Origin of the sequence: Psychrobacter sp. Ps3, assembly GCF_022129275.1 — a bacterium.
GTDB classification, from domain to species: Bacteria; Pseudomonadota; Gammaproteobacteria; order Pseudomonadales; family Moraxellaceae; genus Psychrobacter; species Psychrobacter submarinus.
Genome location: NZ_JADQAL010000002.1, coordinates 115343 through 156822 on the forward strand (window position 1 = coordinate 115343; position 41480 = coordinate 156822).

General features: G+C 45.2%; 35 protein-coding genes. 18 read left to right on the plus strand and 17 right to left on the minus strand.

The window, feature by feature from the left end; genetic code table 11:
• Positions 1-237 precede the first annotated feature (237 nt).
• The 3 genes from rpoH to thiS all read left to right on the plus strand — a co-directional run bounded on the left by rpoH (position 238) and on the right by thiS (position 1972).
• The gene (gene rpoH, locus I3248_RS01175) at positions 238-1101 is read left to right on the plus strand and encodes an RNA polymerase sigma factor RpoH (RefSeq protein ID WP_037058941.1); all 864 of its coding nucleotides are present in this window, start codon (positions 238-240) and stop codon (positions 1099-1101) included.
• 231 nt (positions 1102-1332) lie between these two features.
• Positions 1333-1704, plus strand: a complete 372-nt coding sequence (locus tag I3248_RS01180; protein ID WP_025645013.1) for a DUF423 domain-containing protein — start codon at positions 1333-1335, stop codon at positions 1702-1704.
• A gap of 67 nt (positions 1705-1771) precedes the next feature.
• On the plus strand, positions 1772-1972 hold the full coding sequence (gene thiS / locus I3248_RS01185; protein WP_025645011.1) for a sulfur carrier protein ThiS: 201 nt from the start codon (positions 1772-1774) through the stop codon (positions 1970-1972).
• A gap of 376 nt (positions 1973-2348) precedes the next feature.
• On the opposite strand, the gene raiA is transcribed toward thiS, so the two are convergent.
• Positions 2349-2729 carry a ribosome-associated translation inhibitor RaiA gene (raiA, locus tag I3248_RS01190; RefSeq protein WP_025645009.1) on the minus strand — a complete coding sequence of 127 codons (381 nt, stop codon included), beginning with the start codon at positions 2727-2729 and terminating at the stop codon, positions 2349-2351.
• Between the two features lie 471 nt (positions 2730-3200).
• On the minus strand, positions 3201-4880 hold the full coding sequence (rpoN, locus tag I3248_RS01195) for an RNA polymerase factor sigma-54 (RefSeq protein ID WP_238062262.1): 1680 nt from the start codon (positions 4878-4880) through the stop codon (positions 3201-3203).
• A 199-nt stretch (positions 4881-5079) separates the two neighbouring features.
• On the opposite strand from rpoN, the gene I3248_RS01200 reads away from it, so the two are divergent.
• On the plus strand, positions 5080-5955 hold the full coding sequence (locus tag I3248_RS01200) for a carbon-nitrogen hydrolase family protein (protein WP_238062241.1): 876 nt from the start codon (positions 5080-5082) through the stop codon (positions 5953-5955).
• Positions 5956-6128: 173 nt separating this feature from the next.
• Here I3248_RS01200 and I3248_RS01205 read toward each other — a convergent pair whose 3' ends face one another.
• From I3248_RS01205 to I3248_RS01220, 4 genes are all read right to left on the minus strand, one after another.
• Positions 6129-7109, minus strand: a complete 981-nt coding sequence (locus tag I3248_RS01205) for a tyrosine recombinase XerC (RefSeq protein ID WP_025645003.1) — start codon at positions 7107-7109, stop codon at positions 6129-6131.
• 60 nt (positions 7110-7169) lie between these two features.
• On the minus strand, positions 7170-8057 hold the full coding sequence (dapF, locus tag I3248_RS01210) for a diaminopimelate epimerase (protein ID WP_025645001.1): 888 nt from the start codon (positions 8055-8057) through the stop codon (positions 7170-7172).
• Positions 8058-8296: 239 nt separating this feature from the next.
• Complete coding sequence (gene lysA, locus I3248_RS01215; RefSeq protein ID WP_238062242.1) at positions 8297-9670, minus strand: diaminopimelate decarboxylase; 1374 nt, start codon at positions 9668-9670, stop codon at positions 8297-8299.
• Positions 9671-9758: 88 nt separating this feature from the next.
• Complete coding sequence (locus I3248_RS01220) at positions 9759-10034, minus strand: lipoprotein (RefSeq protein ID WP_025644997.1); 276 nt, start codon at positions 10032-10034, stop codon at positions 9759-9761.
• Positions 10035-10577: 543 nt separating this feature from the next.
• On the opposite strand from I3248_RS01220, the gene I3248_RS01225 reads away from it, so the two are divergent.
• The 9 genes from I3248_RS01225 (at position 10578) to I3248_RS01265 (ending at position 20567) form a co-directional block, all read left to right on the plus strand.
• Complete coding sequence (locus tag I3248_RS01225) at positions 10578-11813, plus strand: acetate kinase (protein ID WP_025644995.1); 1236 nt, start codon at positions 10578-10580, stop codon at positions 11811-11813.
• A gap of 189 nt (positions 11814-12002) precedes the next feature.
• Entirely contained in the window at positions 12003-14150 is a 2148-nt protein-coding gene (gene pta, locus I3248_RS01230) for a phosphate acetyltransferase (RefSeq protein ID WP_238062243.1), read from the plus strand.
• A 124-nt stretch (positions 14151-14274) separates the two neighbouring features.
• A complete protein-coding gene (locus I3248_RS01235) occupies positions 14275-15129 on the plus strand; it encodes a nicotinate-nicotinamide nucleotide adenylyltransferase (RefSeq protein WP_238062244.1) in 855 nt (284 codons plus the stop codon).
• 97 nt (positions 15130-15226) lie between these two features.
• Positions 15227-15628: a ribosome silencing factor gene (rsfS, locus tag I3248_RS01240; RefSeq protein WP_037058907.1), complete on the plus strand. Its 402-nt coding sequence runs from the start codon at positions 15227-15229 to the stop codon at positions 15626-15628.
• Positions 15629-15917: 289 nt separating this feature from the next.
• Complete coding sequence (locus tag I3248_RS01245; RefSeq protein WP_238062263.1) at positions 15918-16571, plus strand: MOSC domain-containing protein; 654 nt, start codon at positions 15918-15920, stop codon at positions 16569-16571.
• 102 nt (positions 16572-16673) lie between these two features.
• Positions 16674-18044 carry an APC family permease gene (locus I3248_RS01250; protein WP_238062245.1) on the plus strand — a complete coding sequence of 457 codons (1371 nt, stop codon included), beginning with the start codon at positions 16674-16676 and terminating at the stop codon, positions 18042-18044.
• 26 nt (positions 18045-18070) lie between these two features.
• Positions 18071-18970, plus strand: coding sequence for an N-acetylmuramoyl-L-alanine amidase (locus I3248_RS01255; RefSeq protein WP_238062246.1), 900 nt, complete (start codon positions 18071-18073; stop codon positions 18968-18970).
• Between the two features lie 63 nt (positions 18971-19033).
• A complete protein-coding gene (locus I3248_RS01260) occupies positions 19034-19792 on the plus strand; it encodes a pyridoxine 5'-phosphate synthase (RefSeq protein WP_238062247.1) in 759 nt (252 codons plus the stop codon).
• Positions 19793-19817: 25 nt separating this feature from the next.
• Positions 19818-20567 carry a type 1 glutamine amidotransferase gene (locus I3248_RS01265; RefSeq protein WP_238062248.1) on the plus strand — a complete coding sequence of 250 codons (750 nt, stop codon included), beginning with the start codon at positions 19818-19820 and terminating at the stop codon, positions 20565-20567.
• A gap of 166 nt (positions 20568-20733) precedes the next feature.
• Here I3248_RS01265 and I3248_RS01270 read toward each other — a convergent pair whose 3' ends face one another.
• From I3248_RS01270 to purL, 6 genes are all read right to left on the minus strand, one after another.
• Positions 20734-21888, minus strand: coding sequence for a hypothetical protein (locus I3248_RS01270; RefSeq protein ID WP_238062249.1), 1155 nt, complete (start codon positions 21886-21888; stop codon positions 20734-20736).
• 204 nt (positions 21889-22092) lie between these two features.
• A complete protein-coding gene (locus tag I3248_RS01275; RefSeq protein WP_238062250.1) occupies positions 22093-24024 on the minus strand; it encodes a hypothetical protein in 1932 nt (643 codons plus the stop codon).
• A gap of 398 nt (positions 24025-24422) precedes the next feature.
• Complete coding sequence (gene nadS / locus I3248_RS01280) at positions 24423-24704, minus strand: NadS family protein (RefSeq protein WP_238062251.1); 282 nt, start codon at positions 24702-24704, stop codon at positions 24423-24425.
• Positions 24694-24849, minus strand: a complete 156-nt coding sequence (locus tag I3248_RS01285; protein ID WP_346268414.1) for a hypothetical protein — start codon at positions 24847-24849, stop codon at positions 24694-24696. Before I3248_RS01285 ends, nadS begins: the two co-directional genes overlap by 11 nt.
• On the minus strand, positions 24825-25028 hold the full coding sequence (locus tag I3248_RS01290) for a hypothetical protein (RefSeq protein WP_238062252.1): 204 nt from the start codon (positions 25026-25028) through the stop codon (positions 24825-24827). Before I3248_RS01290 ends, I3248_RS01285 begins: the two co-directional genes overlap by 25 nt.
• 167 nt (positions 25029-25195) lie before the next feature.
• Positions 25196-29212 carry a phosphoribosylformylglycinamidine synthase gene (gene purL, locus I3248_RS01295; RefSeq protein WP_238062253.1) on the minus strand — a complete coding sequence of 1339 codons (4017 nt, stop codon included), beginning with the start codon at positions 29210-29212 and terminating at the stop codon, positions 25196-25198.
• 384 nt (positions 29213-29596) lie between these two features.
• Here purL and I3248_RS01300 point away from each other — a divergent pair, with 384 nt between their 5' ends.
• Positions 29597-30091: a pyridoxamine 5'-phosphate oxidase family protein gene (locus I3248_RS01300; RefSeq protein WP_201559249.1), complete on the plus strand. Its 495-nt coding sequence runs from the start codon at positions 29597-29599 to the stop codon at positions 30089-30091.
• 106 nt (positions 30092-30197) lie between these two features.
• Here I3248_RS01300 and pgsA read toward each other — a convergent pair whose 3' ends face one another.
• The 3 genes from pgsA to acs all read right to left on the minus strand — a co-directional run bounded on the left by pgsA (position 30198) and on the right by acs (position 34708).
• Positions 30198-30836, minus strand: coding sequence for a CDP-diacylglycerol--glycerol-3-phosphate 3-phosphatidyltransferase (pgsA, locus tag I3248_RS01305; RefSeq protein ID WP_198013348.1), 639 nt, complete (start codon positions 30834-30836; stop codon positions 30198-30200).
• A 542-nt stretch (positions 30837-31378) separates the two neighbouring features.
• The gene (locus I3248_RS01310) at positions 31379-32590 is read right to left on the minus strand and encodes an NAD(P)-binding protein (protein WP_238062254.1); all 1212 of its coding nucleotides are present in this window, start codon (positions 32588-32590) and stop codon (positions 31379-31381) included.
• 153 nt (positions 32591-32743) lie between these two features.
• On the minus strand, positions 32744-34708 hold the full coding sequence (acs, locus tag I3248_RS01315; RefSeq protein WP_238062255.1) for an acetate--CoA ligase: 1965 nt from the start codon (positions 34706-34708) through the stop codon (positions 32744-32746).
• A gap of 565 nt (positions 34709-35273) precedes the next feature.
• Here acs and I3248_RS01320 point away from each other — a divergent pair.
• Complete coding sequence (locus I3248_RS01320) at positions 35274-36584, plus strand: NAD(P)/FAD-dependent oxidoreductase (RefSeq protein ID WP_238062256.1); 1311 nt, start codon at positions 35274-35276, stop codon at positions 36582-36584.
• Positions 36585-36736: 152 nt separating this feature from the next.
• On the opposite strand, the gene I3248_RS01325 is transcribed toward I3248_RS01320, so the two are convergent.
• Positions 36737-37846, minus strand: a complete 1110-nt coding sequence (locus I3248_RS01325; RefSeq protein ID WP_238062257.1) for an alkene reductase — start codon at positions 37844-37846, stop codon at positions 36737-36739.
• A 230-nt stretch (positions 37847-38076) separates the two neighbouring features.
• Here I3248_RS01325 and I3248_RS01330 point away from each other — a divergent pair, with 230 nt between their 5' ends.
• Both I3248_RS01330 and I3248_RS01335 read left to right on the plus strand, forming a co-directional pair.
• Positions 38077-39216, plus strand: coding sequence for a hypothetical protein (locus I3248_RS01330; protein WP_238062258.1), 1140 nt, complete (start codon positions 38077-38079; stop codon positions 39214-39216).
• Positions 39217-39236: 20 nt separating this feature from the next.
• Entirely contained in the window at positions 39237-39488 is a 252-nt protein-coding gene (locus I3248_RS01335) for a hypothetical protein (RefSeq protein WP_238062259.1), read from the plus strand.
• Positions 39489-39521: 33 nt separating this feature from the next.
• Here I3248_RS01335 and trpB read toward each other — a convergent pair whose 3' ends face one another.
• The gene (trpB, locus tag I3248_RS01340; RefSeq protein WP_238062260.1) at positions 39522-40754 is read right to left on the minus strand and encodes a tryptophan synthase subunit beta; all 1233 of its coding nucleotides are present in this window, start codon (positions 40752-40754) and stop codon (positions 39522-39524) included.
• A gap of 229 nt (positions 40755-40983) precedes the next feature.
• On the opposite strand from trpB, the gene I3248_RS01345 reads away from it, so the two are divergent.
• Positions 40984-41295 (plus strand): Trp family transcriptional regulator, encoded by a 312-nt coding sequence (locus tag I3248_RS01345; protein ID WP_192993607.1) that lies wholly within the window; start codon positions 40984-40986, stop codon positions 41293-41295.
• The last annotated feature ends 185 nt before the right edge of the window (positions 41296-41480 follow it).

A 41480-nucleotide genomic window follows, 5' to 3' on the forward strand; every position in this document is an offset into this window, starting at 1 on the left:
TTTGCATACTTGTTTATTTATTTGCCTATTTACTTGATTAAGGTCAAAGATATGACTACTTCTTCCACTGATTCTGCGACAAAAAAATCGTCACCACCAAAAAAACCTCGCAGTAATGATAAAGTGACTACTGAGCAAAATGCTGCTCGCACAGCAGCGTTAGAAGCGGCAGCAAAACGACCGCCGTACGACGCTAGTGCCTTAGAAAAAACCAGCACTCGCGATTTAGTACCGGCCATGCCGACTCACTTGACGGCTCCTGGGGTAAACCTAGGCGCTTATATTAATACTGTGCACCAAATCCCTATTTTGACCCCAACGCAAGAACAAGAGCTTGCACACCGCTACTATGATGAAGGTGATGTCGAAGCCGCGCGGTTACTCGTGATGTCGCATCTGCGCTTTGTGATACATATCGCGCGTAGCTACTCAGGCTATGGTTTGCCGCAAGCGGATTTGATTCAAGAAGGCAATCTGGGCTTGATGAAAGCGGTCAAGCGCTTCGATCCGAATAAGGGCGTGCGCTTGGTGTCTTTTGCCGTGCATTGGATCAAAGCTGAGATTCACGAGTTTGTGATTCGTAACTGGCGCATTGTCAAAGTGGCGACCACCAAAGCGCATCGTAAGTTATTTTTTAACCTACGTAGCCTAAAAAAGACCAACAATCAGCTGACTTTAGAAGAGGCAGATGCGATTGCGAACGATCTCAACGTCACTCGCAAGCAAGTGCTAGAGATGGAGTCGCGCCTGACCTCTTATGACGCCTCTTTTGAGACCCAATCGAGCGATGATGACGACGGACGTTACGCGCCGCAGCTGTTCTTAGAGGACGGTATAGATCCAGCTGAGATGGTAGAAGAGTCTGATTGGGAAGCCAATAATTCATCCGCGTTGATTGAAGCAATGGGGACGCTAGATGATCGCTCTCGTGATATCGTTGAGCAGCGCTGGCTTACTGAGCAAAAATCCACCTTGCACGAATTGGCGGCGGTCTACTCTATATCGGCTGAGCGTGTGCGTCAGATCGAAAAGAACGCGATGGACAAAATCCGTGAGGCCATGACTATTGAGAGTGTGATTTTGCCTGACGATATTCAATAATGATTGTGTTTATACAGTGATGATTGTACGAGTGGCTTGATTATTTATTATATAGTTAATCCACGTTAAAAACGATACAGTGCGGTTGGGATGAATTTTTCGCAGCCTCTGTCCGCAACGACACAGCACGTCAGGAAAATTTATATCAACTGCACGAATATATTAGCGTATCGGTTTTATTTAGAACTGACTATAGGTACAGCTATTTTTATAAAAATTAAGAGTTTATAAATGATCAATTGGATAGGTATTGCTGCCGTTAATATGGCTATCGCGGTTGCTCTAGGCGCGTTTGGCGCTCATGGACTCAAAAACTTGGTTGATGAGCAGCAGCTTGCTTGGTGGCATACCGCGACACTTTATTTGTTTATTCATGCGCTCGGACTGCTATTAGTTGGCATATTACTGCGCCTTAATTATGCCACTCAAGCGACGGCGTGGTTGTTACAGCTCGGAGTAATAGTATTTGCCGGTAGTCTCTACGCTATGACCTTAGGCGCACCGCGTTGGTTTGGCGCTATTACCCCGATCGGCGGAGTGCTGATGATAGCAGGTTGGTTATGGCTTGCCATAACAGCTTTTCGTCTCGGCAAACCACTTTAATCATAGATTCGATATTAAATAAAATGGATACGTTAGATAACTGTTAGATAACTAGGGAGCCCACTTTATGAGTACCATCACTGTCAACGGTAAGACCTTACAGACTACGCATCAAACCGTGCAGTTAGTAGTGAATGAGCTTGGCTTAAGTCAAGGGCGCTATGCGGTAGAAGTCGATGGAGACCTAGTGCCTAAAAGCGAGTTGGCACAAATGCGCGTGGTGGAAGGAATGACTATCGAAGTGGTACAAGCGGTCGGTGGTGGCTAAAATTCTTTATGTTCATAGACAGAGCTAAATGCCTATAAATCAAACTGGTAATTTTTAAACCCAAAAAAGACCTCAATCGTTTCATCGGTTGAGGTCTTTTTTGGGTTTTACGTTGATTAGCGCTACTGATTTTGCGCTACAAATTTAGTGAAATTTAGTGAATTATCATCTTCTCTCTATTCTTCTTATTGGCTTTCCTTATTGTCAATATTGTTAACATTGTGAATGTTGTCACGCTAAATACAGCTGATTGACTGGCTCGGTATAGGCATAGCTAAGTTTTGGTATTATATTTATTATCAGCTATGCGTACCACCAAACCAGTCAAAGCGTTTATGCTTGTACTATAAACCTATCTCAATAGGTAAGCTCATGGCTACATCGCTGAGGCAGCATCAGCAGCTTCGCTATTGTTATAGCTGTTGTCACGTCCAGTCGCGCGAGTCTTTTTATCTTGTTGGCGGGTCTTATATTTACGTACTTGCCGCTCAAGCTTATCTGACATCTCGTTGATGGCTTTATACATGTCGTCATCTTGCGCCTGTACGAACATCTCTTGACCTGAGACTCGCATGATAGCTTCGGCTTTGTGGCTCTTTTTGCCGCCATCACTAGCACCACTATTGTCTAAAGACAAAATCACCTGAATGCTCTGAATCTGATCGAAATGACGCTCAATTTTTTCTAATTTTTCGCGGACTGCGGTATTCATGGCATCGGTAACACTGATATGGTGACCACTAATAGATACGTTCATATACTTGTCCTTATATTTATTACCACTTATAGTGAACTGATAGTACGGTAAACTAACCGGTATCAGCTGGAGCCATCGAACTGTCAAAAACTGATGTTAAAAGCTAATCTTAAAGAGCAATGACGATATAACCAATAGTGCATTCTATATAAAGTGTCGCTTCTTCAAATCTCCTTTTGTCAAAACTCATTATCGGTATCTACTGACACCTTAGAATGCCTTTGAATTCGTCTTTTAAACAGCTCCAAATCTTCGATCTTTAAAAGCTAAATGTCCTTCAGTTTTTGCTGTTGATGCCCTTCTAATTTGTCACGAATACCTAAGAGTAGCAAGAGGCTATACTGTAATAAAATGTAAAGTTAACTGCTATATATTGCTAAAATCTATATAATCAAAAAATTTTATTTTTATTCCCAGCAACTATCATACCTTTTAAGCGACTATTCATTGACGCTCCTAGCACCACTGAAATCAGTATTTTTGTTTGCGCTGAGTGGAAGAGCCGATCCCCATAGCTTCGCGATACTTAGCTACCGTACGTCTAGCGATGTCGATACCTTCTGCATGCAAGTGCTGCTGCAGGCGACTATCGGAGAGCGGTTTTTTTGGTGCTTCATTGGCGATGAGCTGTTTGATCATAGCGCTAATAGCGGTCGATGAGATATCGCCTTCACGGCTACTCACATGCGATGAAAAAAAGTACTTGAGTGAAAATAGACCTTGCGGGGTCAAAATGGATTTACTGGTGGTTAAACGGGAGACTGTAGACTCATGTAGTTCTACCTCTTCAGCGATATCCTTTAAGATCAAAGGCTGCATAGCAGAAGCGCCATGACGTAAAAACTCTTGCTGACGTCTGACAATACTCGTCGCCACCTTTAACAGGTTTTGGTTACGCTCCTCAATACTGCGAATAAACAGCTTGGCATCGCTGAGGTTTTCACGTAGATATTGATTGTCTGAGCTATCATCACCGCGTTTGACTAGATTGGCGTAGTCTTCATTTATACGCAGTTTCGGTAGTGTCTCTGGATTAAGACTGACCTGCCAGCGCTCATCGCTGACTGCTCTATCTGCTTCGAGCGCCGCTGAACGATGACGACGAATGGGATTAACTAAGACATCTGGAATATCATAACTCTCAGGAGCCTGCTCATAACTGGACTGGCTACTTTGAAAGGCCAGACCCGGCGCAGGATTGAGCTGACGCAGTAAACTTAGCGCTGGGGTGATCTGTGCGGCTTTTAGGCCAGTCGCCTGAGTTAGCGCTTTAATATTGTTGCTCACTAAATGCTCGCTGGCAGATAGCAGAGCTTGCGCTTCGGCCAAATGCTCTGTATTGCGATCAAGTTTGCTAAGCTGAATGGCCAAGCATTCACTCAGATTACGCGCCCCTACCCCTAAGGGGTCACACGACTGAATGACTCTAAGCATGACGGTTATTTCATCGTACTCTATTGGCTCTGGCCACTGATAAAAGCTTGCCATAGTGGCAAAACTCTGCAGCAAGTCATCGATATCTAAGCGGATAAAGCCCATCTCATCCATCGCATCGATGAGATAATCGGCGATCATAGTGTCGGTGTCTGATAAGTGTTTAAAATTGAGCTGCCAACGTATATAGTCTTGAATACTGGCGTTGGTTGTGCCTTGATAGCGCTCTAAATCATCAAAATCGATAGGGCTAGAGGCAGCTTGATCTGAGGGCGCTGCCGTAAAACTCGTCGTCTCAACAGTATGCTGGTCAGCGTAGGCGCTATCATAAGTAGGGTCAGCCATCGTCTCATTATCGATATCCATCGCGCTACCGTCGATATGGGCTTGCTGTAATTTATCGAAGCTGTCTACACTGTCTTGACTATCGTAACCGTCATAGCTGTCATAACCGTCATAGCTATCATCATTATCGTTAGTGCCACTGTTCCACATCTCAAGCGTTAACGGATCTTCAGCCGTTTCTAGATCGCTGCTATCTTCGTCATAGCGCTCTTCTTCGTCCTCAATACGCTCAAGTAGTGGGTTACTCTCAAGCTTGGCTTGCACCTCTTGTGCTAACTCAAGGCTTGAGAGCTGCAAGAGCTTGATAGCTTGCTGCATCTGCGGGGTAAGCTTTTGTGAGGTATTTAGCGTAGCGCCCAAGACAAATGACATACTCATGAGCAGTTTATTGCACTCCAGTACTGATGTGGTTTTGATTCATAATCACGGTTGATAGCGACTTATCACTCTAATGGGTCATGACGATAGCATTTTTCATAGTCCTATTGCTATGATAATTTATAACATATATAGCGTTATAGTCCTTTTTATCGCTAAAAATAATATCTATTACTATTAAACGAGAAGCTCTATGAATAAAGTATTAAACGTCGCGGCGCTACAAATGAACAGTCAGCAAGATATCGAAGCCAATCTTAGCACTATTAAGGCTGGTATTGAGGAAGCGAGCACTCAAGGCGCGCAGCTGATCGTTTTGCCTGAGAACTGTTGTAGCATGGGTCGTCAGTTTGCCACTGCCGAGCGTTTCGAGTCGCTATCAGCGACGCTTGCTAGCTACGCGCGCGAGCACAACGTGCACCTGTTAGCCGGCTCGCTACCTTGCCCGTTTCGTCCGGATGGCGCGCTAGTTCCTGATGGTCGTCTACGTCAAGTCAGTCAACTGTTTGCGCCCGATGGTAGCCGGCTTGCTCGCTATGACAAAATTCATCTATTCACCGCCACAGTCGCCGATAAGCAAGGCAGCTATAACGAAGCGGCAACGTTTGAGCCGGGCACGCAAACTGTCGTCACCCCTATCGAAGTCGCAGGTGAGAGCTATCAGCTAGGAATGATGGTGTGCTTTGATTTGCGCTTCCCCGCGCTTGCTCAACGTTTGCGTCAAGCCGGTGCTGAGCTGCTAAGCGCGCCGTCTGCCTTTACTTATCTGACCGGACAAGCGCATTGGGAGCTACTGCTACGCGCGCGAGCGCTAGATAGTCAGTGCTTAGTCATAGGCGCGGCACAAGGCGGCGAGCATCATTATAAGGACGGGCAGGCGCGCCAGACTTGGGGACATAGTGCCATTACCGCCTTTGATGGCACGATAGTCGACAGCTACGAGAGCAGCGAGATGAAAACTGAGGATAAGCACAAGGATTACGCTTTAGTTTTCGCTAGTTTGGATAAGTCAGCGCAGCAGCAAGGCCGTAAGAAGATGCCTATTTTTCAATGTCATCGCTTGGCTTAATAGTATTTATAAGAATTGGGTGTAAATTTAATTGAAATAAAAACGTCATATTATCACGTGGAACTGGGATGAATTTTAAGCAGCATCGAAAGATAACAGCACGCCAGTAAAATTTATACTAGTCCCACGATCATAACTTATATATTAAACGCAGTTCATTTTTAATCTGACTATCACTCACTATCGTTTTGAGTAAGAGAGGCGCGCGGATGGGCGCGATCATAGACTTGGGTAAGCTTAGCAAAGTCTACATGGGTATAGATCTGAGTGGTGCTAATATCGCTATGACCGAGCATCTCTTGTACCGCGCGCAAATCACCACTGCCGGAGAGCATATGCGAGGCAAAGCAGTGACGCAGCAGGTGCGGGTAGAGGTTTTGTGCGATACCAGCGCGTTTGGCTGCTACTTTTAGACGCTGCTGTACGGCGCGAGTAGAGAGCCGCGTACCGAGCTTTTCACTGATAAATAAAGCGCTGTCTTGCCCCTCTACCCAAAGGTTACGATGCGGTAAGTAGCGCTTAATCGCTTCAGCTGCCTTATTACCAATTGGGACTAAACGCGTTTTGTTGCCTTTACCGGTCACTCGAACGCGCAAATCAGATAAATCGATATCTATCATATCGAGCGCCACCAGCTCGCCTACCCGTAAGCCACTGCTGTAGAGCAGCTCAAACATTGCTTTATCTCGCAGCCACAATCGCGCCTGCTCTGGCGTATCAGGCAGTTCTTGCTCTAAAAGCTGAGTGAGCAGATCAACATCAGCAATCGAAGGCAACGGCCGCGGACTGCGCTTGAGCTGATAGCCAGTCGTCGGGTTGATACGCGCTATGTCCTCTTCGATAAGCCAACTATAAAAATGACGGATCGCCGAGAGCTCTTGCTGCACGCTGGCTAGCGCAAGCTTATCTTCATCAAGACGCTGAGAGATATGCTGAGCTAATTGGCGCTTATCACAGCGCGTCCAACTCAGACGCTTACCGCGCAGATACAACGCTAACTGCTGAACGCCGGCGAGATAAGCTGTCAAAGTATGCTCAGAGTGATTGCGTACTGACAAGGTATTTAGCCAACGATGCACTGGCGTCAATAGCTCACGTAATACCGCATCGGTCTCTATATCCGTTGCCGGATTGACATAATCTTTGACGCTCATAGCTTTTCTCTTAATTGCTCTCTTAGTTGGTATCTTAAATACTCTCTTAGCTAGCCGTATTTAGCTTGGCGAATTAGGCTTGAGACCCGCTTGCGCCATAATACCATCTGGACTGAACACCCCTTCATATACAAAGGCAGTAGGACCGGTCATCATTACCGAATAGCCTGGCTGCCATTTGACAATCATACTACCGCCGTAGAGCTGCGCGCGGATATCCTCGCCTTCATCGAGCCAGCCTTCACGGATACCGATAGCGACTGCTGCACAAGCGCCAGTGCCGCAAGCTTGCGTCTCGCCCACTCCGCGCTCATACACCCGCAGACGGATATGACGCTGATTCATCACTTGCATAAAGCCGACATTGACCCGATCCGGAAACGCTCGGTGCGACTCAATGGCTTTGCCTAAAGTGGCCACTTCCGCATCTAGCACATCGTCGACCTTGATAACCGCATGCGGATTGCCCATATTAGCAACATAAAGCTGTACTGGTGTACCAGCGACATCGAGATGATAGGCGTTTTGGATTTTGGTGGTGGCTTTTGGGGTAAACGGAATCTCATCCGGCTCAAATTTAGGCTTACCCATATCGACCTCGACCCAACCATAACGATCAGTGGTCAAAGAGATGACGCCGCTCGCCGTCTCAACCCGCAAGCGCTGCTTAAATGACAGCTTACGTGCTTGCACAAAACGCGCGAAACAGCGCGCGCCATTGCCGCATTGCTCAACTTCAGTGCCATCGGTATTGAAGATGCGATAGCTAAAATCAACATCCGGGCGCATTGGCGGCTCAACGACTAGCAGCTGATCAAAGCCTATACCTAAGTGCCGATCGCCCAATAACTCTACCAACTCTTTGGTCAAATCTAAGCGCTGAGTCACCAAATCGATAACCATAAAATCGTTACCTAGCCCATGCATCTTTGTAAACTCTATCAACATATCCTTGTGTCCTATTCTGTTTTTATATGTCGGTTATATTAGCACGCTACCCTGTACAATGATAACTATCAGCGTGTGATGAATGGTAGAGACCGTCATGAAATACTCGTCATAAAATAGTCAGCATAAAAAACCCACTGTCATCATGACAATGGGCTTTTAAAATAAACTTACTAAATCACTAGGAGCTTTTTAGCTCAGACTTTTACCATGGACATAGGGGCCGGCTAGTCATTTCGCTATTGATCTTGCCAACGCATCTCATCGCGGTATAAGTCTTCGATCGTCTCACGCTTACGAATCAACTGCTGCTGACTCTGTGCCACCATAACCTCGCTAGCACGCGGACGCGAATTGTAATTACTACTCATAGTAAAGCCGTAAGCGCCAGCACCAGTGATAGCCAAGATATCGCCTTCGGCAAGCGCCAATACACGATCCTTAGCCAAAAAATCACCTGTCTCACAAATAGCGCCAACAATATCCCAGGCCTTTGTATCGTCAGCTTGCATACCACCGTTAGGTAACTGCTGAGGAATCACTGCCATTTCGGCTTGATACAGCGCTGGGCGGATCAAATCATTCATTGCCGCGTCAACGATAGCAAAGTTTTTGTGCTCGGTCGGTTTGAGCACATCAACGCGAGTGAGTAGCACGCCAGCATTAGCAACCATACTGCGCCCCGGCTCAAAGAATACTTTGAGACCCAGCTCAGTGAGTTTCGGCAATAGCGCGTCGGCAAAATCAGCGATGGACACTGGCGACTCATCAATGTAGCGCACGCCTAGTCCACCGCCCAAGTCCACATGCTTGAGCGTAATACCTTGATCCGCTAAAGCCTGCACCAGCTCAATCACTTTGTCCAGTGCGGCTACAAAGGGCGCAACTTCGGTGAGCTGCGAGCCGATATGACAATCAATACCAACGATCTCGATATGTGACATCGCCGCGGCCTGCGCATAAACGTCAAGCGCCTGTTCATGAGCGATGCCAAACTTATTATCTTTTAGCCCCGTTGAGATATAAGGATGAGTCTTAGCATCGACGTCAGGATTGACCCGTAGGGATATCGGCGCTGGTGTATCTAGCTGGTCGGCTACTTCATTAATTAACGACAGCTCGCTGATGGACTCGACATTAAAGCAGCCAATACCTTGCTGCAGAGCAAATTCGATATCGCTGTATGTCTTGCCTACGCCTGAATAGACGACGCGACCCGCTTGGCCGCCTGCTGCTAACACGCGCATCAGCTCACCACGTGAGACGATATCGAAGCCAGCTCCAGCCTGCGCCAAGATGCCTAATACGGCCAAATTAGAATTGGCTTTTACCGCGTAGCATATTTGGTGCTCAAGACTGGCGAAGCTGTCGCTATAGGCTTGATAAACATCCAAGATCGCCTGCTTAGAGTAGACATAACAAGGCGTATCGTACTGCTTAGCCAAACCGCTCACGCTAACGTCCTCAATATACAGCTCGTTATCGCGGTAGCTCAGCGCTGGCAGATGGGCGCTTAAAGCTTGAGGATCGATATACAACCCGTGCTCAGTTTGTACGGTAATCGCTTGGCTATCTGCCACAGTTGCCTGTCTTTGCGGCTCAGAGTTACTCATAGTCCTCTCTTTCATTCATTCAGGTTTTCAAAGGAAATTATCACATTATTAAACTTGCAGCATCGCTTAGTAATCGCTTAGCAATCAATCAATAATCATTTGCATCATCGCTTGGCTCAGGCAGCACTTGCTGCTCCTCAAGATAGCGTGTACGCTTATACTCGTCATCATCTACCCCAGCAAATGCAGCATCTTGCGGCTGACTGGTACTGTCTAATACCTCAGCGCTGGTGATGAGCCCTTGCTCAGTATCTGCCAAGTATAGCGGGCCTTTTTGTCCGCAGCCGCTCAAACTCAGAGCCACTAGAGTAACCGCCATAGCAGTAAGTTTTGAAAATATAAAATTCGGTTTTAGAGTTTTCATAAGTGGTAAGCCATTAACCATGCATCACTGATTGCGCTAAAACTGCTTGCGCAAAATTCACAATCAGCTATTGATATTTTAACGCTAAATAATCCTGCTCGCTAACCGTACCATACCAGCCAGTATCGAGCATCAAATAGGCTGTAATCATAGCATTAATTGGCAGCGATTGACTGTGTTTAGCGATAATTTTAGTTGCAATATTGACCTATCATTATTCTTTATAAATGCTACATTTAATGGGGCGTGTTGTACGTTCGGTTGTGGCACGCGCGGAGACTATTTTTTAGACACTCAGTGTACAGCTGTAACTAATACTTGACGGATGCTTGTCTTAAACCTTATAGTTATTGTGGTATAACGCTTAACCGCAAGTGTGGTAATTGTTCTAAAATATGCTACCTTGTCTTTAGCTTTAGCATTTTATTTTGCTTTAATCATTCAAATGGTTTAAATGATTGAACCCCTACTTATTATATGATTTATTATTCCTACCCATAATCCAACACCCACAACCCAACAGCCATAATCTAAGGATAGAGCATGAATGACAGCGTCAACCCCTCCGCTTCTAGCGATGAGAACTCGGACAACTCAGTATTAACCAATCCCACTTTAGTCCTCAACTGTGGCTCCTCTTCTATTAAGTACGCTTTGATCAGCGAGGATGAATCGACTCGTATCACGGGACTGGCCGAAAATTTAGGTCTCGATACCGCTCGTATCAAACATACCGCGTTAAATGGTGAAAAGCTTGAAATTGCTATTCCAGGTGGCCGTCATAAACTTGCCTTACAAAAAGTGCTTGAGCTCCTCGAGCAGTATCACTTTATCGCTGTCGGTCATCGCGGCGTCCATGGCGGGCGTGAATACTCAGAAGCGGTCAAAGTGAACGATCATGTGTTATCGGAAGTGAAACGTCTCAAGTCGTTAGCACCTTTGCATAACCCAGCTAATGCTCTAGGCATCGAAGCGGTACAAGCGATCTATCCTGATATTCCGCAAGTCGTGGTCTTTGATACTGCCTTTCACCAGACTATGCCGCCTGTGGCTTATCGTTATCCGATTCCAAAAGCGCTATATGAAGAAGAAAAAATCCGCCGTTACGGCTTTCATGGTACCTCGCACGCTTACGTTTCAGAACGTGCCAGCCAGCTCACCGAAGCTAATGGCCCGCAAGGCTGGTTGACTGCGCATCTAGGAAATGGCTGCTCAGCGACTGCCGTTTATGATGGCAAAAGTCTAGATACCAGTATGGGACTGACGCCGCTTGAGGGGCTGATGATGGGCACGCGTAGTGGTGATGTCGATCCAAGCCTACATATCCACCTAAAGCGTCAACTTGGTATGAGCTTGGAAGATGTAGATAAAATGCTCAATAGCGAAAGTGGCCTATTAGGTATCTCGGGTCTGTCTAACGACCTACGCACCGTCGAGCAAGCAGCTAACGAAGGTCATAAAGATGCCGAGCTGGCAATCGAGATGTTCGCTTATCGCGTCGGTAAGTATTTGGCGAGCCTCAGCTGCGCGCTACCTGAGTTTACCGGTATTGTCTTTACCGGCGGGATCGGCGAGAACTCAGCGACCACGCGCGCGCGTATCCTAAACGTGATGCGTCACTTCGGTATCGCGTTCGATGCAGACAAAAACAAATCGCTCGTTGGCGGCGCAGAAGGGCGCTTTGAGAGTGACGATAGCAGTATTGAGCTGTGGGTCATCCCAACTGACGAAGAGTGTCAAATCGCTAAAGAAACCCGTCAAACCTTGGGTCTAGACTAAAGGGTTAATAAAAAAGCGCTGTCGCTGTATAAGCATGGCGCTTTTTTTTGACTGCGCAAACGGGTCTATTATTAGCTCAGTCTTTTATTAACCCAGTTACTTGCTAGACTAGTCGCTTATTAGCAACAATAATAGCCGCCTATCATACATTCTCAGTCTTTAAAAATATAACAAACCGTAGGATACACTATGCAAACTATTTTATTGGTTCCTATCAGTCGCGGTATCGGCGTGACTTCAGCCGCTCTTGGCCTCATTCGCGCGCTTGATTATAACGGTATCAAAGCCGGCTTTATGAAGCCGTTTTTGCAAGACGATACGCTCGATAAACAAAACAGCTTGGACAGCTCAAGCGCCCTTATCATGCATGCGTTTGGCCTAACGCCGCCCAAATCTATCAACCGTCAGCGCGTTGAGCGCATGATCGGCGATGGTAATCTTGACGAGCTAATGGAAGAGGTTATTGGCAATTATCACAGTATTGATGGCGAGCCTGATGTGGTTATCTGTGAAGGCTTAGTGCCAACCACCGAAGCCTCTTACGCTTCTCAAATTAACCAAGCCATCGCCCATGCTTTAGACGCGAAGATTATCTTTGTCAGCACTGTCGACATCAGCAATCCTGCTTATCTAGCAGACAAGCTTGACGTGCACGCGCGCGAGTTTGGCGGTATCGCTCATGAACGTACGCTTGGCACTATCTTAATGCGCGTGCATGACGTGCCTAATACCTTTGAGACTCAGCCTGTCGCTCCTGGTGAGGCGGTAGTGAGCTTAGATGAAAACTTCATCCAAGAGGTGCAGCGCCTATCACCGCATTTTCATAGCGAGCGCTTCCGTCTCATCGGTGTCGTGCCATTTAGTGACTCGCTCTCCGTGCCGCGTACTTGGGATATCGCCGCTGAGCTTGATGCCACTTGGCTCAACGTCGGCGACGCCAAATCGCGCCGTATCAATGATATTAGCCTGACTGCACGCTCCGTTTCGCGCGTTGATGAGGTCTTTAAGCGCGGTACGCTCATTGTGGTGCCAGGCGACCGTGATGATCTACTGCTAGCAGCAGGCCTAGCTTGTATCAACGGCGTACCATTAGCAGGTCTAGTACTGACAGGCGGTGTAGTCCCTAACGAGACCGTAGCTGAGCTTTGGCAGTCAGCGCTGAAGACTGGCATTCCTGTCATGAGCGTCGAGACCGATAGCTTTGAGACGGTACAAAACCTACTACACATGAGTTCTGAGATACCAAGCGATGATACCGAGCGCGCAACCGATGTCGCTCGTTATGTTGCAGCACACTTAGATCTCAGCTGGATAAAAGAATACTTTAGCGGTGATTATGTCGCCCGTCTCTCGCCTGCTGCGTTTCGCCATCAAGTGGTCAAAAAAGCACAAAACGCCAAAAAGCGCATCGTACTGCCAGAAGGCGCTGAGCCGCGTACCGTCGAAGCCGCCTGTATCTGTCAAAGCCGCGGTATCGCCGATTGCGTGCTGTTAGCGCAGCGTAGCGAAGTCGAACAAGTCGCCAAAAACCGTGATTTAGTATTGCCTGAGGGGCTTGAAATCATCGACCCTGCTAGTCTTGATATGAGCAAGTATATTGATGCAGTAGTTGAGCGCCGTAAAGGTAAAACGACCAGCGAGGTCGCTGCTGAATATCTACAAGATACGGTCTATCTAGGCACGACCATGCTACAACTAGACGAAGTCGACGGCCTAGTGTCTGGCGCGATTCATACCACTGCCAACACCGTACGTCCCGCGTTTCAGCTAATCAAAACCGCGCCGCAATATTCCTTAGTATCGTCAGTATTCTTTATGCTGCTGCCTGAGCAAGTCGTCGTCTACGGTGATTGTGCTATTAACCCTGATCCAACTGCTGAGGAGCTGGCTGAGATTGCTATTCAATCGGCGCAGTCTGCCGCCGCCTTCGGTATCGACCCAAAAGTGGCGATGATCAGCTACTCGACCGGCTCGTCTGGTACTGGCGCTGATGTCGAAAAAGTCATTACAGCGACGAAAATCGTCCGCGAGCGTGCCCCAGATCTAGCCGTTGATGGCCCATTACAATATGACGCCGCCTCTGTGATGAGCGTCGGTAAACAAAAAGCGCCAGACTCCAAGGTCGCAGGTCAAGCCAACGTCTTTATCTTTCCTGATCTTAACACCGGTAATACCACCTATAAAGCGGTGCAGCGTAGCGCCAACGTCATCAGTGTCGGTCCTATGCTCCAAGGCCTTAATAAGCCGGTCAATGACTTATCGCGCGGCGCTCTAGTCGATGATATTGTCTACACTATTGCTCTCACGGCTATTCAGGCTTATAGTGATTTAATTTAACATCACTTATATTAACTCTATCAAAAAAGCGCTTAGCATCATTATGTTGAGCGCTTTTTTGATAGAGCTGATGATACCTGCTGATTAAGCAGAAATATCTATCGACAAACGTTATAATGACGCTATGACTAAACCTTTCCCTACTGCCATTCGCGCCTACTTGGGCGGCTCGTTCAATCCAGTACATAGCGCTCATATTGAAATGGCGATGTTAGTGTATAACTCGCTTGCGCCGCTTACGGCCGAGCGAAACTGTGAGCTACAAGTGTCGTTATTACCCAACGCGCGTTCGCCTTTTAAATCACAAAGCCTAGCACCCAAGCATCGATTGGCTATGCTAAAACTCGCGGTGCAAGATACGCCCATACGCGTCGATGAGCTTGAGATTTGGCAACCCCCGCCTGTCTATACTATCGATAGTGTGCGGACTTTACGTCAGCGCTATCCGCAAGATGTCTTGATATTTATTATGGGTATGGATAGTGCTCGTAGTTTAGATAAATGGAAACAGGGCTTACAGTTGACGGACTACGTTCATCTTTGGGTGTTTGATCGTAGTGCCGACAACGCCAGCTCCAATGCTAACCTTACAGACCCTAACTTACCGCATAAACCTTTTGATAATAATAAAACCTTAAGTGATAAGCAGCGAGCTTTGCTCATCAATGAGCTACCTAATTCGCTACCGGCGCAAGTGGTTGACTCTATCAGCGAGCTGGTTGCAACTCCTATTGACAGCTTAGCAGCCCAAAACTTAGCAGATAAAGGCTTGAAAACCTTACGCAAAGGACGCATTTATATAGACTCACGACCCGTACAGAAAGTATCTAGTACAAAGATTCGTAACCAACTCCTGACTTATTATACCGCCCCTATTATAAAAGATGGCTTGCTTAATCACTGCGAGTATCTATCCAAACACTTACATCCTGCAGTTTATGACTATATTGTGCAGCATAAGCTATATTCCGCAGACTAATTCCGTTAAAATCACCTTATTATAGTCGTCACCACTTATTTATGGCCGATGACGATTCACTTTTTATAGCGAATGACGATTAAAGAGATACAAATTTATGAGCAACACTATGACTAACGAACGTTTAGAAGAATGCTTAACGCTAGTAACCTCCGCTTTGGATGGTATGAAAGCCAAAAACATCACCGTACTTGATGTCGAGGACTTAACAGACGTCATGGAGCATATGGTTATCGCTGAGGGCACCTCCAAGCGCCATGTTCGCGCGTTGGCTGACAGCTTAGGCGCTGATGCTAAGCAAGCAGGCTTTATGCCATTAGGCCGCGAAGGTGGCACTGATTCTGACTGGACGCTGATCGACTTGGGCGCTGTCGTTGTGCACATGATGACGCCAGCTGCGCGCGAGTTCTATGACTTAGAAGGCCTGTGGTCATCGCCTGAGAGCTTAGCAGAATTAGTTGCCACGCCGCGTGAAAAAAAAGCCGGTCGTCGTAACTAAACGCAAAAAACTGACTAGCGCACTTAATAAACAGACTGGATAAAATATCTGGTCTTTTTTTATGTCGTTGATAACTGGCGCTTTATATAAGCGACAAAGTTAATCAAACACAAAACCATTACACTTTGCGATACTATAGCCTTATTCACGTGACGATCTGCTAGGACATTCAATGAACGCCGCCAATACAGACTCTACTTCTCAAAATTCTCAAAGCGCAGCACATGACTTTAATCAACCGCTACCCCTACATATCGCCACTTTAATCGATGTGCGCGCAGGCAAAGCCATGCCCTTCGCCCGTGAGCAAATGAGCGCTATCGATAAAGCACCGATCAAAGCACCCGTTGCGGTCAATTTTATGGGCCTTGCGACTGATGAACAAGCCGACCGTAAGCATCATGGCGGCCCACTAAAAGCGGTGCATCAACTGCCGCCTGCGACTTACGAGCAGATCAATGCTGAGTTCGATCTAAACGTGCGCGTGGGTACACTGGGCGAAAACCTTATTACTCAAGCGGTCAATGACTTACCAGAGATGACGGAAGCTACGGTTTGTATCGGCGATGTCTATCAATATGGTGAAATCGAGGACACTGAAAGCGTGCAATTACGTATCGTACAACCGCGCCGTCCTTGCTATAAAATCAACGACCAAATTGGGCAGTTTAAAACCAAGCAACTCCCAAATATCGCGTCTTGGGTCAGTAAACAAGGTATCGCAGGTTGGTACTTTCAGGTCGTACGCGATGGCACAATTGACGCGGATTTACCGGTCTATTTGGTAGAGCGTCCCTATCCGTTTGCCACGCTAGAGGCGCTATGGCAACTGGCTAATTCAAAAGAAAAACATGATGCTGAAGTGATTGAGCCTTGGTTGGCTATTGAGTGTTTGGAGGAGAGTTGGAAAACAGTGCTGCAAAAAAAGATTAAAAAGAGCTGAGAGATCGCTTAACCTATTAAACTAAAAGGCTTTTATGATCCACGCTAAGTTTAAAATAATTGTGCTTATTCTTAATACTTTTATGTGTCTAAGGGGCAACTCATGAGCCCAACAAAGACAACAAAGACAGAAAATATCAGCTATCTACAAGCCATAGCCATCAGCGTCGGCGCGATTATCGGCTGGGGCGCTTATGTGATGCCGGGCGATTTATTCTTACCCGAGTCGCAGCTACTGGGCTCATCCGTCGCCATTCTTGTCGGTACTCTAGCGATCTATATGGTCGCGCGCGCTTATATTAATCTGCTGACCCAAACCCCAGAGCATGAGTCCGGCGGTATCTATTGGATTGAAAAACATATCAATCGCAAACATGCCTACGTCTATGGCTGGGGTGTGGCAATAGGCTATATCTCCATCGTCGCGCTCAATATCTCTGCCGTGGCGCTCTTATTGAGATATCTGTTGCCTAGTAGCTTACAGATCGGCTATTTGTATAGCATTGCTGGCTGGGAGGTCTACGCCAGCGAGGTATTTGTGTGTAGCGCGGCGATTATTTTATTTAGCTATATTAACCTCAGGGGCGTACAAGTCGGTGCCAAGATTCAATTATATATCGCCCTGTTTATGATTGTCTCGGTCACCGCGCTGTTCTTTGGCTCACTGTGGGCTGTGCCGATGACGCAGACCTTTTTGCCAACGGACATGCCCAGCAGCTCTATTACCAGCCTCGTTTGGCTACCGATTCTCGCCGTGATGCCATGGGCGTACGTGGGCTTTGAGACCACGCCGCAGATCTCCAAAGCCATTAGCGACTCTAAGACTAAAACCAAAAGTATTATTCTCATCTCCCTTATCGCGGGCGTATTGTTCTACTTTTTGATCAACTACTTCACGGCGCTAAATATGAGCTTTGATTACCAAGCGATTCAGAATAGTGGCTGGGCGACAGGCGAAGGGATAGAGAACCGTATTGGCAGCATTGGCATTGGGCTACTATCGATCGCCATGATCGGCTCGATACTTAGCGGTATTAATGGCTTTATCTTATCTTCCGTCAAGCTTTTAGAATCCATGGGTGAGTCGTCCTTATTACCAAGCGTGTTCACGGATAAGCGCCAGCGTTTTAGTAAGACCAAAGCGGTGACCATCATCGCCATCGTTTGCTTATTTTCGCCGTGGCTCGGTCGCAACTACTTGCTCGATATCGTCAGTATGGCATCATTAGGCATTACCGTTGGCTTCGCTTATGTCACCATGGCTGATCTACTCAACGAGCGCCGAAAGAACCAAGCAGGTATTCTAAATTATTTATCAGTGCTGATTAGTATGGTCTTTATATCCTTGCTACTGCTGCCCTTCTCGCCTGCGGCACTGTCGTTAAACGCTTATATCTTATTAGCGGTATTTATCGTTTTGGGGGCGATTGGTTATAGAAAAATTGTTTATGCGGGTAGTGATAGTAGTAATTAAATATCCCCTTTTATACAGAGCAATTCATGGTTAATAATATCTCCTTTTCAAAATTAGTATCAGCATCAACCTTAGGATTAGCCCTATCCTTAGTCAGCTGCGTAACGACGAACAATGTCCAACCTGTTATCACTGAACCTTTTATTATTGATAGCGAGACGTATCAGTCGACAGGTAAAAGCGAGCGCATTAAAACGATTGTGCTGCACTATACCGTCAGCGACAACGCGCGCTCCATCAAGCTATTAACTCGCGGCAAAGTCAGCGCGCATTACCTCGTTATGGATAAGAATGACAATAAGATATATAGTCTGGTACCAGAGAGCGAGCGCGCTTGGCACGCAGGCGACGGCGGTTTTGCTGGTCGAACGATCCTGAATGACACGTCTATCGGTATTGAGATCGTCAATAAAGGTATCAAACCTCAATATCGAAACGCCCTCAAAAATAGCGAGCTTGACTATCATCCCTACTCGCATTTCGTCGAATTTGATGAGCTACAAATCAAAAAAGTCGCGCAATTGGTGCAAGATATTGCGCAGCGGTATGACATCTCCCCCAAAAACATCATCGGTCACGCGGACCTTGCCCCCTCGCGCAAGATTGACCCAGGTGCTAAGTTCCCTTGGCAGCGACTGTACAGCGAGTACGGTATTGGCGCTTGGTATGATGAGGCTGATAAGCAATATTTTATGCAGCAAGTTCAGCTAGCTACCCCAACGATACGGGAGGTCAAGCAGGCCTTTCGTGATTATGGCTATCAGATGAATACTACAGATGTGTGGGATAAAGAGAGCCGCGATGTCATCTATGCCTTCCAGTTGCATTTCCGGCCGCTAAAGCCAACAGGCATTATGGATATCGAGACCTATGCTATCCTAAAAGCACTCAATAAAAAGTATGCGGGACGTGACGATTTTTACTAGCCTGAGTGATCAACTATTAATCACGGACACTCAAACCATAACAATAACGAAAAAGGACATCTTATGAGCACCCTATTTAGCGTCAATTTAAACAAACTCGCCTTAATCCGCAACTCGCGTGGCACCGACTACCCTAATCTATTGTACTTTGTAAAAAAGCTGATTGGTCTAGGAGTTAAAGGCTTTACCGTGCACCCACGGCCCGATGAGCGCCATATCCGCTATCAAGATGTTTATGATATCAGTGAGTATCTCAAAGATTATCAAGATATCGAATTTAATATCGAAGGCAATCCGAATGAACAATTTTTAAAACTCATTCGCGAGGTCAAACCGCATCAATGCACCCTCGTACCCGATAGTGAAGACCAGCTGACCTCTGACCACGGCTTTGATATTATCAAATACAGCGACATGCTGTCCAAACTCAGCCATGAGCTTGAAGGCTTTGGCACACGCTGCGCCGTATTTATCGACCCTGATATCGAGCAAATAAAAGCGGTCATCGCTAGCGACGTACAAACGATAGAGATGTACACCGAAGAATGGGCGCGCGCTTATGAAGATAAGAAGGATAACGACAGCAGTAATAACGACAGTAACTTTGCTGCAGTCAAACAGAGCTTTGACGATTGTATTAACCTCGCTAGCGAAAACGGTATGCGCGTCAACGCCGGACACGATTTGAATTTAGACAATTTAGCCGATTTGCTAAGCCTTGGTGATATCGCGGAGGTGTCGATTGGTCATGCCTTTACTATTGAATCGCTAGAGCAAGGCATGGATAACGTCGTGCGTCAGTATTTGCAGATTTGTGGATAGAACGTTTTGATAAAAGAGGTACGTTATGAGCTTACGTATTCACGCGCTGTTTCATACCGATTATGCGGATCTAAGCTTTATCAAACAGTGGGCGCGCGCGCATAATCATCCGATCACCGTTAGTCGCTCCTACGATAACGACAACCTGCCAACGCTAGATAGCTTTGATTGGCTCATCGTGATGGGTGGGCCAATGAGCGTTCATGATGAGGATAAATATTCTTGGCTCATTAAAGAAAAGCGGCTGATAAAACAAGCCGTTGATGCCGGTAAAACAGTCATTGGCATTTGCTTAGGCGCGCAAATCATCGCGCATTGTTTGGGCGCTGAGGTGAAACCGTCTGCAGTCAAAGAGATTGGCTGGTTACCGATGCAATTGACCGAAGCAGGTCAAGCGCATCCATTATTACAAGATCTACCCAAAGACTTTACGGTGTTTCACTGGCACGGCGAAGGTTTTGGCTGTCCCAAAGGCGCAAGCATTATTGCGGAGACGCAGGCTTGGCCGAATCAAGGCTTTATCTATCAAACGCCAAAACATAAAGCGCGTGGCACTTGGGTACTTGCTTGGCAATGTCACTTTGAAGTCACCAGAGAGAGCTTACCGAAGATGGTCTCCAATGGTAATGCGGCTATTCAAAGTGGACTGAAAGACTATCCCGAAACGGTACAAGCACCGGATGAGATGTTAGCGCTAGGCGATAAATATGTTGAAGAGAATAATGAACGATTAGCTGCTATGTTTAATCGAATAGCATCGTCAGAAAATAAATAGTATAAGGAGTCAGTTATGAGTCATTCACAGCAAGATGAGCAACAAGCGCTTGAGCAGTATCTAGAAGACAAGGCTAAGCAGGATCAGGAGCAACAACAGGAAGCTGAGTCGCTGTCTGAAATTAGTTGACCACTACAGCTACGCTTGCTAACCCACCGTAGGCAATCTATCTTCGATAAGTTGAGAGAAGTTTTAAAAACCTATTTAGCTTAGATGGTACTTTATTTTCGTGCAACTCCTCTTGAATAACGTCATCAATATGTTCTTCAACGGCCTCTTTATCACTCTCGATATTTTCTGGAACCAAACTTAGTTTGATAAATGGTATAGTTTTATCAGTTTCGATATCTAATTTGTAATCAAACGATAAATCACCTTTTGTTTTATCCTGTTCATTCTCATTGAAGACAATATTGACGATATTGCCATCTTCAAAATCTTGGATAATTAAATCTTTAAATCTGTCTTTCGTTGTCAAAATACATGAATTCTCAATATTAAAACTATTATTATAAACCTTACAACTACCAATTTTGCAGAAATACTCTTCTGAATATTTTTTGATAATTTTCAATCTTTCAAGCTTTTGTTCATCTTCACTTAATAAGTCAAATATTAAATTAGATATACTTTGGTGACATAGAAGAACAGCATCAGGTGTTTTAATCTCATTTAAAATAAAGAATAACATATCCTCTAAAGAATCAAATGACTCATAGCTTGTTGGCTTATTAGTGACTATTTCTTTTAGTATGACACTTTTTAGATCATTTGCCATTCCTTCACCACAACCTTCAACTAAGTTATGTATTGAAGGTCTATCATCACTCATGATATAAGATTTTTCAAAATCTCTTACGCTGACCTGATTATTAATGATTAATCCAACTCCATCTTTTTTTATTGCGCTAAACATATTAATTGGAAATTTCGTTTTATCAGCTATGAAGTCATTAGATGCCACTTTAGCGATTTCAGAAAGCATCGTTTTGTCGACATCAGAATTTATAATATGACTATTATTAATCTGATCGATCTCATTAATAAGCTCTTCCATTGACTCTACAAAATTTGCACGATATTTCATCACCTCTTCGTGTGATTTTTCAGAAGATAGCAACTTGTATTCAGACGTTTTTTGAGCACTTTCAACTAGAGCTTCAAAACTACGAATCATATCTTCTCTATTTGAGAAGCTGTAGATATTGGACTTTAAAATATTTAACCAATTTCCAGATATCTTCCATTTGCTTGATGAGTAAGAAACAATTATTTGAACAAACTCATTATCTATACTGACGTTATACCATCCTGCGTACATCCTACCAGAAACCATTTTCTGACTAAATTTACGACTAAAGCTTTCAGTTAACTTAGCGTGCCATCCAGAATAACTCTCTACACCGCCAGAGTGAAATTTTTTGTGTCTAATATAAACACCTAGCAGTTGACTAGCCTGATTTATACTTCTAACTTTAATGTCATGAGTACCAGTTGGATGAATTCTTTTTTCTTCTAGTAATGCCTAAATATAAGACTTTACTCTTAAAATATTCTCGCTGTTCGCCAACATAGAGCATACTATTTGAAATCTTATATCAATATATGCATTTTTTAGAGCTATATTAATAGCTGACTCTAAATTTTTATCGCTTCCCTTTCTAATCTTAAGCCATAAGTCGGTATCTCCATTAAATATCATTTCAATATCAATAACTCCTGAGTGCCATAAGTGCTCTTCGTTATAAGTCTGCACATCTAAAGTTCTATTCTTCCAATGAATTAACATATCAGTAGACCAGCTTAATGCATAGTCGTTATCGAAGCTTAATGACTCAACTACCATTTCAGCAGTGTACTTTAAGTGCTCAAATAATATTTTATAAGATCTATCGACTTCCTTGTACTTATGTTTAATATAAGTATTTTTCCATTCTTCCCATACTGATACAAAATTATTTATAGAATCTTCAAAACCATCACTAACTGCTACATCAGCTTTATCAGATAGGTTTTTCCATTTAAGAAGAGCAACCCAAAGATATAACGTATTTCTGAGGACTGTTTCAGCTTCAGACTGAGTTATATATTTTTGTTCGAAGAAAATTTTTCGATAAAAGCGTAGGCTATGATAGAAATATTGTGTATTACTAGGAATTTTATCAATAGTTTGCTTCAATAGAACATAATATGCTCTCATAAAATTCGTAAAATAAGAAAAGCCCCAAGTACCTTCATTTAGTAATAGCCAATTGTCATACTTTCCATCAGGGTTTTTAAAGGATAAAACCTCAGCTAACTGTATGTGATACCTTGCTAGTCTATCCAATGACTCAACAAACTGACTTTCATCATTGTTACTCAATGCTGTGTAAATAGGACTAGTAAACGCCTCTAGAGCAGATGATATGCTAATGTCTGTTTTATTACTTTTTTTCTCATATCTCACAGAATTTTTTATTAAAAGCGATACTAAAATATTTATATCAAATCCAGAATATTTCGCAAGAGTCGCTTTTTTATCTTTACCTGTAAATGCAGGGATAGAAACGTATAATTTAAAATTTCTTGGTTCATGACTTCTTTTGTTTACAGAGTGTTTTAAAACTTTAGCTTGCAACCATATCGCTAGATTTAGTTTCCATAAAGAAATATCACGTAGTTCTTTATCTTTACCAGTAATATAATTAACTTCCTCATCATATTTATTTAAAATTAAGTTATTTGTTAAATCTAATACATTACTATCAAAACCTTTCAGTAACTCGTTTCGAAACAAATCTTCAAGGTATATCTTTCGTATGCGTTGCTTTAGATCAGACTTACAGACCTCATTTGTAACGAATCTAAAAATGAACTCATCTTTCTTGTTTTCATCCAAAATGCTAAGAGTCTTGATAAAAAACCATATTGTTAAAAATAAGTTGGAGATAAACCAAAATATTAAGGTTGAATTTAAAACTAAACTAATACGACTTGATAAGGATTCATTAAAAATCAAACTAAAGGAAAGTACAATAGCCAATAATAGACCGCTTAAACCAGCAAACATAAAGCCAGAAAACTTCTGATATAAAGAAAAAATGACTTTTTTACCTGCTTTATCTTGAAATAAAATACTAACTAGTGAAATAACTAACGGATAAATCAGACCTATAATCGTAATCTGACCAGTTAATAATATACCTAACAAACTAGAATCTTTCTTAATTTGAAAGTAAGCTGTTATATAGCTCATCCAAAGATATGCATTCACACCTACCATAAGACATAAGATAACTAACAGTAATAGATATTTTTTATAGGAGTTTGACCAAGAAACTATACTTTCTTCAAGAAAACTAGAACGGTTATCTAGATATGCCTCATTTTTAAACAAGGTTTCTTTAAGCTCTTTATTAATATGATGAGATAGTGGACGAAATCTAATTAAGAAACTACCGAAATTATCTAGCATATGGCTCCCTATCCAAAACCTGAGATATTAATACTAATTTTTTATTGGGAAAAATTTATCGACATTTACATAATGGCTGTAGATGGGTTAGTTTGACACACAGATGGTGGGTTACGCTATCGCTAACTTACCCTACTGCATCATTCCATTTTTAGCCTAAAATCGTTGGGGGTCGCAGCTCCACATTAACCTTCCATAGATCATCAAATTCCAAACACAAAAAAGGTGAGCATTACGCCCACCTTTTTTATATCTACAATAATATTCTAAACCAACTTAGCCTATCTAAACCAAGCACGTGCGTTACGGAACATACGCATCCAGGCGTCATCGCTTTCACACACATCCATAATCCCACCGAGTGCGTGACCAAGATAAGATTGACTGTTTTTGATCAATTAAGCTTCGGCAATTAACTCAGGCTTTTTATTCAATAAGCGCATTAATGTGACCGCAGCCCCTGTTGGGTTTCTAGTACCTTGCTCCCAATTTTGTAAGGTACGCGAACTGATATTAAGTTTATCGGCAAACTGCTGTTGCGATAGCCCTGTCTTAGTTCTTATTTCCTTAATACTAGGCACGTCATGGGTAAACTGGCGGCTAGGCTGAGTCTGTCCCTTAGCAATCGCCAATGCTTGATTTAGTGATGTAGATAAATCATCGTAAAACTCATTGCTCATGGCTATACACCTCTTTAATTTGTTGAGTCAGTTTGTATAAACCAGACTTCTCTTCGCTTGATAGAGAGGCTTGTTTATTCTTCGGATAAGCGAGCAGCATAAAAAATATGCCTTGACTATTCACAAAATAATAGATAATCCGAATACCGCCACTCTTACCTTGGTTAAGTGCCCATCTGGTTTTTCGAACGCCCCTGTACCTTGAATCAAATCACCTTGTTCTGGATTATTGATTAGATTTTCCTGTAGCTCTTTATAAGCTTCATCATCTAATAGTTTCAGTACTTGCTTAGTAAATATTGGCGTTTCGATGAAATGTAACATTCAATATCCTTTATCTTTATGTCTTATTATATACGTCATTGAAGTACTTATCTATATGTTTTTTCTGGATCTAATCAAGCTAAATATCATAAACACAAAAAAGGTGAGCATTACGCCCACCTTTTTCTTATTACCTCAAACAATATTCTAAACTAATTCAAATTATCTTAACGCAACCAAGCCCGCGCATTACGGAACATCCGCATCCATGCACCATCTTCATCCCACTGCTCAGGTTTCCAGCTATGATTGTAGGCTTTTAGGTTACGCTCAGGATGCGGCATCATAATAGTGACGCGGCCATCGGTACTACATAGACCGGTGACGCCGCCGACTGAGCCATTAGGATTCAATGGATAAGTCTCGGTCGGATGACCTTGACTATCGACATAACGCATCGCCAGCTGACCGTGCTTCGCCATACCGTCGATCTCAGTAGCGTTTAGGGTGGCAAGACCCTCACCATGCGCGACAGCGATAGGTAAGATACTATCTTGCATGCCTTTGAATAAGATGGACTTGGTGCGCTCAACTTTGACGTTGACCGTACGCGCTTCAAATCGTGCCGACTCATTTGCGATAAAGCGTGGAAAGTTTTCTGCACCTGGAATGAGGTCTTTAAGCTGCGCCATCATCTGACAGCCATTACAGACGCCAAGTGAGAAGGTATCAGGACGGGCGAAGAAGCGCACGAACTGCATACGCAGTTCGTCATGGAACAAGATAGAGTTGGCCCAGCCAGAACCTGCGCCGAGGACGTCACCGTAACTAAAGCCGCCACAAGCGACCAAACCGTCGAAGTCACGTAGATTGATGCGGCCTTCTAGCAAGTCGCTCATGTGCACATCGACCGCTTCAAAGCCTGCTTGGGTGAAGCCTGCTGCCATCTCTAGCTGTCCGTTGACGCCTTGCTCGCGCAGGATAGCGACTCTTGGCTTGCTGTTATCAGAATCAGCACGACTGTTCAGATATGGCGTCTCGATCTTTTGATTGAGATCGAAGTTTGGCGCAGCGATAAGACCTTTATGATTAGTATCGGCAATCAAGTCGTACTCTTGCTGGACGCACACAGGATTGTCACGGCGGCGGGCGATTTGGTAGCTGACTTGACTCCACTGCTGTTGCAGCTCGCTGCGGCTAAATCTAAGCGTTTTATCACCTTGATGTAGCGGCGTTTGGATAATGAGGCTATCTTCCTCAGTGCTTTGACCGACGAGGCTAAGCATATCGCTAACGTTATATTCGTCCGCTAGCGCCACTAAAGCGGCAACGTCCTCTGGCATGACTTGGATGACTGCGCCCAGCTCTTCGCTGAACAGCTGACCGAGTAGATTATCATCGCTGAGTGATAGCTTAATGCCTTGACGACTAGTGAACTGCATCTCTGCAATGGTCGCAAGCAATCCGCCATCACCGATATCGTGGTAGGCGCTGATAATGCCTTGCTCATTACCCGCTTGAATAAAGTTAAAGAAGTCAATTAAATCGCTAGGCTTATCAAGGTTGGGGCACTCGTTACCAAGCTGGCTTGCCGTTTGTGCGAGGATAGAGCCGCCAAGACGCAATTTACCTTTAGAGAGATCGAGGCGGTAAAACGCGCTATCGCCGTTGATCAGCTCAGGCGTGAGCGTTTTTGCCACATCAACGACAGGCGCAAAGGCCGTAATCACAAGGCTCATTGGCGAGACTACAGATTTATCTTGGCTATCCTCCTTAGCATCGTTATCATCTGTCCAATTGGCACGCATCGACAGCGAGTCTTTACCGACTGGAATGGCTATTCCCAAAGCGGGGCACAGCTCTTCACCGACAGTATGGACCGCATCAAATAATGCGGCGTCTTCCGTATCATCACCGCAAGCCGCCATCCAGTTCGCCGACATGGTGATATCAGATAATTGCGCGATACGAGCGCCTGCGATATTGGTAATGGCTTCACCAACCGCTAATCTTGCCGAGGCTTTTGGGTCAATGAGTGCCACTGGGGTACGCTCGCCGATACTCATCGCTTCACCCGTCATCGCTTGACTATCAAGCGCTATAAGACCTGAAGCGGTAATCGCACAGTCTGCCACAGGCACTTGATAGCGTCCCACATACTGATCGCGCACCACCATACCGGTGATTGAGCGGTCACCAATGCTAACAAGGAACGACTTGCTCGCGACAGTCGGATGACGCAGCACGTCTTTGACCGACTCGCTTAGGTCAAAATCATTGAGCACTAATGGCGCCAGCTCATTGGCTTGCACCTCAAAGCTACGCTGCATCTTTGGTGTACCACCAAGCAATACTTGCATCGGCATATCCACGGGCTGATCATCGAGCAATTCATCATCGACTCTAAGCTCTCGCACTTCGGTCGCTTCGCCCAATATCGCATACGGACAGCGCTCACGGGCACAAATCGCGTCAAACTGCGCTTTGCTCTCTGGGCGAATGGCAAGGACATAACGCTCTTGCGCCTCATTTGACCAGATCGCCATCGGTGACATGCCCGCCTCAAGCGATGGAATATGACGCAAGTTGAGCACCGCGCCCATATCGTGATCATCGACCAGCTCTGGCATGGCGTTAGACAGACCGCCTGCGCCGACATCATGAATAGAGACGATTGGGTTACCGTCTTGACTATCATTGCTCACCTCAGCATCGTTGCCGGCAAGCGCCCAGCAGCGATCGATAACTTCTTGACAGCGGCGCTCCATCTCGGCGTTATCACGCTGCACCGAGGCAAAGTCTAGGCCCTCATCCAACTCACCACTATCGACAGAAGAGGCCGCGCCGCCGCCAAGACCGATTTGCATTGCAGGACCACCAAGTACAATCAGTAAATCCCCCGCGCGGATGGGATTTTTCTCAATCAGGTTACGTTTAATATTACCGTAACCACCTGCCAGCATGATGGGCTTATGATAGCCGCGCATCTCGCTACCATCTTTGGCGGCTGAGGTATCTAACTGAAAGCTGCGGAAATAACCGCAAAGGTTGGGACGGCCAAACTCGTTAGAGAAATTGGCACTACCTAATGGCGCCTCCGTCATAATCTCAAGGCTAGTCGCCATGCGCTCCGGCGTACCATAGTCCTGCGTGCTCACTTGTCCTGACTGCTCCCACTTCTCGGCAAGCTCTGGAATATGCAAGTGCGACACGTGGAAGCCTGTGAGACCCGCTTTGGGTTTACCGCCGCGGCCGGTGGCACCTTCGTCACGAATCTCACCGCCCGCGCCTGTTGCTGCACCGGCATAAGGGGCAATGGCGGTTGGATGGTTGTGCGTTTCGACTTTCATCAGGATATCGATAGCTTCTTGATGAAAGCCATACGGATGCGCAGCATTAGGGTTTTTAGCGTCTTCAGGAATAGGATAGTAACGCATGCCCTCAGCGCCAGCCATCACCGCCGCGTTGTCTTTATAAGCGGAGAGGATACCTTCTGGATTTGATTGATAAGTATTCTTAATCATCTGAAACAAGGACTTTGGCTGCACTTTGCCATCGATCGTCCACTCAGCGTTGAATATCTTGTGGCGGCAATGCTCTGAGTTAGCTTGGGCAAACATCATCAGTTCAACGTCGGTCGGATTACGCTGCAGCTCATTGACATAGGCATTCATCAAATAGTCGATGTCTTCGCTCGATAGCGCAAAACCAAACTGAGTATTGGCCGACTCAAGCGCACTGCGTCCTTCACCCATCACATCGATATGATTCAATGACGCTGGCGGTTCATCGTCAAACAGTTTATTCACGTCGTTTAAATCATAAACCAAGCTTTGGGTCATACGGTCATAGAGTAAACGCTCAGCCGCCGTTGGCAGCTTGTCTTCGGTAGCACCTTCTAGCGTCAGCGTATAAACAATCACCCGCTCAATACGATTGATCTTCAGCTCGCAGTTATTAAAAATATCGGTGGCTTTACTCGCCCATGGCGATATCGTGCCAAAACGCGGACTGACGATGACTTGGATTTGACGCTCTGTCGCAGCTTCTAGCGAGGTTTGCTCTTTTACCCCTAAAAGATCCAAAGCCTTTTTTTGCTCTTCACCTAAGAGCTCTCTTGAGAGTACAAAAACCTGCTGAGTACTGATTTGGGTCACGTTTAGATCGGTTTTTTGGGCAAACTGATTGATCAATTGCTGGGTCTGAAAATCGGTCAAAAACGGCTGTCCGGCGATGGTCATCATAGAGGCATATTTCCTAGGATATGAGCAGTAACTGGCATCACTGCCATGCAAAGTAAATGGTCGCTGCATTATAACAAGAAGAGGCAAAATAAGCAGGAATAAAGCGGTACAATTTTACTCTTTACCCATCAAAGAACTTAAAGCCTGTCAGTGAAGACGGTAATAATCGCCCTTTTAAATTACCTTGTTAAACAAGCGGCTAAGTTGTTTTACTTAATGTTTATAGAGCTTACAAACACTCACATCGCCTTACGGGCAACCTATATAACCTCCCTACCTTCTCTCGTTATGCTGTAAAAGCTCAAGTATCAATAGACATTCATTTATAACGCAGCAATAACAACAATAACTGATCTAAATCAATTCAATTAAAAAGGACATATTATGAATAAGCAAGATAAAATCGATAAAGTACAAGAGATCGTTAAAGACATTAAATTTGCCATGATGACTACTGTCAATGGTAAAGGTGATTTGCATGCTTGGCCAATGACAACGACTGAGACCAGTATCGGCGGAAAAGAAATTTGGTTTATCGGTGATAAAACCTCAGATGTGGTCAAAGATATTCAGGACAATAAAAAGGTTGGCCTAACGTATTCGAGTCAAGATGCGAAGAACTATGTCTCTGTAAGCGCCAATGCTGAGTTACCAACAGACAAAAACAAATTAGAAGAACTGTGGTCACCAGTTTACAATGCCTTCTTTGAGCATGGTAAAGAAGATCCAAACGTTCAATTAATAAAAGTCGTACCCCATGGCGTAGAGTGCTGGATCAGCGGTAGTACAACGGTCAATATGTTTAAGATGGCAGCCGCCGCTGTACAAGACGGCGAAACGGCAGAAGATATTGGTGAAACCTTTGAGATTGAGCTATAAGCTATCGACAGTTACAACCAAACAAATTAATAAAAACGCCAGTAAGGTTCACTTACTGGCGTTTTTGCTTGGGTATATTAAAATTACTAAATTCTATAGCGGATATTTAACCGCTACGTTTAAGATAAGGCCATGCCGCCTTTAGGTAAATCATCATCGACCAAAGCGTTAGTATCACCGCTGCCACCATCAACGCATAACCGATAGTCTCAAGCGACTCCCAATTGAGTAGCAATACAGTAATAGCGACCATCTGAAAGGTGGTTTTTAGCTTGCCCACATAGGACACAGCGACGCTGGTACTATTACCCAATTCTGCCATCCATTCACGTAATGCGGATACAGCGATCTCGCGCGAGATAATCACAATAGCGGCAATCGCCATAATGATATTAGGATGCCACTGCACCAAAATGATGAGCGCGGCGGCGACCATAAGCTTGTCGGCGACCGGATCTAAAAACCGTCCAAAAGCCGATGTGACGTTGAGCTTACGCGCAAAGTAACCATCGAGCCAATCGGTAATCGCGGCGATAATAAACACAGCCGTCAATAATAAATGGCGCAATAAGCTGTCGCTAAACTCACTCATTCCGACCCGGGCAATCACGTTATCAGAGATCGCAGGCATGCCGATACCCATTGCAGGCGGCCAATAAGCTATCGCAACAAACAGCGGAATCATCAAAATCCGCGCAATCGTCAGATTGTTCGGTAAGTTAAAGATGCTTTTATCATCTTGCATCGGTGGTGATGGCGGGGTGTGCAGCTTTGTAGTTTCGGTCATGACAAAACCAGTTCTATATCGACATAATGATGGGCGCTAGCTTAGCATTTTTTAGCCTTGTCGTCATGAATACTATTTCTGCTTATCTCTACTATAGTATCTGAAACGCTTGTACGGTATGCGATAGAAACAAAAGCATTTATCGATTTTAATTTGCAATAAGTTTTATTATTAATAAGCGCAATTTAAAACAGATAAAAGCATAGGTATAAGTGTTCACTATAAGTTGTAAGCAGATGTAAGAAACAATTGATTAAGTAGCGATAGGCCTTATCTTTAACTATATAACCATCTGTAAATAGATGCATTGCAGCATAGTAAAATAAGTGAAATAAGCAAAATAATCAGTCATAGTCAGGTCTAAATAAGTTTTACTATAAAGTGAGATGATCTTTTTCCTCAGCCCGCAGCTCCTCCTCTGTGGGCTTTTTTTTGCTTTTATATTGAAAATACTAAAGCCAGCAAAGCTGAGAGACAAGCTATAAATAATCTCTAAAACTCTATACCTCTAAAGTTGCCGCGATTACTTCTACCACCTCTTCGGCCATCTGGTAGCAGCTCTCGATGTTGCCGCGCCCGCACCAATCCCCACTAATTATCCATTGCTGCTCGTTATCTACTAAGAGGCCTAATGGCTGCTCATCATCTTCGTCATTTAGCGCCATCGATGTTGCTGCATAGCGCCAACGATGACAGTCAATTTGACTTGGCGCAGTTTGCTCAGTCCAGCTTAGCGCCTCTCTGGCTTCTGCTAGCAGCCGAGCCGTTACCTCGTCAATATCCTGGTCTACTTGCTGCTCAGACCAGTCGTTATCGGCGTGAATCGTGACACTTGGTAATAGCCCCTTATGATTAGGCTTATGATGCTCAACAAATATCTTAGCCAAAATAGAGTCTTGTAGATGCGCGACATCCCACAATTTTAAATCTTGACTCTTACTTGAGCTTTTTAAGCTAGCAGGTAGCTTTGACTCCTCATCCCAGCCAAGCATAAGCGTATAGCAAGCTCGCATTTTTGGCTGCATAATTTTCGCTTGTTCTGTGAAGCCGCTATCTGCCATCAGCTCAGCCGTTTGCACGTTCGGCGCGGTGCAAATAACCCAATCAAAAAGCCCTAAACTCTCGCCATTATTATCAAACAGCTCTGTTGGTTGACCTGTCTGCGGATTGGCATATTGCGCCAGCGGTGCCACGCGAGTTTGGAATTGTATCTTTGTCTGCTGCAACTGATCTGCTAACGCTCGGCCCCAACTGGTCATCTTTGGTGTACTAACGTAACGGGCCTGCTCAGTGCCCCACTGCTCTTTTGGCTCGATATACGGCGGCTGCCCGCTCTTATTCGTGATAGATAAATTGACCACTTGCGCGCACCATGGCTGCAATAACCCTGAGTCTAACCAAGGCGCTATAAACTGCTGGAAGCTATCGGTCTTGGCGGTGAAGAACTGCGCGCCAAAGCTCCACTGCCAGTTTTTACCTGTTACGCTATCGCTACGATAGCGCGTCGCTAACCGTCCCACGCCGCGCGATTTCTCAAAAACGGTGATTTGCAGGTCTGAGTGCTGATTCTGATACTGATGCTGAGCAAACTTGCGCTCTAATAAAATAGCGGTAAATAGACCGCTTAAGCCGCCACCGATGATGGCTATCTTGGGGTATGAAGATAACGCTTTACTCTTGTCTTGCTCGTTATGTATTGCATGATCAGTCATAAAAAGGCTGCGCCTTATAAATAAAATTGCAAAAAACAATAGCTAAAGATAGCACAAAACTATCCTTAAAAATCATATGCAAAAAGTCATGCTCTTTTTTGCTATGATAAAAAAGAGCATGACTTGTATAATACTTAAAGCTGAAACTCGCCGTTAGAGACCGTCCGTACGTTCAGCTTTCACTGCCTCAATGAGTTTATTAATCACTGAGCTATCTGCTAAGGTGGATAAATCACCGAGACCGACATACTGACCGGCAGCAATACTGCGCAGAATACGGCGCATGATTTTGCCAGAGCGAGTTTTGGGTAGAGCATTAACGATAAAGATAGCATCTAAGTTGGCAATAGGACCAATCTCACGACGCACATGGCGATTAAGCTCAGCTTTGAGACTATCATCTGCGCTCTCACCTGACTTTAGGATGGCAAACACACAAATGCCAACGCCGCGTATCTCATGTGGCATCCCGACCACGGCAGCTTCCGCGATGAAGGGATGCTCATCGACGGCGCTTTCGATCTCAGCCGTGCCGAGCCTATGTCCTGAGACATTGAGGACATCATCAACACGCCCTGTGATCCAGTAATGACCATCTTCATCACGCTGCGCGCCATCACCTGTGAAGTAATAACCCGGATACTCAGCAAAATAAGTCTCCAAAAAACGCGCATGATCATTATAAATCGTACGCATTTGACCTGGCCAACTATTACTAATCGCTAAGTTACCTGAGGCCGGACCCTCAAGCTCATAGTCATCTTCCATGATGGCAGGCTCAATACCGTATAGCGGATTCATCGCAGCACCCGGTTTGAGCGCGACTGTACCGGGAATAGGAGCCAGCAAAATACCACCGGTTTCTGTTTGCCACCACGTATCGACGATAGGGCAACGCGCGCCGCCGACGACATTATAGTACCAGTCCCACGCTTCAGGGTTGATCGGTTCGCCGACCGTGCCAAGCAAACGCAAACTTGAGCGATCTGACTCACGGACAAAAGCATCGCCCTCTTTCATCATTGCACGAATGGCGGTTGGCGCGGTATATAATATACTGATATTGTGCTTATCTATGATATTACCGACGCGCGCCCAAGTGGGGTATTCGGGCACACCTTCGAACATCACTGTTGTGGTGCCATTAGCCAACGGCGCGTACGTAGCGTAAGTGTGGCCAGTGATCCAGCCGACATCAGCGGTGCACCAGAAGATATCATCGTCTTTGATATCGAAGACATCACGAAAGGTCGATAGCGCATAGACGATATAGCCGCCGGTAGTATGGACGACGCCTTTGGGCTTACCTGTTGAGCCGGAGGTGTATAATAAAAACAGTGGGTCCTCGGCATTCATAACCTCAGGCTCACAGTGCTCGCTTTGCGCGGCGATGAGGTTATGATACCAGTGATCGCGGCGACCACTCATCGGCACTGAATTGCCCGTACGGTGTACGACGATGACGTTTTCTACGCTATCTGTGCCTTCAGCATCCAAAGCGCGATCGACATTGGCTTTGAGCGGCGTACGGCTATTACCACGCAGGCCCTCATCAGCCGTAATCACTAGTTTGGACTGACTATCGACGATGCGGCTACTTAAACTCTCAGCAGAGAAGCCGCCAAAGACCACCGAATGCACCGCGCCAATGCGAGTACATGCCAGCATAGCGACCATAGCTTCAGGTATCATCGGCATATAAAGAGTCACGCGATCGCCTTTTTTGATCCCTAAGTTGCGCATAGCGTTACCTAAGCGGCAGACCCCGGCATACAGCTCTTTAAAAGAGATGATTTTATTTAAAGAGGGGTGATCGCCCTCCCAAATGATGGCAGGCTTGTAAGGGTTGTTTTTTAGATGACGATCGAGGCAGTTGACCGAGAGGTTAAGCTCGCCGTCCTCAAACCACTTAATACGAAAATCCTCCAAGTCATAGCTGACATTACTGATCTTGGTAGGTTTGGTGATCCAATCGATGCTCTCAGCGCGCTCAGCCCAATAAGCATCGTTGTCTTCAATCGAAGCGATGGAACGCTGATAGTCCTTTTTGTATTGTTCAGGACTGGTATTTGCAGTGGCGATAAATTCAGCCGGAATAGAAAACGATTCTTGGGTCATGGTCATCTTCCTTTTTGATTATCACTACCTTATAAATCGCGGTTGATAATAGTTACGCGTCTATATCGGTAATGCATGCCATCGTCCATAATGTATGACGTTTAACGATAGTTTGGCAAATAAGCAAAAAGGTTGCAAGCCATTGACTATGAATAATAACAATTTCAATATACAACTGTGCACTTAAAACTAGATTAACATCATATATAAAATGCAAAGCCTATAACCCAAACAAGCCATACCTAAGTATGACTTGTGATTCGTACAACGGCATTAGAGTATTGAAGGCACTCGCTTCTTATTTGAGCTGAGTGACCGTTTTCCATTGACCATCTTGTACTTGCGATAAATAAATATCGTTAATGTTGGCACATATTGATGCGATCCACGAGCGTCATAATGCGTGCAATACGGAAACTCTGCTTAAAAACGCATAGCTTAAAACACGTAGCTTAAAACGTTCTGTATGATGTCACCATAGCGTAGCTTTTGAATTTTTAAATAGCTAGCATGCTATAATTTAGCCCATAATTTTTATCTATTCGTCCCATTTTAAGTAGTCATCATGAGTCAACAGCAAAACCCAGCGTCAGCAGTTAAATTATCTAATAACGGTCATTTCGATGTCATTATCATCGGTGCAGGTGCGTCAGGACTCTATTGCGCGCTGACCGCAGGCCGCCGAGGCCGGCGCGTACTCGTGCTTGATCACGCCAATAAGGCGGGCAAAAAAATCCTGATGTCAGGCGGCGGACGCTGCAACTTTACCAATTACTTTGTTGAGCCTGAGCACTTTATCGGTGCTAACGAGCACTTTGCTAAATCAGCGCTGAGCCGTTATCCGAGTTGGGAGTTTATCGGGATGGTAGAGCAGCATAAGATTGCTTATCATGAGCGCGAGCATGGCCAGTTATTTTGTGATAATTCTGCGCAAGATATCGTGACGATGTTACTTAAAGAGTGTGCCGCTGCCGGAGTGCAAGTTCGCCTCAACACCCAAGTTAATGAGGTTACCGCTCATCAAAATGAAAACGAAAAACGCTTTCAATTACTTACCAGTAAACAACTGAGCAAAAAAGAGCTTAAAGAAGCCAGCAGTGAGCCAAAACTCCCTAAAACCACTTATCATTGCCAGTCTTTGGTTGTCGCAACGGGCGGACTCTCTATCCCGACAATGGGAGCAAGCGGCTTAGGTTACGAGCTGGCGCAACAATTTGGGCATACGCTGACACCAATTGATGCAAGCCTTGTGCCTTTTACCTTTACCGATAAGACAGGTGAGCTGCTGCGAGCGCTATCGGGTATTAGCTTGCCTGTGGTGGCCAGTAACACGCGCATTTCGTTTAAGCTACCGCTACTCTTTACTCATCGCGGCCTGTCTGGCCCTGCTATGCTTCAGCTTTCGAACTACTGGCACACGGGTGAGACTATCGAGATTGATTTGCTCCCTGACTTTGATATGACTGAGCTATTACTCACTCATAAAAAACAGCATCCAAAGCAGCTTATACGCACGGTGCTAAGCGAAAATACTGACAACGCTTTGCCCAAAAAATTACTAGTAGCATTACAAACTATGTTATGGGAAGACGTCAAAGAGATTGAGCTTGCAAATATCAAAGACGAGCGTTTGACTCAGATAGGTCAAGCGATCAATGGCTGGCAGCTTAAACCCTCTGGCACTGAGGGCTATCGCACCGCTGAGGTCACGCGCGGCGGCATCGATACTGACGAGGTATCATCAAAAACGATGGAGAGTAAATTGCAAGAAGGACTTTACTTCATCGGTGAAGTGCTCGATGTTACCGGCTGGCTTGGTGGTTATAACTTTCAGTGGGCATGGGCCAGCGGCTTTGTCTGCGGCGAGGTGGTATAAAAGAGTATTTTATAAATAACAAACAGTAAAAAGCCTCGACAACATGAAGCTATCGAGGCTTTTGTATCTTGAGAATGATACTATTTAGAGTTTTTGCGTAGGCTGGGTTTTTAACCTCCTACAATAGTTCATGCTAAGTTAAAGGTTACGGACTAAGCCTGCTTTTGCTCCAAATAAGGATAATCGGTGTAGCCCTCGCTACCGCCACCATAAAAGCTCTGCGGATGCTGCTCATTTAACGGTGCATCTTGACGAATACGCTCCGGCAAATCAGGATTGGCAATAAAGTCACGACCAAAGGCAACCGCGTCGATATAGCCCTCTTTGATGTTGCGCTCAGCTTTTTCTGCTGTATAGCCGCCCGCTGCGATAATCATATTATCAAAAGCATCGCGGATACGCTGACGGAAACCGTCATTATATGGCGTACCACCTGCCCAATCTGGCTCTGACAGATGCAAATACATTAGACCACGCTTATTAATTTGCTCAATCAGCCAGATATTGTCTTCTTCATCATAGCCTGCTTCTACGCCATTGAACGTGCCTTGCGGAGAGATACGAATACCAACGTGATCGTTATCCCAAGCCGCAATACAAGCGTCAACGACCTCGAGCGTTAGACGGGCACGGTTTTCTTTACTACCACCGTATTCATCATCGCGCTTATTGGTCTGCTCGACCCAAAACTGATGCAATAGGTAGCCATGAGCGCCGTGGACTTCTACCCCATCAAACCCAGCTTCGCGAGCCATGGTTGTTGCATGAGCGAAGTCTTTGATCACTTGCTTAATGTCGTCCAAAGTCGCCGGACGCGGCGGTGTGGCTTCGACGCGAATCGCTTGATTATCGCTATCACGCAGTGACGTGCGAGCGCCGACTTCGACATCGGAGGCGGAGATCGGCGCTTTGCTATCAGGCTGCACGCTATCGTGTGACACCAGACCAGTATGCCAAAGCTGCGCGACGATTTTGCCGCCTTTGGCATGGACATTATCGACGATCGTTTTCCATGCGGTGACTTGATCCTTAGTATGAATACCAGGCGCGCCAGCATAGCCTTTGGCCTGAAAGGATACCTGCGTCGCTTCGGTGATGACCAGCCCTGCTCCTGCGCGCTGCGAATAATACTCGCCTGCCAATGCGGTCGGCACATCGCCTGGCTCGACTGCGCGCAGACGGGTCAGAGGTGCCATAATGATACGGTTTTTGAGTGTTTGGCTGCCCATTTTGACAGGTTCAAATAAATTATCGTGTGCCATAAAAAGCCTTATTTGTTGTTATCGATTATGATTTAAGATTTAGAAAACAGACCGATTGAAAAGTAAGCTAAATCGTTTTCTTTATAGGGGACAGCTTGGATTATTCAATCTATCGTTACAAACGAAAACAGCGACTTAATTCTACCTTTGTATTTATGGCCCGTATGAATCTGTGATACTTACTAGTATATTAGAGCCTTCAACTTACGTCTTATCTAAGAGTGAAATTTATGCAAAAAACGCTATTGTCTTTGCTTATCACTGCCAGCTCACTATTACTATCTGCCTGTCAGCCGCCGTCTGAAAAAACGGACACGCCAGATCCAGTAACGTCTGCGCAAACTGACAAAAAAGCGTCTACGCCTACATTAATAGAAGCCAGAACAGCAAAAGAGCTGACGACATCCATTGTCGAATTATCTGAAGGCAAACTAAGAGATCAGCTCATTTGTAGTAAGCTTGATGACAGGATGCAAGCTATTAGTAATAAAAGTAAGATTGAGGATCTGCACTCTATTCAGCGTCAACTAAAAGCCTGTTTACCCACCGCGATTAATAGCGAGGCACTGGCATGGCTAGGCACTTACCAAGCGATGTATCGACGCTTTTTGCAGTTTGATACCTATCATGATGATGACGCGTTTTATGCTATTGTCGAGACCTTAGATAAAGGTAAAAAAGCAAGCATTGCGCAGTTAAAACAAGTCGCGCCGCGTACTCGCTATCTTATTAGTTTGGTTGAGAGTAACGCTGACGTCAGTATCCTCTATATCGGCGAAGGTATTTTTGTCTTTCATCACGATTTGCAGGCGATGGCTGATATTTTTACGCCGTATCTACCTAGAGATCAAGCCGAGTTTATTGAGCGCATGGCCATCGATAACCAAGACATCTTTTGGAATGATGCGGCGGTTGCCATCTCTTATGAAGAATTACTTAAGCGCGCGGCTTTTTGGGAGAATTATATACAGCAGTACCCAAATAGTTACTTTATTCAAGACGCTATAAGTCTATTTACCCTATACCGTTACGTGCTCTTTTCGGGTTCAGATAACAGTCAGTGGCTCGATGACGACATCAGCGAGTTTGTGCGCCCAGAGTATGAGCAAACGATAAAAAAACTTGCCAAACACTCTAATACCTTGTTGGCAAAAGACGCTCGTACTTTACTTGATTTTATGGCGCTGTCTGCTGCTGAACGCGAGCAATCCTACCCCGTGCCTAAAGCTGATGAAGAAGGTTATGAGATATCTGACTGGGCCGCGCCTCGCTATCAACTTAACAAAGCCCTATCCCTGCCCTCTCCATGGAAAAACGATAATCATCGCGACTGCTTAAGTGGCATCGTTTGCGTGGATTATGATTATTAGTGAGAAGACAGGAAGCCATTATGCTAAAACTGTGCAAAAAAATAGGGTTTGTTGCTGCTTTAACCTTAGGCTTAAATGGCTGTCTTGCGACAGAAAAGCTCGATTATGAATTAATGAAGCAAGAGGACGCTAAATGGGTCGCCGATGAGCGCTTAACCGATACCTTAATTGCCATTGGTAAGCCAAGCTCGCCTATGCAAGGTATCGATAATGCGATTGTGTTTGCAGGAGAAAAACGCAGCTACTTAGTACAAGGGGTCAATCAACCATAGCGAATGGCTTTCGAGCCTTATTGCTCATTTACCCTACAAATTCACTTTGTCCAAGATGAAATCGATATCCTTATCGCCGCGCCCTGATAGATTGACCAAAATCGTCTCATCAGGCCACATGTCTTTGGCGACTCGCATGGCATAAGCGATCGCGTGCGCCGTCTCTAAGGCAGGGATAATACCTTCAAGTCGTGATAACGCCATAAACGCGTCTAAACACTCCGCGTCTGTCGCTGATTCATAAGTCGCAAGACCCATATCTTGAAGTAGTGAGTGCTGCGGGCCAACGCCCGGATAATCAAGACCGGAGGCAATTGAATGTACAGGCGCAGGCTCACCATTGTCGTCGAGTAACACATAGCATTTAAAACCATGAATCGCGCCTTTCGTCCCAAGCGTCATCGTCGCCGCGTGATTAGGCGTATCAAGACCTTCGCCTGCAGGCTCGACGCCGACTTTTTCTACCTCTGTATCACCCAAAAAGCCGCTAAAGATGCCAATCGCATTAGAGCCGCCGCCAACACAAGCGACCACTTTATTAGGCAGCGTGCCAGTAGTTTCTAAGAACTGCGTCCGCGCTTCACGGCCAATCACTGACTGAAAGTAGCTGACTATCTCAGGATAAGGCGCAGGCCCGAGTGCTGAGCCAATGGCAAACATACTGTTGTCCAAATCACTAAGATAAGTCTCAAACGCACTATCGACCGCCTCTTTTAGCGTGCCTGCGCCGCGCGATACCGGCACGATATTAGCACCTAAGATTTTCATCCGGCTGACATTGGGATGCTCTTTTTCGATATCGACGACGCCCATGTGGATCTCACACTCCACGCCCATCAGCGCCGCTGCCGTAGCTAGTGCTACGCCATGTTGCCCTGCACCCGTCTCGGCGATGACTTTGGTTTTGCCGAGCTTTTTGGCGAGTAACACCTCCCCTATACAGTGATTAATCTTGTGTGCGCCGGTGTGATTCAAGTCCTCACGTTTAAAATAAATCTGCGCGCCGCCGCAATGCTCGCTTAAGCGTCTGGCATGAAATATCGGACTAGGCCGACCGATGTAAGTCTGACGCAAGCGGCTCATCTCATTAACAAAATCGTCGTCTTTAATGATCGCACGAAAGCCTGTCTCGATCTCCTCCATCGCTTTTGCCAGCTCAGGATGCTCAATCTTGCCGCCATACTCGCCATATAAACCATCAAGGCTTGGCAAAATGGAGTCGTGCAAACCGTAAGTGTTGCTGCTGTCATTGGCTAATGCTGTCATGGCTCATTCCTGTTGTCTGATTCACTATTGTCTATTTGAAGCTAAATTAAACATAGAAAACGATCTAAATTATAATAGAAATTTGTTATTATGTTCTAGTACATTGAAACAGATTTTAGGCTAAGTTTTATGGCAGGTCAAGCATTACTGCTCTGCTAATAAAGCAGTGCTCACAAATAGAATAATGAACGTATTTCGCCTTTATTGATTGAGGCAAAAGGAGAATAAAATGGCCAAACAAGACAGTCATTCTAACAGTCACTCTAATAAAGCTTATGACTACTTATTAGCGCTACTGACTCAGACCAATGACAAAGCCCATTTATCAGAGATACTTAAAGCGCTATTGACCGAAAAAGAGCAAGCTGAGCTTGGTAATCGCTTAACTATCTTTGCACTACTACAGCAAGAAGTGACGCAACGAGAGATTAGCGCGCAGCTTGGCGTCGGTATCGCCACAGTATCGCGCGGCGCCAAAGTATTTCATCAACATCAAATCGATGAGTTGCTACCGGATATTGGCGATAAAATTAATATCTGATAGCTATCTACATTTAGCGCAAGAAAATTACCCATAAAAGACTTTTAAATGCTATATTTATAAAAATTTGTTTACTAAATTAGCACTTTATTGGTAAGCGAATTTATTTTTGCTATTTAAACCCCAGTTCGGGATAAGCCACATTGTAACTCATTGATACTATTTACAATGTCGCTACCTGTCCC

Excerpts from the sequence above, each read along its gene's own strand:
- I3248_RS01260 (WP_238062247.1), top strand. The coding sequence starts at position 19,034 with ATGAGCACCCTATTTAGCGTCAATTTAAACAAACTCGCCTTAATCCGC.
- I3248_RS01270 (WP_238062249.1), bottom strand. The coding sequence starts at position 21,888 with ATGTACGCAGGATGGTATAACGTCAGTATAGATAATGAGTTTGTTCAA.
- thiS (WP_025645011.1), top strand. The coding sequence starts at position 1,772 with ATGAGTACCATCACTGTCAACGGTAAGACCTTACAGACTACGCATCAA.
- I3248_RS01250 (WP_238062245.1), top strand. The coding sequence starts at position 16,674 with ATGAGCCCAACAAAGACAACAAAGACAGAAAATATCAGCTATCTACAA.
- I3248_RS01330 (WP_238062258.1), top strand. The coding sequence starts at position 38,077 with ATGCAAAAAACGCTATTGTCTTTGCTTATCACTGCCAGCTCACTATTA.
- I3248_RS01275 (WP_238062250.1), bottom strand. The coding sequence starts at position 24,024 with ATGCTAGATAATTTCGGTAGTTTCTTAATTAGATTTCGTCCACTATCT.
- I3248_RS01320 (WP_238062256.1), top strand. The coding sequence starts at position 35,274 with ATGAGTCAACAGCAAAACCCAGCGTCAGCAGTTAAATTATCTAATAAC.
- I3248_RS01265 (WP_238062248.1), top strand. The coding sequence starts at position 19,818 with ATGAGCTTACGTATTCACGCGCTGTTTCATACCGATTATGCGGATCTA.
- I3248_RS01300 (WP_201559249.1), top strand. The coding sequence starts at position 29,597 with ATGAATAAGCAAGATAAAATCGATAAAGTACAAGAGATCGTTAAAGAC.
- I3248_RS01255 (WP_238062246.1), top strand. The coding sequence starts at position 18,071 with ATGGTTAATAATATCTCCTTTTCAAAATTAGTATCAGCATCAACCTTA.
- I3248_RS01290 (WP_238062252.1), bottom strand. The coding sequence starts at position 25,028 with ATGTTACATTTCATCGAAACGCCAATATTTACTAAGCAAGTACTGAAA.
- I3248_RS01225 (WP_025644995.1), top strand. The coding sequence starts at position 10,578 with ATGAATGACAGCGTCAACCCCTCCGCTTCTAGCGATGAGAACTCGGAC.
- pgsA (WP_198013348.1), bottom strand. The coding sequence starts at position 30,836 with ATGCAAGATGATAAAAGCATCTTTAACTTACCGAACAATCTGACGATT.
- raiA (WP_025645009.1), bottom strand. The coding sequence starts at position 2,729 with ATGAACGTATCTATTAGTGGTCACCATATCAGTGTTACCGATGCCATG.
- I3248_RS01220 (WP_025644997.1), bottom strand. The coding sequence starts at position 10,034 with ATGAAAACTCTAAAACCGAATTTTATATTTTCAAAACTTACTGCTATG.
- nadS (WP_238062251.1), bottom strand. The coding sequence starts at position 24,704 with ATGAGCAATGAGTTTTACGATGATTTATCTACATCACTAAATCAAGCA.
- purL (WP_238062253.1), bottom strand. The coding sequence starts at position 29,212 with ATGATGACCATCGCCGGACAGCCGTTTTTGACCGATTTTCAGACCCAG.
- I3248_RS01345 (WP_192993607.1), top strand. The coding sequence starts at position 40,984 with ATGGCCAAACAAGACAGTCATTCTAACAGTCACTCTAATAAAGCTTAT.
- rsfS (WP_037058907.1), top strand. The coding sequence starts at position 15,227 with ATGAGCAACACTATGACTAACGAACGTTTAGAAGAATGCTTAACGCTA.
- I3248_RS01325 (WP_238062257.1), bottom strand. The coding sequence starts at position 37,846 with ATGGCACACGATAATTTATTTGAACCTGTCAAAATGGGCAGCCAAACA.
- I3248_RS01235 (WP_238062244.1), top strand. The coding sequence starts at position 14,275 with ATGACTAAACCTTTCCCTACTGCCATTCGCGCCTACTTGGGCGGCTCG.
- lysA (WP_238062242.1), bottom strand. The coding sequence starts at position 9,670 with ATGAGTAACTCTGAGCCGCAAAGACAGGCAACTGTGGCAGATAGCCAA.
- I3248_RS01205 (WP_025645003.1), bottom strand. The coding sequence starts at position 7,109 with ATGAGCGTCAAAGATTATGTCAATCCGGCAACGGATATAGAGACCGAT.
- I3248_RS01335 (WP_238062259.1), top strand. The coding sequence starts at position 39,237 with ATGCTAAAACTGTGCAAAAAAATAGGGTTTGTTGCTGCTTTAACCTTA.
- rpoH (WP_037058941.1), top strand. The coding sequence starts at position 238 with ATGCCGACTCACTTGACGGCTCCTGGGGTAAACCTAGGCGCTTATATT.
- rpoN (WP_238062262.1), bottom strand. The coding sequence starts at position 4,880 with ATGTCATTTGTCTTGGGCGCTACGCTAAATACCTCACAAAAGCTTACC.
- I3248_RS01200 (WP_238062241.1), top strand. The coding sequence starts at position 5,080 with ATGAATAAAGTATTAAACGTCGCGGCGCTACAAATGAACAGTCAGCAA.
- acs (WP_238062255.1), bottom strand. The coding sequence starts at position 34,708 with ATGACCCAAGAATCGTTTTCTATTCCGGCTGAATTTATCGCCACTGCA.
- I3248_RS01245 (WP_238062263.1), top strand. The coding sequence starts at position 15,918 with ATGCCCTTCGCCCGTGAGCAAATGAGCGCTATCGATAAAGCACCGATC.
- pta (WP_238062243.1), top strand. The coding sequence starts at position 12,003 with ATGCAAACTATTTTATTGGTTCCTATCAGTCGCGGTATCGGCGTGACT.
- I3248_RS01180 (WP_025645013.1), top strand. The coding sequence starts at position 1,333 with ATGATCAATTGGATAGGTATTGCTGCCGTTAATATGGCTATCGCGGTT.
- trpB (WP_238062260.1), bottom strand. The coding sequence starts at position 40,754 with ATGACAGCATTAGCCAATGACAGCAGCAACACTTACGGTTTGCACGAC.
- dapF (WP_025645001.1), bottom strand. The coding sequence starts at position 8,057 with ATGTTGATAGAGTTTACAAAGATGCATGGGCTAGGTAACGATTTTATG.
- I3248_RS01310 (WP_238062254.1), bottom strand. The coding sequence starts at position 32,590 with ATGACTGATCATGCAATACATAACGAGCAAGACAAGAGTAAAGCGTTA.